Origin of the sequence: Burkholderia sp. AU32262, from assembly GCF_020419985.1 — a bacterium.
GTDB classification, from domain to species: Bacteria; Pseudomonadota; Gammaproteobacteria; order Burkholderiales; family Burkholderiaceae; genus Burkholderia; species Burkholderia semiarida.
Window position 1 is genome coordinate 1 of sequence record NZ_JAIZRS010000016.1, and the last position, 56,709, is coordinate 56,709.

The following is a 56,709-nucleotide window of genomic DNA, read 5'->3' on the forward strand; positions in this document are numbered from 1 at the left end:
CCCCCCCCCCCCCCCCCCCCCCCCCCCCCCCCCCCCCGCCCCCGGCATCCGGCAGGATACGGACATCCCGGCGCGCTGTAAATTGCGCGCGCAACCGTTCGACGGCCCGCTGGCGCGTCAGCCCGCGAGCTTCTTCAGCGCGTCGAGCACCGCATCGCCCTTGAACGGCTTCACGATCCAGCCCTTCACGCCGGCGGCCTTGCCGCGCGCCTTCATCGCCGGGCTGCTTTCGGTCGTCAGCATCACGACGTTGACCGCCGTGTTCGCCAGTTCGCCGCGAATCTTCTCGACCATCGTCAGGCCGTCCATGTTCGGCATGTTCACGTCGCTGATCACGAGGCGCACGCCGGGCGTCGCCTTGAGCTTCGCGAGCCCGTCCTTGCCATCGACGGCCGTCGCGACGTCGAGCCCGTGATTGCGCAGGAAGCCGGCCACTTCGTCGCGCACCGTGCCCGAATCGTCCACCACCAGAATCTTTGCCATGTCGTATTCCCCTTTCGTCGTTGCCGACTTCAACATTCAAAACAGTTCGAGTTCGCCCGCTTCGACCATCGGCCCGACGTCGTGCACGGATTCGCGGAAATCCTCCGGCGACCAGCTCAGGCTGAACACGAAACGCTGGTCGAGACGGACCGAGCGACCCGAAGCCGGATCGGTCATCCGGTACTTGAAACAGAGCTGCGGACAGTCGCCGCCGAACGAGATGAACTTCTGCTTGTGATTGACGACGAGCGGCACCTGCACCGGATGGCGCGCCAGCGCCTCGGCGTCGCCGAGATAGCGGTTCTTGAACGCGCCCCACACGAGGTTGGTCAGTTCGCCGAGCACGCTGTTCACGTCGCGGAAATCCGGCGCGCGACCGCTGTCGCGCGTGCCGCCGAGCATGTCGAGCAGCGGCTGCTCGCTCGTCTGCAGCAGCATGTAGCCGCGGCACCACGCGCTTTCGAGCGCGATCAGGCTGAACACTTCGCCGAAGATGATCTGGTCGCGCACGATGCACGGCGTGTCGTGCTCGATCGTCATGCCCGGAAACAGGCTGTCGATGCGCGCCTCGGTGATCTCCGAGATGCCGCGCACGAGCGCGTTCGGGTAGTCGCGGCCGAACAGGTATTCGTCGATCGCGCGCGCGAGCGGCGTCATGTCGTCGGCGACATAGGCCGCGCACGCCACACGCGCGAGCGCATCGGGCAGCCCGTCGCGCGACGCGAGCGATTCGCGGCGCAGGATGATCGGCAGCTCGGGCCGCAGCGCGTCGATCTGCGTCGCGATGATCGCGCTCTCGGCCGGCGAGCCGCCGTAATCCTCGGCCAGCAGGATCGCGCCGAGATCGATGTTCGAGCGCAGCACCTTCAAGAGCCGGCTGCGCCGCACGGTCAGGCCGACCAGATTGTGCTCGTCGCAGAAACGCTTGATCGCGTCGGCATGCACGCGGCTGTCGTCGAGCACGAGCACCTTGCTGACGGGTTGGTCTTCGGTCATCGGATGGATTCCTGATGGTCGGTCAGAACAGTTCGAGCTCGCCGCCGCTCTCCACCGTGGCCGTTTCCGGCACATGGAAATCGACCGGCGCGTTCGCGCACACGCACAGCGTCGCGCCGACGCGTACGTCGCCGTCGAGCGTCAGGTCGTACGCGGCCACGTAATCGGGCGAGAGCGTGTGCATGGCGTCGATGCTCGCGCCGCTCAGCAGGCAAGGCGTCGACATCCCGAGATCGGGGAACGGCGCGGTCAGCGCCTGGTTGATCGCGCCGCAACACAGGTTCGCGACTTCCATGAACGCGTCGGTCAGCGGCCGCTGGCTGCTCGCGCCCGCCGTCGCGCCGGCGAAATGGCGGCGCGTCGGGTCGTCGTCGCTGAAGCGCAGCGCAAGCAGCAGGCGAAAATGCAGCGCCGAGATCGTCAGCACGACCACATGTTCGGCTACCGTCGGCTTCGAGCGCGGCTTCGCGCGCACGCGATCGGGCGCGTCGTGTGCGTGCCCGGCGGCCGGCCGGATGTCGCACGCGCCGCCGGCCGCGAGCCGCGTGCGCGCGGCATCGAAAAAGATCCGCTCGAAACCGGCCCTCGCCTGCGCGCTGATCACGGGGCCGCTCCTTCGATCCGCGCGTGCAGTTGCCCGGCCAGCGTCGCGACCGTCGCGAGCGCGGCCGTGATCATCTTGCCGCCGGCCTGAATGTCCTGGAACGTCGCGGCCGTCACGAGATCGTTGCGGTTCAGGCTGTCGCGATAGCTGTTCGACAGTTCCTGCGAGCGCGCGGCCAGCCCGCGCACCTCGCTCGCGACGATCGAGAAGCCGCGCCCGGCCGTGCCGGCACGCGCCGCCTCGATCGACGCGTTCAGCGACACGATCGACACGTGCGCGACGATCGCCGACAGCTCCAGGTTCTTCGCGCGCATGTCCTGGTTCTGCGTGGTCAGCGAGATCATCTGCTCGTGCCAGCGCTCGAACGTGCCGGCGAGCCCGCGCAGGCGCGCGGCTTCGTCGGCGATCTTCATCGCGTGCTGCGCGAGCGCCGCGCGGTCGGACGACAGCGCCTGCAACGCGTCGCGCTGCGCGGCGCTCCCGGACACCTCGCGCGCCAGCGCCTCTTCCAGTTGCGCCTCGCGTTGCGCCCATGCGTCGGCCGCTTGCGCATGCGCCGACGCCGTCTCTTCCGCCCTGGCCTCGGCCGCGTGAAGCGCACCGCGCAACGCATGCGCGTCGCGCTCCATCGACGCGACGAGCCGTTGGCGCATCGCACGACACACGATCGCCGCCGCCACCGCGACGACCACGCCGCCCGCGAGCGCGGCGGCCATCTGAATCATCCACGCCTGCACGATCACGCCGTCACTCCGCCGCGCCGATATCCGCGAGGCGCGCCGGCTGCGCGTGCCCTGCGCCGTGAGTGGCACCGTCGGCCGCGAAGCGCGCCGGCAGCGACACGATCGTCTCGAACGCGCGATACGGCGCCCCGACGCGATCGTCGGTGAAGCGCAGCGCGATATCGCCGCCGTCGCGCTTCAGGAAATTGCGCACCGCGTCCATGCCGACGCCGCGCCCCGATACTTCGGTCACCGCTTGCGCGGTCGAGAAGCCCGGCCGGAAGATCAGCTCGGCGACATCCTCGTCGGACAACGCCGCTTCGCTCGCGGCATCGATCCAGCCACGTTCGCGCGCGATGCCGCGAATCCGGTCGAGCGCGAGGCCGCGGCCGTCGTCGCCGAGCACGAACCACAGTTCGCCGCCGCCCACGCCGACCGCGATGTCGATCGTGCCGGACGCCGCCTTGCCGGCCGCGCGCCGCTCGTCGGACGATTCGATCCCGTGGTCGATCGCATTGCGCAGCAGGTGCATGAAGACGTTCTTCAGCGTCGCAACGATCTCGCTGCGCACGCGCTGGCCGTGGCTGTCGATATGCACGACGGGCGCCGGCTTGCCGAGCTCGGCCGCGAGCGACGGCAGCGATTCGATCACGCCGCCGAGCGCGTCGCCGATCCCTTGCGTGCCGAGCTGGCTCAGCATGCGGCGCACGGCATCGCGCGCCGCGCGCCAGTCGGATGCGTTGGCCGGATCGGCGCCGTCGAGCACACGCAGGCTCTCGCTGATGTGCGCACGCTCGACCATCAGGAAATCGGCGCCATTCTGCGCCGGCTCGCCGCTGCGGCCGAGCGTGACCGCGTTGATCGTCGCGTAGTGGTCGACGGCTTCGCGTACGCGCGCCAGGTCGTCCATCAGCGCGTCGCGATTCCACTCGGGGCCGCTGTCCGCGCGGCGCAGCGATTCGTACGCCTGCTCCGCTTCGTGGACGATGTTCGTCAGGTGCTGAAGGCTGTACGTGCGCGCATTGCCCTTGATCGTGTGCATGTTGCGGAACAGCGCCGCGACGATCGAGTGATCGGCGCGCTCGTGCTGGCGGATCATCCGTTCGTTCTCGCTGAGGAAGCCCTTCGCGCTGTGCACGAAGTCGTGGAACTTGTCCTGGCTGATCGACAGAATCTCGCCGATCATCTCGAGGCGGCGCTGCTGCTCGCCGGTCTGCGCGGTCAGCGCGCGTATCTCGGTCACGTCGCGCACGCACAACATCAGGCGCACCACCGTGTCGGTTTCGTCGGTGATCGCCGACCAGCTCAGGTCGAGCCACTTCTCGCGGCCGTCCGGCATTCGCTTCGCGACTTCGTTGACGAGCAGGTGCTCGTTGAACTCGAAGTTCATGCTGTCCTCGCCGAGGCACGCGTGCACGGCCGCGTCGACCTGCGAGCGCGCGTCGGCGCCGATGGCCGAATCGTCGAACACGAGCGCCATCAGGTCGCGGCCGGCGATGTCGTTCGTCTCGAAGATGGATTCGAGGTACGCCGAATATTCCGCGTGCACGACGCCGCCTTCGACGACGGTCAGGATGCCCTGCTGCATGTTCTGCAGCATCGCCTGGATGTCGGCCGTCTTCTGCTTCAGTTGCGCGGCGTTCTCCTGGATCTTCTCGATCATCCCGTTGAACGCGACGATCGAATGGCCGATTTCGTCCATCCGGCCCACCGGCACGCGGCGTGTGAAATCCTGGCTCGTCGCGATCTCGCTCATCGCCGTCTGCATCCCGATCAGCGGGCGCGTGATCTGGCGATACAGCACGAAGCCGAGCGCGGTCAGCAGCACGATCACCGTGCCGGCGACGCCCGCGATCGCGGTGGCCGTGGTCGCGAGCATCCCGTTCAGCGCGCCGATCGCGTCGTCCTTCTGGCGGTTCTTCTCGACGCGCAGCGTGTCGACGATGCTTTCGAGTTCGTCGCGATACTGCGCGACGTTCGCGAACAGGTAGGCCTGCGCCATCTCGGCCTTGCCGTCCGTCTTCATCTTCACGGTGTCGTCGATCGCCGCGAAATAGTTGGCGGCGCTGTCCTTCGCCTGCGTGACGAGCCCTTCCTGCGCGCGGCCGACCGCCGATTTCGCCTGCGCGTCGAGCGCGGCGCGCAGCGCGGCCTGCTTCGCCTTCAGCTCGTCGCGCGCCTGGGCGGCGGTGTTCGCGTCGGGCGCGTAGACGAGCGTCATCGCCGCGATCTGGATATTCTTCACCTCGGCGACGAGATCGGCCGACGCGAGCGCGCTCGGCACGATTCCCTGGGTGACCTGACGCACCTCGGACGCGCTCTTACGCGTCTGGTACACGGCATAGACGCCGATCGCGGACAGCGCGAAGAACGTCAGGACGACTAGCAGCGTGATGCGATGACGGATGGTCATGAGTACAGCTCCCCGCGGCGATCCGGGTGCGATCGCCCTTTGGTCTGTTGAAAGAGTGTGAGCGCCGAATTATCGGGGATGGCGTATGACGGTCCGATGACCGAAAATCAATCGGTCATTGAGGAAAATGGAATGAATAATTGTGCGGGGAAAAGCCTAAAGTCTTTTGCGGATTTGCCGTTAACTTCGCGCCGCCTTACCGGCGTGGAAGCTGCGCCTGAGCAATCGTCGAAATAGCGGATATTTATTGTTTTATGCCGGCTCCGCAAAATCCGTTTTATTGAATGCCGGCAAAACGTTTGCGTATTATCGGCGAGCCGGTTTGTTTTGGTATTTTTATAATCGTTGCAGTATTCGCCGGGCTGGCTCGTCAGTGTCCGTCCCGCATGATCGACTGTTCAGCCTTCGTTCGGCTCGGCGAGCCAGTCTTCGCATTGCAGCCGCGGAACGCGCTCGAATTCGCGGACGTTGTGCGTGACGAGCACCAGGTGCCGCGCACGCGCCTGCCCTGCGATCAATGCATCGTAAGGGCCGATCGGCGTGCCGGCCGCGATCAGATGCGCACGAATTTCGCCCGCATGCTGCGCATCCTCGGTGTCGAACGGCACGACCTCGAACTGCAGCGCGTCGACACGCGCGGCGTTCGCCGCCGCTCGCTGGCTCTTGTACGCGCCGTAGTAAAGCTCATGCGCGACGATCGCCGGGATGCCGAAATCGGCCGGCTGCCACGCATGCAGGCGGGCCAGCATCGCCGGCTCGCCCTTGAGAATGGCGATCACCGCGTTGGTATCGAGCAGGAACTTCATTCGAACACATCCAGGCCCGAGCGCTCCTGAGCGGACGGCTGCGTGGTCGCGGCAGCCTCGAAATCGGCGTCGACCGGGCCGATCAGCGGTGTCAGCCAGGCCCAGTCCTGCGGCACCGGCTCGAGAACGACGGACGCCCCGTGGCGGCGGATGCGGACCTCGGCCGTATCGAAGCGAAATTCCTTCGGCAGCCGGACGGCCTGCGAACCGCCATGCTTGAAGAGCTTTGCAGTATCCATGTTTCCGCCCTCACGTATCTACAGAATGTATCTATTTTATCAATTGAACGTGAGAATGACGAGTCGTCCGATCGGCCTGGTGTGAACGGATTGCCGGGCCGCCGGCCCATGCCCGATCGCGTGACGTCGCGATCCGTTCCTGCAACGTACCGGGCCCAGATTCGTTCCGGTCACGAAACAATCAATCCCGCCCCGGCGATTCCCCTCCCGATCCGCCCGCTCTAGACTGTTGCATCGTTCCCCTTTCGGACCCACGCAATGACCGACGTCCTGCCGCTGACCACCGAGCCCGAATCCGGCCTTCAATACCGGCTGCGTCCGGCCACTGGCGGCCCGGCCGCCCGCCTGTTGCTGCTGCACGGCGTCGGCGGAAACGAGACCAACCTGTTGAACGTGGCCGACGCGATCGATCCGCGCATCGAAATCGCGTTCCTGCGCGGCCCGCTCACGTTCGGGCCCAATCAGCATGCATGGTTTCCGGTGCGTTTCGGCCCGAACGGCCCTGAAATCGATCCGGCGCGTGCGGACGAGAGCCGCGTGCAATTGATCACGCTGCTGCATGCATTGCGCGCACAGGATGGCGCAGCCCCCGCGTTACCGACCGTGATCGCCGGCTTCAGCCAGGGCGGCATCATGAGCGCGAGCGTCGGCCTCACGTCGCCGGGCGACGTGAGCGCGTTCGCCGTGCTGTGCGGGCGCATCCTGCCGGAAATCGATCCGCTGATCGCGCCGCGCGCTGCATTGAGCACGCTGCACGCGCTGGTGATGCACGGCCGCTTCGACGACAAGTTGCCCGTCGCATGGGCCGACACGGCCGACGCGAAGCTGACGGCGCTCGGCGTCGCGCACGACACGCGGCTGTATGCGGCCGGCCACGAGCTGACCGCGGAGATGGCCGGCGATTTCAGCCGATGGGTCGGTGAGCGCGCCGGGTTGAACTGACTCGAACCAAACGGACCGGGGGCGCCAGCCCGCGAACGGACCGGCGCCCCCGGCGCATGACGTCACGCGTTCGTCACGCGTTCCGCGCGGGATCCGCCACGCCACGCACGGATGCGGGCACCGCCGCCGCCCGCTCGCGCTCGGCGCCACGTTTCGCCAGCTTCCAGCCGATCACCAGCGCGAGCACGACGACGGGAATCGTCGCGATGGTCCACGTGCCGCCCGGATAGTCGAACGCCATCAGCACCAGCACGCCGACGAGAAACGCGAGCGTGAGCCACGACGTGAACGGCGCGCCGGGCATCCGGAACGACACGGCCTTCATCTCGCCGCGATCGACCGCGCGGCGGAACAGGATCTGGCACATCACGATGAAGCCCCACGTCGTGATGATCCCGAGCGACGCCATGTTCAGCACGATCTCGAACGCCTGGGCCGGCACGATGTAGTTCAGCGGCACGCCGATCGCATTGATCGCGACCGTGATCAGGATGCCGCCGTACGGCACGCCGCGGGCGTTCATCCGCGACACGAAGCGCGGCGCCGAGCCGCCCATCGCGAGCGAGCGCAGCACGCGGCCCGTCGAATAAAGGCCGGAATTCAGGCTCGACAGCGCGGCCGTCAGCACCACGACGTTCATCACGGTGCCGACGTAAGGCACGCCCAGCTTGCTGAAGAACGTGACGAACGGGCTTTCGTGCGCGCTGTACGCCGTCCACGGCAGCAGCAGCGTCAACAGCACGACCGAGCCGACATAGAACAGCGCGATGCGCCACATCACGCTGTTGATCGCCTTCGGCAGCACCTTGCGCGCGTCGGCGGTCTCGCCCGCCGCAACGCCGACGAGCTCGATGCTCGCGTACGCGAACACGACGCCCTGCACGATCAGCACCGCCGGCAGGATCCCGTGCGGGAAGATCCCGCCGTGATCCGCGACGAGATGCAGCCCCGTCATCTGTCCCGCCACCGGATGGCCGCTCGCGAGAAACACGGCGCCGACCGCGAGAAACACCGCGAGCGTGCCGACCTTCACGAGCGAGAACCAGAACTCCATCTCGCCGAACACCTTCACGCCGATCATGTTCATCACCGACACGATCCCGAGCGCGCCGAGCGCGAACACCCATTGCGGCACGTCGGTGAACACGGCCCAGTACTTCATGTAGATCGCGACCGCGGTGATGTCGACGATGCCGGTCGTCGCCCAGTTCAGGTAGTACATCCACCCCGCGACGAACGATGCGCGCTCGCCCATGAACTCCCGTGCGTACGACACGAAGCTGCCGCTGGTCGGCCGGTGCATCACGAGCTCGCCGAGCGCGCGCATGATCAGGAACGCGAACACGCCGCACACGAGATACACGAGCGCGAGCGCCGGCCCCGCGCTTTGCAGGCGCCCGCCCGCGCCGAGAAAGAGGCCGGTGCCGATCGCACCGCCCATCGCGATCATCTGCACGTGCCGCGGCTTCAACTGCTTCGCATAGCCGGCTTCGTGCGACGCGAACATCGCATCGGGATCGGCGTGCACGGCATCGGCGCCGCCGGCCGGACCGGCCGGGCGCTCGGTGGGGTGTTTCATCGTGAGTCTCCGTTGTTTGTCGATGTGTTTCGCCCCGCTGCGGGGGCGCTTTCGGTTGGGCCGCGACCGGCCGGCGTCAGAACACGCGCGGCCGGATCAGCGCTTCGGGCTGCAGTGCTTCGTCGAGTTGCGCCTCGGTCATCAGTTCGCGCGCCAGCACGACCTCGCGGATCGACTTGCCGGTCGCGTGCGCTTCGGCGGCCACGGCGGTCGCGCGCTTGTAGCCGATGTACGGATTCAGCGCGGTGGCGAGCGCGACCGAGCGCTCCATCGTTTCGCGCAGCCGTTCGGGATTCGCGGTGATGCCGCTCACGCATCGCTGCGCGAGCGTCGTGCAGGCGGCCGTCAGATGGCTGAAGCTGCGGAACAGCGCGCTCGCGATCACCGGTTCGAACGCGTTGAGCTGAAGCTGGCCGGCCTCGGCCGCGAACGTGATGGTCACGTCGTTGCCGAACACCTCGAACGCGACCTGGTTGACGACTTCCGGGATCACCGGGTTCACCTTGCCGGGCATGATCGACGAGCCGGCCTGCACGGGCGGCAGGTTGATCTCGCCGAAACCCGCGCGCGGGCCGCTCGACAGCAGCCGCAGGTCGTTGCAGATCTTCGACAGCTTGACGGCGATCCGCTTGAGCACGCCCGACACCTGGACGAACGCGCCGCAATCCTGCGTCGCCTCGATCAGGTTCGGCGCGGTGCTCAGGTCGAGCCCGGTGATGCGGCGCAGCGCGGCCAGCGCCTTCTCCGCGTACTCCGGATGCGCGGTGATGCCCGTGCCGATCGCGGTCGCGCCGAGGTTGATCTCGCGAATCAGCCAGCCGGCCTCCTGCAGCCGCGCGATGTCTTCCGTCAGCATCACCGCGTAGGTCGAGAATTCCTGGCCGAGCGTCATCGGCACCGCGTCCTGCAACTGCGTACGGCCGAGCTTCAGCAAGCCGGCGAACGCGTCGGCGCGCTCCGCGAAGGCATCGCGCAGCCGCGCCATCGCCTCGAGCAGGTGCTCGACCGCGAAGCACGTCGCGATCCGGATCGCGGTCGGATAGACGTCGTTGGTGCTCTGCGCGAGATTGACGTGCTCGTTCGGATGCAGATATTCGTACTGCCCGCGTGCGTACCCCATGATTTCGAGCGCGCGATTGCAGATCACCTCGTTCGCGTTCATGTTGGTCGACGTGCCGGCGCCGCCCTGGATGACGTCGACGACGAACTGGTCGTGCAGCCGCCCTTCGCGGATCTCGACGCACGCCGCGGCGATCGCGTCGCGGTACGGCCGCGGCAGCAGACCGAGTTCGCAATTGGCGTCGGCCGCCGCTTCCTTCACGGCCGCGAGCGCCATCACGAGGTACGGCAGCGACGCGATGGTGCGGCCCGAAATGTCGAAATTCTCTTTCGCGCGCAGCGTATGGACGCCGTAATACGCGGTAGCCGGAATGCTTCGTTTCCCTAAAAGATCCGCTTCGACGCGGAAGCCGCTTTCTGCCATCGTGCCCTCCTGAAATGTCTCGTGCCGCTCGCCGGCCGCCGCTTCCCGACGCGACGGGTTCGCATTCTATGCCTTTGCAAAAACATGCTCGCTTCTGTATTATCGAAAGCGGTTTTGCGTGGGACGCAACAGCGAGAATCGAATGAAAAAAGGTGCGAGAGAAACCGGCATCGATCACCTCGGCGCGATGCGCGCGTTCGTGCGCGTGGTCGAAACGGGGAGTTTTTCGGCGGTGGCGAAGGAGATGCGCGTGTCGACGTCCACCGTCGCGCGCAAGGTCACGGCGATCGAGGAGGCACTCGGCGTCGCGCTGCTGCACCGCTCGACGCACAGCGTGACGCTCACCGAAGCCGGCCATATCTACCTGGAACGCGCGGTCACGCTGATCGCCGATCTCGACGACACGCTGCGTGTCGTCGCCGAACTGAATGCGCAGCCGAGCGGCCCGCTGAAGCTCACCGCGCCCGTCGCGTTCGGCCGCCGTCATCTCGCGCCGCTGATCGCGCCGTTTCTGGCGCGCTATCCGACGATCCAGCTCGACGTGCGGCTGACCGACAACCACAACGACCTCGTGGCCGGCGGCTTCGATCTCGACATCCACGAAGGCGAGAACTACCTGGACAACCTGGTCGTCCACCGGCTGTCGCGCAACGACAGCATCCTGTGCGCGACGCCCGGCTACCTCGACCGCTGCGGGCGCCCGGCGACGCCGGACGACCTGAAGCACCACAACTGCCTGCGCTACGTGCACCCGGAAGGCGATCCGCGCTGGGAGCTCGTGAGCGGCGATGCGCGGCACAGCGTGCTGCCGGCCGGCAATCTCGTCACCGACCATTCGGAGCTGCTACTGGAAGCGACCTGCGCGGGGCTCGGTATCGCGGAATTCGAAATCTGGCTGGTGCGTGACCTGCTCGCGAGCGGCGAGCTCGAACCCGTGCTGCCGCGGCACCGGCTGCAGAACCGGCTGACCGGCGAATACATCTACATCGCGTATCTGGCGAACCGGCGCAGCTCGGCGAAGCTGCGCGTGCTGAAGGACTTTCTGGTGGAACACCTCGCGCAGATCGGCGAGCTGTCGGCGCGCGAACTCGCGAGGATTCGCGACGCACGCGCGTAGCGCGCGCCGATGCGCATGCCCGGGTCACGGGCCGGCGGCATCGGCGCGGTAACCGCGCTCAGGCCGCCTGCAATTCGAACGGGAACGTCGCGTGCCCGAACTCGACGCCCTGCGTGTTGAGCATCGGCGGGCGGTGGAAGCCGGCCAGTTGCGCACGCTGCTCGGCCGTGCCGATCTGCAGCCGCTCGAGGATTTCGCTGACGACCATGTACAGCACGTCGAGATTGCCGTCCTCGATCTTCACGGAGATGCCGAGCGCGCCATCCGCGCCGAGTTGCCGCGTGCGTTCCGACGCGCGCACGCCGATCCCGTAGCACGCATCCGCGCCGAGCTTGCCGACCACCTGCCCGCCGAACGCGTTCATCAGTACCGTGCAATAGCGCCCTTCACCCGCCACCAGTTCCGGATGGGCGGTCATCGCGCGATGAATGCGCGCCAGTGCGCGGATCCGGTCCGTCACGTGGGCACCGCCCGCTTCCACCGCGTCCGCGCCGTCGGCCAGCGACGCGTACAGGCGCGCCAGCCGATCCAGCGGGAACGCCGGCGTCGGCAGGTTGCAGCCGTCGATGCCCCAGACGACTTCATCGTCGCGCAGGCCGCACGCATCGGCCACCACCTGCTTCACGCGCACCTGCATCGGATGGTCGGGCAGATGGTAATCGGCGATCGCCGCGCCGATCGCCTGCGCGCCGGCCAGCATCCCGACATGCTTGCCCGAACAGTTGCTGCATACGCCGGTCGGCGTGTAGTCGCGCTTGATCCATGAACGGTACACCGCGTCGGACAACGGCGGATGGCCGCCGCAGCGCAGATCCGCTTCGTGCGCGGCGACCTTCGCGAGCATCGCGCGCGTGCGTTCGATGTGACGGTCCTCGCTGCTGTGCGATGCACACATCAGCGCGATGTCCGCGTCGTCGAAGCCGAAGCGCTCCGGCGCGCCCGTCTCGATCACCGACAGCGCCTGGGCCGGCTTGGCCGCCGACCGCGCGAGCGTCATCCGGAACGGATCGCCGAACCGGGCCAGCAGCCGGCCGCGTGCATCGACGACCGCCACATGGGCGACGTGCGTGTTCTCGATCGCATTGCCGCGGTACGTGACGACCGCTGCGCGTGGGGTGTCCATCCTCTTTTGTCTCCTTGCTCGGGGGCCTGACGCCGGGGCCCGTCCAACCGGTACGGCAGTGTAGCGAGTCGTCGCCGCCGCGCGTCGGCCCTGACATGGAAAGCGGTGTTGCATGCGACGCAAAGGCAAGCGCGCCCCACGAACGCCCGTGGCGCGCTACGCGTCCAGCGCGAGCAACGCGAACGTGGCGAGCCAGTGCTCGCCCATGTAGTCGCCGGCCACGTGCGCGAGCGCGCTCGCGAGATGCCGGTCGGCCGCGTCGAGCAGCTTCGCGCGCCGCTCGTCGCCTTGCGGCAGCGCGCCGGCCAGCGACCGCTGGCACCACGCACGGCTCAGGTTCAGCCCGTCGAGGTGCGCGATCTTGCCGTCGCTGCGGTCGCTGACGGTCGCCGGCTCGAACAGCGTCGCCGGTTCGCCGCGCGCGAGATCGGGCAGGAAGCGTGCGAACCAGCCGTCGAATTCGGCGGCCGGCAGCACGCGCCGCATCAGTTCGGCTTCCATCAGCGCGGGCGACAGGAATTCATCGCCCGACGGCTCCCACGCCTGGCACGCGACGTCGTTCAGGTGCCAGCGCTTCGCGGTATCGACGATCAGCGCGGCGAGCCCGTCGCGCTGCGTGTCGCGGGCGAAATCGAGCGCCAGCGCCAGCGCGAACGCGGTGTTGAAATGCGTGCCCACGCGCAGCGGATAGGTCGCCTTCGGCAGGAAAGTCTCGAAGCGCGACACGAACAGGTCGGCCAGCGGCGCCATCGTCTTCGCCCAGCGCGCGGCCTGCGGCAGCGCGCCCTTCAGCGCAAGCCGCTCGAGTTGCGCGGCGAGCGCGAGCAGCCACGCCCAGCCATACGGCCGCTCGAAGCCCGCGTTGTGCGGCAGCGCGAGATACGCGCGCTCGCCGGCGACGTTCGCGTCGGTAAAGTGCGCATCGACGATCGCGACGATGCGCTCGGCCTCCGGCAATGCCGGGTAGCGTTCGAGCACGCGCAGCACGAGCCAGTAGCCGTGCACGCACGAGTGCCAGTCGTAGCTGCCGTAGAAGATCGGGTGCAGCGCGCGCGGGCCCTGCACGTCGTGCGGCCCTTCGAGCGCGTGCGTGAGCTTGTTCGGATATTCGCGAGTCAGGTGCGCGAGCGCGAGCGACGCGAATTTCGACGCGAGTTCGGGGGTGAGTCGGTCGGTCATGAGGATCTCTTCCATCGAATCAGAAGCGGAATACGAACGCGTACATCAGCAGCGTGTTCACGGCCAGCAGCAGCACGGCCGTCGGCCACTGCGTCTTGATCACGCCGTTCTTGTCCTTCAGTTCGAGCAGCGCCGCGGGCACGATGTTGAAGTTCGCGGCCATCGGCGTCATCAGCGTACCGCAGAAGCCGCTCAGCATCCCGATCGCGCCCATGATCGCCGGATTGCCGTGGAATTGATGGACGATCAACGGCAGCCCGATGCCGGCCGTCATCACCGGAAACGCGGCGAAGCCGTTGCCCATGATCATCGTGAACAGCGCCATGCCGACCGTGTAGGCCGCGACCACGGCGAACGGCGAATCGATCGGCACCCACTCCTTCACGAGCCCCGACACCACGCCGCCGACGCCCGCGACCGCGAACAGCGCGCCGAGCGCCGCGAGCATCTGCGGCAGGATCGCAGCCCAGCCGACCGCGTCCATCGTATGGCGCGCTTCCTTCAGCGCATGCACGGGCGAATCGCGCAGCATCGCGAGCGCGACGACGAACGCGACGATCGTGCCGAGCACGAGCGAGATCAGCGTCACGCTCTTCGGCTCGACGAACGGCAGGAGTTTCAGCGCGAACGTGCCGATCAGCGTGACGACCGGAATCAGCAGCGCGGGCAGGAACAGCCGGTTGCCGAACCGCTGCGCGAGCGTCTCGCGCCGCACCGCCGCCGCACCGCCCGCCTCGTCGGACTGGCCGCGGCCAAGCTTGCCCGAACCGGCGATCACCGCGAGCGCGATCGCGAGGCAGCCCGTCACGAAATGCGGCAGCAGCGCACCGAACAGGAACGTGACCGCGTAAATGGCCCAGAACGCGAAATTGACGACGCGACGCGGGTTCGTGCGGTCCGTCAGGTTGAAGTACGCGAACGCGGCGAACATCAGGCCCGCGAGCGTGTACAGCGATTCGAGGCCGATCATCGCGCGCCCTCCTGCTTCACCAGGCCGAAGCCGCGCGCAAGCCGGCGGTCGAGCAGCGCGAGGCGCGTGCAGTGAATCAGCAGCGCGGCGACGGCGGTCGGGATCGCCCACACCGACAGGTGCAGCGGCTCGATGGAGATGCCGTTCTGTTCGAGAAAGCCCTTGATCAGCAGGATCGACTGGATCGCGATGAAAATGTCCTCGCCGAAGAACACGGCGACGTTGTCGGCGCCCGACGCATGCGCGCGGATCTGCTGGCGCACCGACTCGGGCAACTCGCCGTGCCGGCCGACCGCGGCGGCCTCGGCCATCGGCGCGATCAGCGGCCGCACCATCTGCGCATGGCCGCCGAGCGACGTGAGGCCGAGCGCGGCCGTCCCCTGGCGCAGCACGAAGTACAGCATCAGCACGCGGCCCGTGGTGGCCGCCTGCACCCGCGAGATCATCCGCTTCGCCTGCTCCTTGAGCCCGTTGCGCTCGAGCAGCGCGATCACCGGCAGCGTGAGCCAGATCAGCCCCATGTAGCGGTTCTCGGTGAACGCCTTGCCGAACGCGCTGACGATGTCGACGAGATTCAGCCCTCCCGCCAGCCCCGTCGCGAGCCCCGCGATCGTGACCACCAGCAGCGCATTGAAGCGCAGCGCGAAGCCGATCACGACGATCGGCACCCCAATCAGCACCAGCATTTCTCCTCCTCGTGTCTGGGGACGCGCGGCACGTCGGCCACGCGCGGCCGGCCCGGTTTGCATCGGGCTCGGACGGCGAAATCTAACACGAGACTTTATCGATAAAAAGTCGACAATTTGCAGGTTCGGGTAAACGTTGAAGCGGCACACCGTGCGCGCACCGTGTGTCGGCCGCCTTTCATCCGATGAATCGGGCGTGCCGGCCCGCCCGCGTGGCGCGGCCGCGGCACGCCGACTACACTGGAAAGCATCGGCAACGTACGGGAGAGCCGCCATGATTGACGTATTCCAGACCATCGGCAGCCGCGCGTTCTCCGCCCATCTGGCGAAGGACGGGATGGTGACGCTGATGGAGCAACGCCATGAAGTCGACCGCGTGACGCTCGCGACCGCCTATGCCGCGCTCGTCGAGGAAGCCGAGCAGGAAGACGACCTGCGCGATGCGACGGTCGAGGGAATGATGCGCGCGCTGATCCAGGGCTACGCGCGCAGCCATTGACGGCGCGGCGGCGCGGCCGCTGCCCGATGCGCGGTACGGCCCGCTACGCGGCCGGCGTGCCCGCGCCCACGCCGAACCACCGGCCCTCGCGCATTTGCCGGTAATCGGCCTGCGTGAAGATCCTCAGCAGGTTCGCCACCGCGCCGTTGCTCGCGCGATCGCGTTCCGTCATGAAGGCTTCGACCTCGTCGCGGCCGGCAAACAGGATCGTGCCGAAATGGCGCTCGCGCTCCGCGTCGGAGAGGTTCGTCGCGCGCAGCTGATACGGATGGTGAAGCGCGGCGAACAGGAAGTAGTAGCGCTCGGCATCGTCGCGCAGCACGCGCACCGCGTCGGGTTCGACCGGGAAATCGCGGTGGAACGACGCGTGCCCGCTCTCGATGTGGATTCGGTACAGCAAACGGCCGTCCTGCTCGATCACGATCGGCGCGTATGGAGCGCGGCTGACGAGTACGGTTTCGGGCGCGGTCATCCGGTTCCCTCCTTTCTTTTTGTCGATGCCGGCACGGTAACATGCGGACTTTCGCGGCCTGCCGGGACAGGATCGACTGGCCCGCTGGCACGCAATGCGGCATCGCCATAGAGGAAACGTACTGAAACGGCGCAATGCGCAAATTTTTCGATTGCCGCCGCCCGCGCCGCATGACAGCATTCGGGCGTCGCCAACCGAAAAGAATGCCGCGCCGTCCGGCCGCCGATGCCGTTCGGCCGCGCCGAACAGGCTGCCCCCTCCATGAACCCGGCCCAGCTCCAACACCACGAACCGACCGGAGAATTCCGCTTGTGAACATCGGCATCGTCAACGACCTCCCGCTAGCCGTCGAGGCGATGCGCCGCGCGATCGCGCGACGGCCCGAGCACCGCGTGCTGTGGGTCGCGACCGACGGCGCGCAGGCCGTCGAACTGTGCGCCACGCAGCCGCCCGACATCGTCCTGATGGACCTGATCATGCCGAAATGCGACGGGATCGAGGCGACCCGCCGGATCATGCGTTCCGAACGGCCATGCGCGATCCTGATCGTGACGAGCTGCATCGGCGCGAACGCGTGGCGCGTGTTCGAGGCGATGGGCGCCGGTGCGCTCGACGCGGTCGACACGCCGCGGCTCGGCGACGGCGCGGCCGACGACACGACGAAACTGCTGCTCGCAAAGATCGACCAGATCGGCCACCTGCTCGACGCGCCGGGCGGCACGCGCGTCGCCGGCGCGGCCGCGCGCACCGGCGGCGGCCCGCTGGTCGCGATCGGCGCATCGGCCGGCGGCCCCGGCGCGCTTGCGTCGATCCTCGGCAGCCTGCCGGCCGATTTCAATGCGCCGATCGTGATCGTGCAGCACGTCGATCGCGCGTTCGCCGAAGGCATGGCGCAATGGCTCGACGGCCAGACCCGGCTCACCGTGCGCGTCGCCCGCGCGGGCGACCGCCCGCAGCCGGGCGTCGCGCTGCTCGCCGCGACCGACGATCACCTGCGCGTCACGCGCGCCGGCACGCTCGAATACACGCGGGAACCGGCCGCCACGCCGTATCGCCCGTCGGTCGACGTGTTCTTCAACAGCCTGACCGAGCACTGGCCGGGCCGCGTGATCGGCGTGCTGCTGACGGGGATGGGCCGCGACGGCGCGATCGGCCTGAAGGCGCTGCGGATGAAGGGCTACCATACGATCGCACAGGACGAAGCGACGAGCGCCGTGTACGGGATGCCGAAGGCGGCCGCGACGCTCGGCGCGGCGCGCGCGATCCTGCCGCTCGGGCGCATCGCGGGCGAACTGGCCGCGCTCGCGCGTATCTGAGCCCGACGATGACCACGTGCAACACCCATGCCTGCTCCTGCAACAACCGCAACAACCCGCATCGACCATGACGATTGACCTGACTCGCCCGCCCGGCGGCCCGAGCGCGTCGCCCGCCGACGCGCCGGCGATGGTGCTGCTGGTCGACGACCAGACGATCGTCGCGGAAGCCGTGCGGCGCGCGCTCGTCGACGAGGAAGGCATCGACTTCCACTACTGCCCGCGCTCGGACGACGCGATGGCCGCCGCGATCGAGACGCGCCCGACCGTGATCCTGCAGGACCTCGTGATGCCGGGCACCGACGGGCTGAGCCTCGTGCGGGCGTACCGCGCGAATCCGGCCACGCGCGACGTGCCGATCATCGTGCTGTCGACGCAGGAAGAGCCGGTGATCAAGAGCGCCGCGTTCGCGTCCGGCGCGAACGACTATCTGGTCAAGCTGCCCGATCGCATCGAGCTGGTCGCGCGCATCCGCTACCACTCGCGCTCGTACCTGAACCTGCTGCAGCGCGACGAGGCCTATCGCGCGTTGCGGCAGTCGCAGCAGCAACTGCTCGAGGCCAATCTCGAACTGCGGCGCCTCACGCACTCCGACGGCCTGACCGGGCTGTCGAACCGCCGCTATCTCGACGAATACCTGGCCGCCGAGTGGCGGCGCGGCGCGCGCGAGCGCAGCGAGCTGTCGCTGCTGATGATCGACGTCGACAACTTCAAGCTGTACAACGACACGTACGGGCACGTGTCGGGCGACAGCGTGCTCAAGCAGATCGCGTCGACGATCGAGCGCTGCCTCGGGCAATCGGGCGATCTCGCCGCGCGCTTCGGCGGCGAGGAATTCGCGGTCGTGATGCCCGGCACGTCGCCCGGCGCCGCGCGGCTGCTCGGCGAGAAGATCCGGCTCGCGGTCGAGGGGCTGCGACTGCGGCACGCGCATTCGTCGACGGGCAACCAGACCGTGACGATCAGCATCGGCGGCGCGAGCATCGTGCCCGCGCCCGGCCTGCCGACGACCGTCCTGATCGAGGCGGCCGACCGCGCGCTCTATCGCGCGAAGCACGCGGGCAAGAACCGGGTCGAGATCGATCCGTCGTCGACGCCGCCGGACGCCGGCGGGTTCGGCGCTCGGTAGCGGCTGCAACCGGCGAACGCGCCGCGCTCAGGCGGCGCCGAGCCGGCGCGCGTAGTCGCCCGCGTCCAGCGGGCGGCTGAACAGGTAGCCCTGCTGCATGTCGCAGCCGATCTGCTGCAGGAACCACGATTGCGCCTGCGTCTCGACGCCCTCGGCCGTGACCTTCATCCCGAGCGAATGCGCCATCGCGACGACCGCCTGCGTGATCGCGACCGAGTCGTGATGATCGGGCACGCCCGACACGAACGAGCGGTCGACCTTCAGGTTGTGCAGCGGAAAGCGCTTCAGGTACGCGAGCGACGAATAGCCGGTGCCGAAATCGTCGACCGAAATGCGCACGTTCATGTCCGTGAGCGCTTCGAGCATCGGCAGCACGGTGTCCGTGTCGTTCATCAGCACGCCTTCGGTGATCTCCAGCTCCAGCGCGGACGGGTCGAGCCGCGTTTGCGCGAGACAGCGGCCGACCGATTCGACGAGCCCCTCGTGGAACTGCCGCGGCGACAGGTTGACGGCCAGCATCAGGTCCGGCGCGATCGTGCGGCGCCACTCGGCGGCCTGCCGGCACGCGGTTTCGAGCACCCACTGGCCGATCGCGACGATCAGCCCCGTATCTTCCGCGACCGGAATGAATTCCGCCGGCGACATCGGCCCGAGCTCGGGGCTCGTCCAGCGCAGCAGCGCCTCGGCGCCGACCGTGCGGCCGCTGCGCGCATCGATGACGGGCTGATACGCGAGCCGCAGCGTGTCCGACGCCAGCGCGCGCCGCAGCGACTGCTCGATCGCGAAGCGGCGCTGCAGCCGCAGGTTGAGCTGCGCGGTGAAGAACGTGAAGTGGTTGCGGCCGCGCTGCTTCGCGTCGTACATCGCCGAATCGGCGTTGCGCATCAGCGTCACCGCATCGTCGCCGTCGCGCGGCGCGACGCTGATGCCGATCGATACGCCGAGCCAGTATTCGTTGTTCGCGATCGCGAACGGCTTCGCGATCGCGTCGATCACCTCGCGCGCGAGCACCGCGAGACGGTCGGGATCGTCGCAGTCGTCGACGAGGATCACGAACTCGTCGCCGCCGACGCGCGTGAGCGCGTAGCGGCCGTCCGCGCAGGCCGCGAGCCGCGACGCGACGCTGCGCAGCAGCGCGTCGCCCGCGTCATGGCCGGCCGTGTCGTTGACCTTCTTGAAGCCGACCAGATCGATGAACAGGATCGCGACGCGCGCGGGCCCGCCCGCCGCGTCGGGCGCGCCGAACAGCTCGCGCATGCGGTCGCCGAGCCAGCGGCGGTTGTAGAGGCCCGTCAGCGCGTCGCGGGTCGCCATGTAGCGCAACTGCTGCTGCGCTTCGCGCACGGGGCCGATGTCGTTGAACGACACGAGCACCGAATCGGCCTGCGTGTCGCCCGGCCTCACGATCGGCACCGCGTTGCCGCGCACCCAGATGATGTCGCCGTCCGCGAGACCGAAGCCGACCGTATAGTCGAGCATCGGCGTGGCCGTCTCGAGCGCGCGCCGGCTCGGCCAGTCGTGCGGCTCGATCGGCGTGCCGTCCTCGCGCAGCTTGCGCAGGATCACCGTCGACAGCCGGCGGCCGACGAGCTCGCCCTTCACGCGCATCATCCGGTTCGCGCTCGGATTGCTCGCGATCACGACGCCGTCGCGCGAGACGACGAGGATGCCCTCGCTCAGGCTGTTGACGACGAGCCGGTGATGTTCCTCGCTGCGCGCGAGCTGGCGCGCGATCCGGTCCTGATGCACCGCGAGGCCGACGCTGTTGCCGATATCGCGCAACAGCGCGGTTTCCTCGTCGCTGGGCCGGCACGGCCGCGGGTGATAGACGGCGAACGCGCCGAGCACGGCGCCCGCATCGTCGAGAAACGGCACCGACCAGCACGCGCGCAAGCCCAGCGGCAACGCGATCGCGCGGTAGTCGGCCCATAGCGGATCGGTTTCGATGTCCTCGACGGTGACCATCCGGCGCTCGTACATCGCGGTGCCGCACGAGCCGGCCGCGGGCCCGATCGTCGCGCCGTCGATCGCCGCGCTGTACTGCGCGGGCAACGACGGCGCCGCGCCCACGCGCACGTGCATGCCGTCCGTATCGAGCAGCAGGATCGTGCACGACGCGCCGTCGCCGAGCAAAGCCTCTGCACGCCGGCAAACCTCGACCAACAGTTCCGGCAGCGGCGTGTTGCGTGTGATCAGCCTCAGCACGCTCTGCTCGGATGCGAGCACTTCCGCGGCGAGCCCGAGGCTGTAGCGAGAACTTTGCGGTTCGGTATTCAAAGTGAATCCTGCCGTCTGTCCGACCGGGTCTGATGCGCCCGATTCGTTTTCGATATTTCGTGCCCTGTTCCGCCTCGGGTTTACGCCGATGCCCGGTGCGCCCCGTTTGCGCGCCGAGCGAGGGCGCGCCGAAATCTATTTAACACCAATCCGTGACGATCGGCATACCTGCTTCCATCAGGGGATACGCTCGGTTGCCGCGCTGCCCCCGCCAGCGGCGAACGGTTCGCCGCCAGGTTGCTGCACCGCACGAAGGCCGCGCGCGCGTTCTCCGAAAACGATCCGTCAGAATGTGTCCGCGCCCCGCTCCGTTCCCGGTCGGTCGTCCGCGCCAGGATGCGTGCGCGTCACCGCGCTCAGCGCGTCGATCGCCGCGGCGATCGACACGCTCGCCGGCGCCGCATACAACGCACCGACCGTCTCCGGCATCGTCGACAACTTCAGCGGCAGCCGGCCGACGCGCTCGCCGGCCCGCGCGGCGAGGTCGAACGCGCGGGCCGACTGCACGAACAGGCACGGCGACTGGTCGGCGACCGCGCGGTTGGTCTGCCACGACACCGACTCCATCAGCACGGCCGGCGGCGCCAGGCCGGCCTTCGCGAACTCGGCATCGAGCGCCGTGCGCGCGGGAGAACCGAACGGCGGCGCGATCCACGGAAACGCGGCGGCGTCGCGCCAGCCGATCCGCGCACGCCCGAGCAACGGATGGCGCGGCCCGCACACGACGATCATGTCGTCGCGGTACAACGGCGCGACGGCGAGCCCCGCGCTCAACGCCGACGCGTCGAGCCGGCACACGAGCAGGTCGAGCTCGTGGCGCCGCGCCTGCACGAGCATCCGGTCGAGCGTGTCTTCCCGCACGTTGAGCTGTACGGGGCGGCCGGCTTCCCGCAGCCACGCGAGCGCGCCCGGAATCAGTTGCGGCGCCATGTTCGGCAGCAGGCCGATCGACACCGGTCGGCCGGCGCCGGTCCGCAACGCGTCGAACGCGGGTGCGACGCCGCGCATGTCGGTCAGCACGCGGCCGATGCATTCGAGCAGCGCATCGCCGTATGCCGTCGGCGCGACCCGCCGCGACGTGCGCTCGAACAGCGGCAGCCCGAGCGAGTCCTCGAGCTCGCGCAGCCATTTCGACAGCGCCGGCTGCGTGATCGACGCGGCCTCGGACGTGCGCGCGAAGCTGCGTGTGCGGCCGAGCGTATCGAGCGTTTCCATGTCGCGCACACGCAGCCGCCGCAGCGCCTGCGCGATGCGCTGCTCGTGGGCCGGCGCGAGCGGGTCCGGTCGCGTGCGGCCGGCCGGGCCGCGGGGGTCGAGGGTCACGGGCGTCTCCGTCATTCATGTTCGTCAGGTTATCGATCGACCCTGATCTTTCATCGATCGATACGCGATCCTGCCGCATAGTCGTCGGCATGAAAACCCCCGGCACGAGCCGTGCATGACCAGGAGACAGCCGACGTGAAAGACGATCAGGACGCCCCCGCCACCGAGCCCACCGCGCGGCGTCGGTTCCTCAAGCTGGCCGGTGCGGCCGTCGCGTCGGCCGGCTTCGGCGCCGATGCGCTGGCCGCGAACCCGCCGCCGCCGGCCCCGGCCGCCGGTACCGCGACCGCCACGACCGCCTCAGCCGTCGATCCCGGCTTGCGCGGCGCCGCAACGGCGCCCGCCACTCCGCCCGCCGGCTACAACATCCTGTTCATCCTGACCGACCAGGAACGCCACTTCGACCGCTGGCCGTTCCCGGTGCCCGGCCGCGAAGCGCTGCGCCGCGACGGCATCACGTTCATGCATCACCAGATCGCCGCATGCGTGTGCTCGCCGTCGCGCTCGACGGTCTATACGGGGCAGCACATCCAGCACACCGGCGTGCTCGACAACGCGGGCCTGCCCTGGCAACAGGACATGTCGCCGGACATACGCACCGTCGGCCACATGCTGCGCGATGCCGGCTACTACGCCGCCTATCTCGGCAAGTGGCACCTGAGCGCGTCGATGCACGAAACCGCGAGCCCGTACACGGCGCCCGTGGCCGACTACAACCGCACGATCCGCGCGTACGGCTTCGACGACTACTTCGGCGTGGGCGACCTGATCGGCATGGTGCGCGGCGGCTACCAGTACGACGGGCTCACGGCCGAGGCCGCGGTGAGCTGGATGCGCAACCATGCGCCGCGCCTCGCGAAGGAAGGCAGGCCGTGGTTCCTCGCGGTGAATCTCGTGAACCCGCACGACGCGATGTTCGTGAACACCGACACGAACGGCTCGACGGTGCAGGATGCGAACCACCCGATGCTCGGTAACGCGCCGCCGCCGAACGACGCGCTGTACCGCACGTCATGGCGCGACGTACCGCTCGCGGCGTCGCGGCGGCAGCCGTACGACGAGCCGGGGCGGCCGCCCGCGCACGGCATGTTCAACGCCGCGCATGCGAACCTCGTCGGGCGCTACCCGTTCACCGACGAACGCGTGCGCCTCTATCAGGACAACTACTTCAACTGCATCCGCGATTGCGACACGCACGTCGTGCGCCTGCTGCAGACGCTGCAGTCGCTCGGGCTCGACGAACGCACGATCGTCGTGATGACGGCCGACCACGGCGACCACGTCGGCGCGCACCAGCTCGTCGGCAAGGGCGCGGCCGCGTACCAGCCGCAGAATCACGTGCCGCTCGTGATCCGGCATCCCGCGTATCCGGGCGGCATGCAATGCGATGCGCTGACGTCGCACATCGACATCGCGCCGACCTTGCTCGGACTCACCGGTCTCGACGCCGCGCGGCTCGCGACGATCCGCGGCAGCGCGTTGAAGGGGCACGACCTCACGCGCTGGCTCGCGAAACCGGCGGACGCGAAACGGCGCGGCGCGCGATGCGACGCGGCACGCGATGCGACGCTGTTCAACTACGCGATGCTGCTGTACTACGACAGCGAATGGATGCTGAAGGAACTCGGCACGCTGCGGCAGAAAGGCGTGCCGGAGGATGAACGGCTGCGCCGCGCGCTCGCGCAGCAGCCGGATTTCCGGTTGCGCGGCACGATCCGCAGCGTGTTCGACGGCCGCTACCGCTTCACGCGCTATTTCTCGCCGCTCGAATTCAACCGGCCGACGACGATGGAGGATCTGTTCGCGCGCAACGACGTCGAGTTGTTCGACATCGCGAGCGACCCGGGCGAGATGCGCAATCTCGCGATGGACAGGAAGCAGCACGGCGAATTGCTGCTCGCGATGAACGGCCGCCTGAACGACCTGATCGCCAGCGAAGTCGGCGACGACAGCCCGGACGTGATGCCGATTCGCGACGGGAAGGTGCAGGTGCAGGTCCGCAAGCGGCACTGACCGCCTGAACGCACCGGGCCCCAGTCGAGGTTCGGCGCGCGCGTCAGCCGGTACCGTCCGTCCGGCCGCCGCGCGCCGTCGCCGCGCGCGCCGGCTCCGGCGCGACCGGCGCGCGAGCCACGCACCGCGCCCTCCCGGGCCGGGTTTTCGTATCCGTGATTCAATGTCGATCGAACCGGCGCCACGCCATCCGGCGGCACGGCGATGTGACCCCTCATCGAACGACCTTCACTCGATCACCATGACGAACCCTGCCGAAATCAAGGCGCTCGTTTTCGATGTCTTCGGAACGATCGTCGACTGGAGAAGCGGCGTCGCGCGCGGCGCCGCCGCATTCCTTGAGCGTCACGCGCCGACGCTCGACCCGTTCGCGTTCGCCGACGCGTGGCGCGCCGAATATTCGCCGTCGATGGAAGAAATCCGCAGCGGACGCCGCCGCTACGTGCGGCTCGACGTGCTGCATCGCGAGAACCTCGTGCGCACGCTCGACCGTTTCGGGATCGTCGACGTGCCCGATGCCGACATCGACGCGCTCAATCTCGCATGGCACCGGCTCGATCCGTGGCCCGATTCCGTCGCCGGGCTGCACCGGCTGAAGCAGCGCTACATCATCGCGCCGCTGTCGAACGGCAACATCCGGCTGATGGTCGACGTCGCGAAACACGGCGGGCTGCCGTGGGACGCGATTCTCGGCGCCGAGGTCGCCCGCGCGTACAAGCCGTCGCCGGCCGTCTATACCGAAGCGGTCGAGATTCTCGGCCTCGCGCCGGCCGAGCTGTGCCTCGTGGCCGCGCACAACGGCGATCTGGCCGCCGCGCGCCGGCTCGGGCTGTCGACCGCGTTCGTGCTGCGGCCGACCGAGCACGGGCCCGGCCAGACGACCGACCTGCAGGCCGACGACGCGTGGGATTTCGACGTCAGGGATCTGAACGAACTCGCTGATCGGCTGGGCTGCCCGGGTTGACAGCAATGCCGCCGAACCACTCCACGCAGGCGAATGGCGATCACGACGTTAATATTGCTACCCCTGCACGTTCGGCTGCTCCGCCGCCTTCGCTACAAAGTGTCGCCAGTTACCACGCCTGGCTCTTGCTAAGCGAAATGCGTTCCAAATCCACCAGCGAATTCAATCGCTCCAATTCCACAGTAAGAAATCCGTGATCTTTTGTAGCAGTATACTCAATGAAATTGATCTTCAATGATTCCGCCAAAACATCCTTCACTTGCTGACAATAATTTTTCTCCGCAGTCACAAAATAATGACTTTGCCCATATGGATGTCGATAACGATAGTTCTCGAGAAGAGACCGAATATCCGGATCATTAATTCCACATCCAACAAATATGAACGTGTGCGTCCGAAGAAGAGCGTCCATCAACTCGTAAAACTGACTATGCTGATTACGAGCCCTTGCATAGTCCGTGCGAGTAAAAATGAGATTATTTGGCGATGAAATTGAACCATGACTCTTAATTAACACACGCTCGTGCCGCCGCAATGAATCGGCTATGTCGTTTTCATTGTACACCTTAACGGTTATCGCCCCAGCCCCTCGCTCCGCGGCAGCCGTTTCATAGATGCTATCGAAATTCGGAGTAATAGAAATACGAAGATCAAGATTATAAAGGAATTTATGAATTGGCGCCGCCTTAAAATCAGGTGTATGAAAATGCAATTTCACCAAGTTCGCAAATTTTTCGACCTTTATTTCATTTCTAATCACCTCCGCCGCAGTCAAATAGTCAGAATCCAAAATTAACTTCTTCACCTCCTTAACTATTTTTTTATTTGGCGCCCCCAACTCCTTCGTCGCCTTCACAAGAAAATCACTCCAACTCGGAGGGCGCACACCACCCTTGCCGGTTGAATTCATCGAGACTCCGGCTCCGAAAAAGAGAACGCACCGACGGCACGCAATGGCGTGTACGAGTTCTGGCGGCCAAATAGTTTTCATTTAATAGATCCAATGTTGGCTGCCAAGTTACTAGCAATTTCCGAAATTACAGCCTCAAACTGCTTCACCTTATCGAAATGCGCACCAACAACACCATCAGCGGATTTCAGTGAAAAAATTGGCTTAGTCGACGTTTGCGCCATTGGAACCAAACTACTAAAGTATGGTATCTCGCCGAGTTTATAATTCAGCTTTTTACCCCCATTTATCTTATCGATCAGACTCTTTTTTATCTCAGGATCAATTCTTTTAATAATCTTCTCATAAGCATCCACCGGCTGCTTTTTCCCAGCAACCGTTTTTGCAGTATATTGCTGAGTCACATACCCCAAAAATTTTATGGCCGTAACATTTGGCGTTCCCGCGTCGTCAAACTCAAAATCGACACCATTATCTTCTTTGTAACTCGCCAACCCGCGATCAAGCCCCTTACTCCAACTTGTAATAGCGACCTCGATATTTTGCAAACCACGAAGACTAAAAATATCCGAAGACATTGGCAAAATAAAGTAGTCGCACGAAAGCAAAACCGTCCGATTTATGGCCCCAAGCGACGGCCCGATATCAAAGAAAACATAGTCATATTTTTTCGACTCAGCCCACACCAACAAAGCTCGAAAGAGAAAAGTCGTCTTGAGCCCACGCTCCTGACCACTAGTTGCATCCACCCAGTCTTTCGCCAGAAAATCCTCCGCCAATGAGAATCGCGGATCTCCCGGCACAACATCAACACCAAAACTGTCACTCCTTTTTATAGGAATATCCGAATATCCCCTCGATTTTTTCAGAGACGTAACTAGTTGATTTATGGTCTCCCCATCCTTCGATGATGAATACAGATCATCCAACGCCTTCTCTTTAAACATATAAGCAGTAGCATTGCACTGCGGATCTGCATCAACCACCAAAACTTTCTTTTTTAATTTAATGGAGAAATAAGCCGCAAGATTACACAGCAAGGTGGTCTTCCCGACACCACCCTTATTGTTAAAAACACAAAATGCCTTCATTAACACACTCCTCTCAAATTAACTCATCCGTACAGTGTATCTCATGAAAGATGAAGAACGTGAACTTTTTCTATTTCAAACATCCAAAATCGAAGTTCGCGCCTATCCCACCAGATCCATATCTTATAGACGCGAATAAAAATCCACCCTGTATCGTCAACGACAATGTCCCGCCCACCTTGAGTGATTTGTCGCATCTTGCCTAATAAATGAATCCGTTGCGCGCGGCTGATGCGCGTACATTGGTGCCCCCCGCGTCAGTGCGGTAGCCGCAGGTGTGAGCTCTATCGAATTCGTCTTGCGTGGGCGGACGACGCTAGCTCGCTCTCTCCGATAAAACGTACCGCCCCCGACTCCCCCGCCAGCAACGCACGGTTCGCATCCGCCGCCGCGCGCAGGTAATCCCACAGCGCGGTCACGCGCCGCAGCTTGCGCAGATCCTCGCGGCACGTCAGCCAGAAACATCGCGTGACGACCACGTCGTTCGGCAGCACGGGCACCAGCGCCGGCTGCGTGGCCGCGATGAAGCACGGCAGGATCGCGAGGCCGCCGCCCTGCAGCGCCGCGAAAACCTGCGCGATCACGCTCGTCGTGCGCAACCCGGCCGTCGCGCCGGGCACCGCGCGATCGAGGTACAGCAGCTCGTTGCTGAACGCGAGATCGTCGACGTAGCTGATGAACGCGTGCCGCGCGAGATCGTCCGTGCAGGTAATCGGCGCGTGGTTCGCCAGATAGTCGCGCGTCGCATAGAGCCGCAACTGGTAGTCGCACAGCTTCGTGACCACATAAGGCCCGCGCTCGGGCCGCTCGAGCGTGATCGCGAGATCGGCCTCGCGCTTGGGCAGGTTGACGAAATGCGGCACCGGCAGCAGATCGACCGTCACGTGCGGATGCGCGGCGCGGAACCGCGCGAGCTGCGGCGCGAGGAAAAAGCAGCCGAACCCTTCGGTCGAGCCGATCCGCACGTGGCCCGACAGCGCCTCGCCGGTGTTCGCGACCTGATCGCACGCGGATTGCACGGTCGTCTCCATCGCGTCCGCATACGCGACGAGCCGCTGTCCTTCGGCCGTCAGCGTGAAGCCGCCGGAGCGCGACTTGTCGAACAGCAGCGTGCCCAGCGCGGCCTCGAGCGCGCGAATGCGCCGCGCGACGGTCGTGTAGTCGACGCCGAGACGCTTCGCCGCGCCGCTCGCGCGCTGCGTGCGCGCGACTTCGAGGAAAAAGCGCAGGTCGTCCCAGTTCAGGTTGCCGGAAACCGGCTCGGTGGCATGTCGCATCGGCGAGGGGAAAAAGGCGGGCGTCTCCGGGCCGGCCGTCGATATGCATAAATGCATATCCAACCGGTTTCTTTGTCGGTACATCATGAATCCGCGCATAACTATACTCGACCGTGACCTGCGGACCATGAGCCGCGGGCAATAAAACCGGAGACACCATGCAGACCCGATCCACCCTCGATGAGCATGCGACCATCGCGACGCCGGCGCCCGAGCGCACCGCGAAGCACCACCTGCTGGCCGGCTGGGCCAGCATGGCCGGCACCACGATCGAGTGGTACGACTTCTTCCTGTACGGCACGGCCGCCGCGCTCGTGTTCAACCGCATCTTCTTCCCGTCGCTGGACCCGGTCGTCGGCACGCTCGCCGCGTTCGGCACGTTCGCGGTCGGCTTCATCGGGCGGCCGATGGGCGGCATCGTGTTCGGCCACTTCGGCGACCGCATCGGCCGCAAGTCGATGCTGATGATCACGCTGCTGCTGATGGGCGTGCCGAGCATGATCATCGGGCTGATCCCGTCGTACGACAGCATCGGCTACTGGGCCGCCGCGCTGCTGATCGCGATGCGCTTCCTGCAGGGGATGGCCGTGGGCGGCGAATGGGGCGGCGCGGTGCTGATGGCCGTCGAGCACGCGCCCCAAGGCCGCAAGGGGCTGTTCGGCAGCCTGCCGCAGACGGGCGTCGGGCTCGGCCTGATCCTGTCGTCGGTGGCGATGGCCGCGGTGGCCGCGTTGCCGGAAGCCGACATGCTGTCGTGGGGCTGGCGCGTGCCGTTCCTCGCGAGCATCGCGCTCGTCGGCCTCGGCTGGTTCATCCGCGCGAAGGTGCCCGAATCGCCCGACTTCGAGAAGATGCAGCGCCAGGGCAAGGCCGAGAAATCGCCGGTGACGGCCGCGCTGCGCCGCCATCCGCGCGAAGTGCTGACGATCGTCGGCGCGCGCGCCGCCGAGAACACGTGGTTCTACATGGTCGTTACGTTCGCGCTCGCTTACGCGACGCAGCAGCTGCATCTGCCGAAGGCCGAGATGCTGCACGCGATCACGGCAGGCGCCGCGCTGTCGCTCGTGACGATGCCGCTGTGCGGGCATCTGAGCGACCGCATCGGCCAGCGCCGGATGTTCGCGATCGGCCTCGTGCTGATGTGCGCGTTCGCCGCGCCGTTCTTCATGATGCTCGGCACGCAGCAGACGTCGACCGCGTGGTGGGCGATCGTGCTCGGCCTCGGCGTCGTGTTCCCGATTCTCTATGCGCCGGAATCGCTGCTGTTCGCGCAGCAGTTTCCCGCGGAAATCCGCTACAGCGGCATCTCGCTGTCGGTGCAGCTCGCCGGCGTGATCGGCGGCGGCTTCGCGCCGATGATCGCGACGTCGCTGCTCAAGGCCGGCGGCGGCCAGCCGCACTACGTGATCGCGTATCTCGTCGGCTTCGGCGTGTTCGCGCTTGCTTGTACCGCGCTGATGCGTCCGGCGCGGACGTAAGCCGACCGGCTCGCAGCGCCCGCATTCATTCGATTTCCCTTCGACCTGCCGCCCGCCGTGCCTGCGCGCGCGGCGGACGCAGCCCCTTTTTCATCGTCACACCGTTTCCCCGGAGCATGCCATGAACGCCGCAGTCCCCCAGACCACCCTCGCCCTGCCCACCGCCAAGCTGCTGATCGACGGCGCGTTCGTCGATTCGCAAAGCGCCGAATGGGGCGACATCGTCAACCCCGCGACGCAGGAAGTGATCGGCCGCGTGCCGTACGCGACGCTCGACGAGGTCGATGCCGCGATCGCGTCCGCGCAGCGCGCGTTCCAGACCTGGAAGACGACGCCGATCGGCGCGCGGCTGCGCATCATGCTGAAGTTCCAGGATCTCGTGCGCCGCAATCTCGAACGGATCGCGCACACGCTGACGGCCGAACAAGGCAAGACGCTGCCCGACGCGCAGGGCGACATCTTCCGCGGCCTCGAAGTGGTCGAGCACGCGTGCTCGATCGGCACGCTACAGCAGGGCGAATTCGCGGAGAACGTCGCGGGCGGCGTCGATACCTACACGCTGCGCCAGCCGATCGGCGTGTGCGCGGGCATCACGCCGTTCAACTTCCCCGGCATGATCCCGCTGTGGATGTTCCCGATGGCGATCGTGTGCGGCAACACGTTCGTGCTGAAGCCGTCCGAGCAGGACCCGCTGTCGACGATGCAGCTCGTCGAACTCGCGATCGAGGCCGGCGTGCCGCAAGGCGTGCTGAACGTCGTGCACGGCGGCAAGACGGTGGTCGACCGCCTGTGCACGCACCCGGACATCAAGGCGATCTCGTTCGTCGGCTCGACGCGCGTCGGCACGCACGTGTACAACCTCGGCAGCCAGCACGGCAAGCGCGTGCAGTCGATGATGGGCGCGAAAAATCACGCGGTCGTGCTGCCCGACGCGCATCGCGAGCAGTCGATCAACGCGCTCGTCGGCGCGGGCTTCGGCGCGGCCGGCCAGCGCTGCATGGCGACGTCGGTCGTCGTGCTCGTCGGCCAGGCGCGCGACTGGCTGCCCGATCTCGTCGAAAAGGCGAAGGCGTTGAAGGTCAACGCGGGCGCCGAAGCCGGCACCGACGTCGGTCCGGTCGTGTCGAAGGCGGCGAAGGCGCGCATCCTGTCGCTGATCGACGCCGGCGTGAACGAAGGCGCGACGCTGCTGCTCGACGGCCGCGACGTGAAGGTGCCCGGCTACGAGCACGGCAATTTCGTCGGCCCGACGATCTTCTCGGGCGTGACGACCGACATGTCGATCTACAAGGAGGAAATCTTCGGGCCGGTGGTGGTCGTGATGGAAGCGGACACGCTCGACGAAGCGATCGCGCTCGTCAACCGCAACCCGATGGGCAACGGCGTGGGCCTGTTCACGCAGAGCGGCGCGGCCGCGCGCAAGTTCCAGAGCGAGATCGACGTCGGCCAGGTCGGCATCAACATCCCGATTCCGGTGCCGGTGCCCTACTTCAGCTTCACCGGCTCGCGCGGCTCGAAGCTCGGCGATCTCGGCCCGTACGGCAAGCAGGTCGTGCAGTTCTATACGCAGACGAAGACGGTCACCGCGCGCTGGTTCGACGACGACGCGACGGCCGGCGGCGTGAACACGACGATCGCGTTGCGCTGACCCGACGGAGCCCGGACATGGAAATCGCCTTCATCGGACTCGGCAACATGGGCGGCCCGATGGCCGTCAACCTGCTCAAGGCCGGCCACGCGCTGACGGTGTTCGACCTCGACGCGAACGCGGTCGGCGCCGCGGTGCGCGCGGGCGCGACGGCGGCGGCGTCGCCGCGTGACGCCGCCGCGCGCGGCGCGTTGATCATCACGATGCTGCCGGCCGCGCAGCACGTGCGCGCCGTCTACCTCGGCGACGACGGCGTACTGGCCGGCGCCCGCGCCGGCGCGACGCTGGTCGACTGCAGCACGATCGACCCCGGCACCGTGCGCGCGGTGGCCGACGCCGCCGCGCGGCGCGACCTCCCGCTCGCCGACGCGCCCGTGTCGGGCGGCACCGGCGGCGCGCAGGCCGGCACGCTGACCTTCATGGTCGGCGCGGACGGCCCGCTGTTCGAGCGCATCCGCCCGGTGCTGCTCGACATGGGCAGGAACGTCGTGCACTGCGGCGGCACCGGCACCGGACAGATCGCGAAGATCTGCAACAACCTGCTGCTCGGCATCTCGATGATGGGCGTGGCGGAAGCGATGGCGCTCGGCGCCGCGCTCGGCATCGATCCGGCCGTGCTGGCCGGCATCATCAACACGTCGACCGGCCGCTGCTGGAGTTCGGACACGTACAACCCGTACCCGGGCGTGAGCGACGCGGCGCCGGCCGCGCGCGGCTATGCGGGCGGCTTCGCGGCGAACCTGATGCTGAAGGATCTCGGGCTCGCGACGGAAGCCGCACGCGGCGCGCATCAGCCGGTGTGGATGGGCGCGCTCGCGCAGCAGCTCTATCAGTCGATGAGCCAGCAGGGGCTCGGCACGCTCGACTTCTCCGCGTGCGTGAAGCTGTACGAGGCGCAGCCGGCCTGACCCGCCCGGCCGACGCCGGACGTGCGCCGGCCCGCGATGTGCCGATACGGCATCGCGGGTCGGTTTGCCATGCGGGGGAAGGAAAACGCGGGCGGCGCAGTCATGCCGCCGGCCGGTCAACCGCGCGGGTTAGACGCCGTCTCGAAGGTCGGATGGCACTCGAACGCGAGTTCGGAGCGCGCGTCGACGCGGCGGCCGCCGGTCAGCGATTCCTGCTTCACGCTCGCGCGCATCCCGCGCTGCGAGCAGTAGTTCGTGGCTTCGCTGACGGCCTTCGCATGGGCGTCGGCCCATGTCGTGGACACGCCGAGCGTGCGCGTCGTCACGGTGAATACGTTCGGGTTCGACGTCGTGGTGACGTCGGAAGCGGTCGAACACGCGGCGAGCAAGCACGCAGTAGCCGCAATGGTCAACCATCGCACGGTTCGAAAAGAGACTGGAATGGACATGGAGGGCAAGCGCACGCCGTTCGGCGCGCATTGAGCAACATAGGCGACAGTATGCCTGCTCGATCGCCGGAGATCATGCCCCTTTCGGTGAACACATTGTTTCGAATGGTTAAACGATGGCCGAACCCGGCAAGAATTACAGCCGTCGCCGGCCATCGTTTTCGTGCGGCATGTCATTTCGCCCGGCGCGCTGGCCACGCGGGATGCGTCGGGCCGCCCGCGGGCATGGGGACCGGCTGCGCACTGGTGCTTGCCTATGCCACACGGTTAGCGACCGCACGCGCCACGCCCTTTTTACAACCGCGCCACTCGCGCGGTTCGCGCCCGCGCCTCGCGCCGCCATCCCGGCCAGTGCGCGCCCGCCTGCGTCCGTCGCGCCTGGTCTTCCCGCAGGCACGTCGATTGCGTCACCCTCGCGCCCGCCCTCCGGCGGACAGCCAACTTCCTTCCAACCGGCGCTGCGCCCCGCGCGATCCTTCACGCGGCGGTCCCGCATCGCAATACAGGTTTCCTGAACGAGAGGACGACATGAAATCAATACGAACGATAGTGGCCCTGTGCTCCGTCATTTCCATGCTCACGGCATGCGGCGGCGGCGACGACGCCGGGACCGTACTCGGCATCTCGAAGCCGCAGGCGCGCTTCATCAACGCGGTGCCGGCCGGCCCGAACCTCGACTACTACCTGAATGCGAAGGTCGACCAGGCGGGCGTCGCCTACAAGGGCGTGACGCGCTATCACGACATCGATTCGGGTAATCAGACCGCGAGCTATGACGTATCGGGCACGACGACGACCATCGCGTCCCAGTCGTTCAGCGCGGCGAACGGTCACCATTACACGACGATCGCGCTGCCGAGCACGACGTCGCTGATCTCCGTCATCGACGATCCGTACGACAAGGGGCTGCTGTCCGACAAGGCGCGCGTGCGCAGCTTCAACGCGTCGCCGAATGCGCAGAACGTGGACGTCTACGTCGTGGCGCCGGGCACCGACATCACGACGGTCAGCCCGACGATGGCGGGCGCCGCCTACCAGAATGCCGTGCCGGCAACGACGCAGGATTCGGTCTACCTGAACGGCGGCACCTACCAGGTGGTCGTGACGACGGCCGGCAGCAAGTCGCCGATCCTCAAGACCGCGCCGGTCAACATCGGCAACAACGCCGACTGGCTGCTTCTGACGATTCCGTCCGGCGGCATCGGCGACGTGACGCCGAACGACATCCACGTGCTGGTCGCGCAGGGCAACGACGCCGATACGTCCGCGCAGGAGCTGGGGCCGCAGTAACGCGGCAAGGGTCCGAAAACGGTCGCGGCGGCCGGTGCGATTGCATCGGCCGCCGCGTGTCGTATACCGGGATCAAACGTCGCGGGATCAAACGCCGGCATCAACGCCGGCTATCAGTCGTCCACCCGCTCCAGGCAGATCACATGCTCGGCACGCGTGCCGTCGCCGTGCGCGATATCCACGTCGCCGACATGGCGCACGCGCCAGCCCGGCCGCGTCGCGATCTGCGGCATGTTGCCGGACGGACGGCTCTCGATCCCGCCCAGCCCTTCGTCGGGCGTAGCGACCGCTTCGTCGAGCGACGCGTTCGAATAGATCACGTTGTCCTGCAGTTCGGACGCGCCGGTGCGCGCCTCCATGCCCTTGCCGTCGACGTCGACCGTGTTGTCGGTCATCGCCATGTTCGCGTTGTCGAGCGTGACGATCCGGCCGGCGGCCCGGCGCACCGGATCGCCGCTGTCGACCGCATGCGCGTCGACGTCGATCTCCGGCAGGCCGGTCGGCATCTTGCCGGCGACCGCCTCCGGCGTCAGCGGACGCCGCGCGACCTGCTCGGCCTGGGTCGCCGCGTCGGGCATGTCGCCGGCGGCCGGCGTCTTCACCGGGCTCTTCTCGATCTGTTCCCGCTGCTTTTCGGGGGTAGGGTTCGATTCCGCGTTCTGCATCGCACCTCCTTGGCCGGCCGACGCACGCCGGCGTCACGCCGTCGCCGCCAGGCCGGAAATCGCTACAACGGTCCTTGCAAATCTTTCATGCGCACCACTGCGCGCGCGCCGTCCGTCTGGCGCACCTGCCGCCGGGCACTGCAGCGGCCGGGAAGTGGGCGACACGCTCGCGCGCCGCCCGCCTGCCGCCTGAACGCGGGTCAACCGCCGCCGCTCGCGCCGGCCGGCGCCGAAGCCGCGCCCGGCAGGCTCGCGCCGGTATCGCCGCTGCTGCCGGCCGCCCCGCTGCTGGGCATGCCCGACGGTGCGGTGGAAGGCGCGGTGGAAGGCGCGGCCGACATGCCGCTCGATGCGCCCGAGTCGGCGTTGTCGCTCTTCTTCTGGCAGCCGGCGCCTGCCGCGAGGCCCGCGATCAGGATGCCGGCGAAGACGGCTCGCGATACGTGACGAAATGAATATCGCTGCATGACACCTCCGCTGATGTCGATGTGAAGGGAACCCGTTGACCCGCAATTTGCGTGCCGCGCGCCGGCCGGCGCGGCCGGGCGCGTTCCATTTGTTTTTCGAATGCCCCCCAGCCGAATATTTAATTTCCCATCGCCGTACCTGCCGCCCATACTCGCGAACAAATCCGAGACATAACGTCCACGGCGGCCGGGCCCGCGCCGCGTGCATACGCGGCCGGTTTCGCGCCCCGCACATGGAAGGAGACAACGGCGTGCAACTGGAAGCCATCCACCGCGCGAGCATCGGGCTCGGCGCGGACGACGCATCGCATCGACACGATACGGCCGCGCGCGAGCCCGCGCCGAGCCCGCGGCTGCACAACCCCGATCTCGCGCCGACCCGGGCCGAAGGCCGGACGTGGGGCCGCTACAGCATCTTCGCGCTCTGGACCAACGACGTGCACAACATCGCGAACTACTCGTTCGCGATCGGGCTGTTCGCGCTCGGCCTGTCGGGCTGGCAGATGCTCGCGTCGCTCGCGATCGGCGCGGTGCTCGTGTACTGCTTCATGAATCTCACCGGCTACATGGGCCAGAAAACCGGCGTGCCGTTCCCGGTGATCAGCCGGATGAGCTTCGGCATCTACGGGGCGATGCTGCCCGCGATGATTCGCGCGGTGATCGCGATCGCATGGTTCGGCATCCAGACCTATCTCGCGTCGGTCGTGCTGCGCGTGCTGCTTACCGCCATCTGGCCGGGCCTTGCCGCGTTCGACCGGAATGCGATCTTCGGGCTGTCGACGCTCGGCTGGATCACGTTCGTCGCGATCTGGCTCGTGCAGATCGGCATCCTCACGTACGGGATGGAGATGGTCCGCAAGTACGAGGGGCTCGCCGGCCCGGTGATCCTCGTCACGACGCTGTCGCTCGCCGCGTGGATGTTCAGCCGCACCGGCGGCCACCTCGCGATGTCGATCGGCAAGCCGATGACCGGCCTGAAGATGTGGACGGAAATCTTCGCGGGCGGCGCGCTGTGGCTCGCGATCTACGGCACGCTGGTGCTCAACTTCTGCGATTTCACCCGTTCGTCGCCGAGCGCGAAGACGGTGCGCGTCGGCAACTTCTGGGGCCTGCCGGTCAACATCCTCGTGTTCGCGACGATCAGCTTCGTGCTTGCCGGCGCGCAGTTCAAGCTGAACGGCCACGTCATCCACAGCCCGACGGAAATCATCGCGACGGTGCCGAACAAGCTGTTCCTCGTGCTCGGCTGCCTCGCGTTCCTGATCGTGACGGTGGCCGTGAACATCATGGCGAACTTCGTCGCGCCGGCCTTCGTGCTGACGAGCCTCGCGCCGCACCGCCTGTCGTTTCGCCGCGCGGGCCTCATCAGCGCGACGATCGCCGTGCTGATCCTGCCGTGGAACCTGTACAACAGCCCGATCGTGATCGTCTATTTCCTGTCCGGCCTCGGTGCGCTGCTCGGCCCGCTGTACGGGATCATCACGGTCGACTACTGGCTCGTGCGCAAGCAGCGCGTGAACGTGCCCGATCTCTATTCCGAAGCGCCGACCGGCGCCTACTTCTACACGCGCGGCGTGAACCGCAACGCGCTCGCGGCGCTCGTGCCGTCCGCGCTGATCTCGATCACGCTCGCCGTCGTACCGGCCTTCAGCGCGATGACGCCGTTCTCGTGGCTGCTCGGCGCGGCGATCGCGGGCGGCGTGTACTGGCTGCGGGCCGATCGCAAACGGCACTACGAAGCGCGCTCGGGCGAACACATCGCGGTTGCCTGCGCGCGACACTGACACACACGCATACGGAGTCACGGATGAGGATCCTGGTAGTCAACGTCAACACGACCGAGTCGATCACCGACGCGATCGCCGCGCAGGCGCAGGCCGCCGCGTCGCCCGGCACGGAGATCGTCGGGCTCACGCCGCGCTTCGGCGCGGAGTCGGTCGAAGGCAACTTCGAGAGCTACCTTGCGGCGATCGCCGTGATGGATCGCGTGATGAGCTACGAAGAACCGTACGATGCGGTGATCCAGGCCGGCTACGGCGAACACGGCCGCGAAGGGCTGCAGGAATTGCTGACGGCGCCCGTCGTCGACATCACCGAAGCGGCCGCGAGCGTCGCGATGCTGCTCGGCCATCGCTACTCGGTCGTCACGACGCTCGACCGCACGGTGCCGCTGATCGAGGATCGCCTGAAGCTCGCCGGGCTCGATGCGCGTTGCGCGTCGGTGCGTGCAAGCGGTCTCGCGGTGCTGGAACTCGAGGAGAACCCGGCGCGCGCGATCGAGTCGATCGTCGGCGAGGCGCAGCGCGCGGTGCGGGACGATCATGCGGAAGTGATCTGCCTCGGCTGCGGCGGGATGGCCGGCCTCGACCGGCAGATCGAGGAATGCACGGGCGTGCCGGTCGTCGACGGCGTATCGGCCGCGGTCGCGCTCGCCGAGTCGCTGGTGCGCCTGAAGCTGAAGACGTCGAAGGTCCGCACCTACGCGCCGCCGCGCCCGAAGCGGATCGTCGGCTGGCCGGGCACCTTCGCGAAATGACGGGCCGCCGGCCGGCCGCCGCGTCGCGCGGCGGCCTCGCCTCGCCGGGACGCGTATCGACATGCGCGATCCGCTAGACCCGGCCGCGCCGCCCCGCGACGCGTCCGACGACTCGGGCGCGCTCGACGTGCTCGATGCGCGGCTGATGCGCATCCTGCTCGTGCTGCTGACCGAGCGTACCGTGTCGCGTGCGGCCGTGCGCCTGAACATGTCGCAGCCGGCGACGAGCGCCGCGCTCAAGCGCCTGCGCACGCTGCTCGGCGATCCGCTGCTGGTGCGCAGCCGCTACGGGATGGTGCCGACCGAGTTCGGTGCGCGACTGATCGAGCCGCTGCGCAACGCGCTGCGCGTGATCGATTTCATCCGCATCCAGCAGCCGACGTTCGACGCGCGCACGTCGGTGCGCACCTACCGGATCGGCTGCCCCGACTACCTGAACGTGCTGTTCATGCCGAAACTCGTCGCGCTGTTTCGCGAGCGTGCGCCGAACGCGCAACTGGTGTTTCATCCGCTCGGCGACGGGTTCGACGACGAGCGCGCGCTGGCCGACGGCGAGCTCGACGTCGTGATCGACAACCGGCCCGCACGCCGGTCGCGCTTCCGTCAGGACGACCTGTTCGACGACCGCGTCGTGTGCCTGATGCGCGCGACGCATCCGCTCGCGCGGCGCGGCGCGATGACGGCCGCCGCGTTCGCGGCGGCGCCGCAGCTGTGCCCGACGCCGTCGTGGCTCGAAGCGTCCGGCGCGATCGACCGGCAGCTCGAACGCGTGGGCCTGCAACGGCGCATCGCCGTCACGCTGCCGCACTTCGAGCTCGCCGCGCATGCGCTCGTGCGCGCCGACCTGATCCTCACCACCACTTACCGGCTCGCGCGGCACTACGCGAAGCTGCTGCCGCTCGCCGCGGTCGCGCTGCCGGCGGAACCGCCGGACATCGTGTACCGGATGACGTGGAACGAATCGGGATCGTGTGTGGAAGGTGTGCGGTGGCTGCGCGGGCTGATCGCGGAAGCGACGCGCGCATGGCTCGACGCCGACGCCACGCTGCCGGCCGTCGCCGCGATCGCCGCTTCGGGGATCGATGCGGATACCGCGAAAACCGCACCGAACGTCGCCGATTCCTCGGAGCCGACCCGTCGCCCGCGCCGCACACCGGCCGCGCATGGTCACGCGTCCCACCCGGCGCGCGTCGCGCAAGCGGCACGCATCCATCGCCTCGCGACGAAACCGCACTGACCGGCGCAGGCGTCACGCGGCGCTCCCCTTCCGCCGCCCGCGGCTGCAACGATTCGCTGCTCAACCCGTGCACGCGCGGATGGTCCGTGCGATTCCCTATTCGGACTCAAGTCAGACTAATCCTATTTACGCGCCCGGTACCGAATCGTCAAAATGCGTTCTCGAAACATCGCCGCGACCGTACCGCATCGCTGATTCACCCGGCCGCTATCCTGTCGAGAACCCCACCATGAAGAAAACGCTCGTTATCCTGGCCATTCCCGCCGCACTGCTCGCGAGCACCGGCGCCTTCGCCGATACGCAAGATTGCGCGACACGCATTCGTGCATTGCAGACGCAGATCGACAACGCGACGCGATTCGGCAACACGCACCAGGCGATGCGCCAGCAGGCCGCGCTCGAACAGATCAAGGCCAATTGCATGGACGCCGGCCAGCTCGCGCGCGCCGAGCGCAAGGTCACCGACAAGCAGCGCGATCTGCAGCACGCGCAGGACGAGGTGCGCGACGCACAGGCACGAGCCCATGCAGCCGAAGCGCTCGGCGATGCAAAGAAGTTGAACAACGCGCAACGCAAGCTCGCCGACAAGCAGGCCAAGCTGCGCGACGCCATGCGCAAGCTGCACGACGCGCAAGTCGATCGCGACGCACTGAAAGGCTGACGGGATGCGTCAAAGGACGTACCGGGTCATACGTGCCGCGTGAGAGTGCGAGCCGCACCGGCAGCGAGACGAGCGACCCCGAGCATCGACAGCAGAACGATGCGCTGCGCATGCAAGCGTCCGCGTCACGCTGGTTCGCGCATCGGTTGCGTAAGCAACTTGTACGCAACGACGGCCGCAACCAGCGCCAGTACGCCGCTTACCTTCAGCGCATCGGCGAATCCGCTCGCGAACGCGCCCGGCACCGCCTGTGCGAGCGCACCGGCAGCCGACGGCGGCACGCGGCCGAGCGCCTGCGCGAGGTCGCCGGCCAGCAGGCTCGACATGAACGGCGCGTCGACGAATGCGCGCAGGCCGGGCGTCGCGGACAGCAGCCCGTCGAGCCGCGCATGCGTACTCGCCGCCAGCACCGCGCCGAGCACGCCCACGGCCGTGACGATCGCCGAGAAGCGGGTCGTCGTGCTGATGCCCGACGCCATGCCCGTGCGATTCGGCGGCACGCACGCCATGATCGCTTTCTGCGTGTCGCCGTTCATGATGCCGGCGCCGCACCCCGTCACGAACATGCCAAGCGCGACGAGCCGGTAGTCGCCGCCGCCCGTCAGCGCCGCGGTCGCGAGGTTGCCTACACCGATCAGCGCGAGGCCGCCGGCCAGCACGCCGCCGGACGACACGCGCGCGGCGAGCGCCGCGCCGAGCGACGGGCCGGCGATCATCGCGAACGCGAACGGCAGCATCCCGAGCCCTGCATCGATCGCCGACATCCCGAACGCGTTTTGCAGGTACAGCGGCAGGAACGTCATCATCACCTGCGCGCACGCCGCGTAACCGAACATCGCGAGCACGGCGCCGACGAAGCGCGGCTGGCGAAACAGCGCGAGATCGATCATCGGCCGCGCCTGCCAGCGCTCCGCGCCGACGAACGCCGCCAGCAGCGCCGCCGCGAGCGCGAACCGGCCCAGCGTCGCGATGGACAGCCAGCCGTGCGACGGCGCGCCGATCAGCGCAGCGATCGCGCAGGCGAGCGCCGCGCCGAACAGCAGGCTGCCGGCCACGTCCACGCGCTTCGCATGGGGATCGTTCGATTCGTCGATCGCGACGTGCGCGCCGGCCGCCAGCAGCAGGCAGACGGGCAAGTTCAGCAGGAACACCCAGCGCCATCCGATCCATTGCGTGATCGCGCCGCCGACGAGCGGCGCGATGGCCGTCGCGATCCCCATGCACATGCCCCAGATCGCCCACGCGCGTGCGCGCTCGCGCCCGTCCGGGAAACGGTTCGCGATCACCGCGAGCGCCGCGGTCAGCAGCAGCGCGGCGCCGCCGCCCTTCACCGCACGCGCGGCGATCAGCCAGCCCGCCGACGGCGCGACGCCGCAGCCGAGCGACGCGATGAAGAAGAGCGCGAGGCCCGCGAAGAGCATCCGCTTGCGCCCGAAGCGGTCGGCGAGCCCGCCGGCCGGCAGCAGGCACGCGGCGAACGCGGTCATGTACGCGCTGACGACCCACTCGATATCGGCGAAGCTCGCGTGAAAGCCGCGCGCGATGCTCGGCAGCGAGACGGCCACCACGTTCGTGTCGAGCACGATCAGCGAACAGGTCGCGGACGCGACGGCGAGCGTCGCGGCGGCAGGCAGACGGGCGCCGGCGGGCGGGGCGGCGGCCGCGCTTGCGCGCGACGCCGGTGAAGACGGAGACATCGGCCACTCCGGAACAGGATGAACGAGCCGTATGCTAGGCTCGCCCGGTATTGCCTGTCATTGATACTTCCATGCTGTTTCATTGACGAAAACTGCAACCATGGGTCACCTCGAATTCCGTCATCTGCGCGCGTTCCTGAGCGTCGCGCAACACCTGCATTTCGCACGCGCGGCCGAGGCGCTCGACATGGCGCCGCCCGCGCTCACGCGGCAGATCCAGGAAGCCGAGCGCGCGCTCGGCGTGCGGCTCTTTCACCGGTCGCGCCGCGCGGTCACGCTGAGCGCGGCCGGCGAGGCGTATCTCGCGGAAGCGAGGGCCGCGGCCGAGCACCTGCAGCGAGGCCGCGAACTCGCCGCGCTGGCCGAACGCGGCGAACTCGGCCGGATCGAGATCGGCTACGTGTCGTCGGCCGTCTATTCGGGCACGCTGCAGCGCACCGTCGGCGCGTTCCGCGACGCGCACCCGCGCATCGAGCTGAACCTGCGCGAGGTGCCGATGGACGACGTCGCGAACCAGCTCGACACGGGCCGGCTCGACCTCGCGTACGTGCGCCCGCCGCTGGCGCTGCCCGGCGGCCTGCGGATCGTCACGCTGCAGCGCGACGTGTTCGTCGCGGCCGTGCCGGCCGATTCGCGTTATGCGGCGATGGCGACCGTGCGCGCGGCGGACCTCGCCGACGCGCGCTTCGCTGTGCCCGAACAGGCGCTCGGCACGCTCGAAGTCGCGCGCCGCGGCCGCTTCGCGCCGGTCGTCGCCGCGCGGCCGGGCGGCCTGCTCGCGGTACTCGCGTGCGTGTCGGTGAACGGCTGGGTCGCGGTGATTCCCGATGCACTTGCCGGTTGCGTGTCGCTGCCGGGCGTCGTGTACCGGCCGATCGCAGGCAAGCCGATCATGTCGGCGCTCGCGCTCGCGCACCGGCGGTTCGAAAAGGCGCCGGCCGTGCGGGCATTCCTGCGGACGATTCGGCCGGCCGCGTAAGACGTGCGCGCCCGGGCGCCGGGTCGAGCGCCGCCGCACCGGCCAAACCGGCCGCCCTCCGCACGAATATGCATTTCACGATTCGATGTTTGTCGGCCGGAAACCGATTCCGTAACCTGCCCGGCAGCCGCGCCGTCCGCGCGCGGATCACCGAGGACACGCCGCCGATGACCCACTCTTTCGCCACAGCGCGCCGCCGCGCGCTGCAGCGCCTTGCCGCCCTCGCCGCCGCGCCGCTCGCGGGCGGCCTCGCACTGCCGGCCCGCGCGGCCGGCGCCGACCTGTCGGGCGTCACGCTCGTCCTCGGCGACCAGGCCGGCGGCCTGCGCGCGCTGGCCGAAGCGGCGCGCGTGCTCGACGGCACGCCGTACCGGTTCCGCTGGGCCAACTTCCAGGGCGCCGCGCCGCTGTTCGAAGCGCAGCGTGCGGGCGCGATCGATCTCGCGCCGGCCGGCGACCTACCCGTCCTGACGGCCGCGCTCGGCGATCCGTCGCTGCGGATCGTCGCGACGCGCGTCGGCTCGCCGACGTCGCTCGGCATCGTCGTGCAGCCGGACTCGCCGGTTCGCACCGTGGCCGACCTGAAAGGACAAACCGTCGTCGTATCGTCGGCGCGCGGCAGCATCTCGCAATACCAGTTGTACGGCGCGCTGCGCGAACATGGGCTCGCGCCGCGCGACGTCGAGGTGCGTTTCGTCCTGCCGGTCGACGCGTTCGCCGCGTTCGAGGCGAAGCGGATCGGCATCTGGGCCACGTTCGATCCGTACTACGGGCATGCGGTGCGACGCGGCGCGCGCATCGTCCGCGACGGCAGCGGCATCAACTCGGGGCTCGCGTTCCTCACGTCGCCGGTCGAAACGCTCGACGATCGCGGCAAGCGCGCGGCGCTCGCGGACGTGCTCGCGCGGCTCGCCCGTGCGGGCCAATGGGCGCTCGCGCACCCGGCCGACTACGCGAGCGTCTACGCGTCGCTCACGCGCCTGCCGCCCGACGCCGCCACCGATATCGCGCGCCGGGCCGCGCTCGCGCAGCGCAGCCTCAGCGGCGCCGACATCGACGTGCTGCAGCGCGTCGCCGATCGCGCGGCGGCGGACGCGATCCTGCCGCGCCGCGTCGACGTCGCGTCGATCGCCATCCGGAACGTGTCGGCCTGAGTGGCGCCGCGCGGCGCGCGACGCACGGTCAGCGCGGGCGCGCCATATCGAGGTCGGGCACGTCGTCGCCGAACGTCGACGCGACGATCGTGCGCATCGCGGCGATCAGCAACGTCGGCCCCGACTGGTTGAACGTGCAGCGCTCGCCCGCGGCCGGCACGGCCCGATGCAACACGGCGCGCCACGCGCCCCGCCCGCCATCGCGCTCGAACGCGGCGAACGGCCGCCGCTCGACGATCGGGCCGCCGTCCGCCCAGGACGACGACGGCGCGAACGGCGCCGGCACGCCGCCCGCCGTGCGAACAGACGTGCATCCGTACGCGTCGGCACGTGGCGCATCATGGCCTTCCGCGATCGCGACCCAGTAATCCAGCGCCGCGCCTGTCAGATCCTGAACTTGCATGCCCCTCTCCGTTACCGTCGTGACAGCAACATGCTAACGGTTGCGCGCGTATGCAGGCCGGTCGGAACGCCAACGCCCCTCGGCACGGGCGGCATCGCGGAAAATCCCCCCGAGCAAACCCGCGCATGCTGTCACTCGCGTGCCGTTCGTGCTTAGAATGATCCGACGGTTCGCCGCCCGGCCGGCGGCAGCCAGCGAGGCCGTCATAACCGCGACATGCGCACCGGTCCGGGCCCGTTTCCGCACGTTCGGCGGCAACAGAACCGGACAACGCGCCGCAGACCGGATCTCACGGGGGACGTATGTCCAGACACACCCTGAAGCCGTTGGTATCGCTCGTCGTGCCGTTTCACGACGAAGCGGAAGCGATCGATGCGTTCTTCGCGACCACCGTTCCGATACTGGAAGCGATCGGCACCGCGCGCTTCGATAGCGTTTGCGTAAACGACGGCAGCCGCGACGGCGCGCTGGACAAGCTGATCGGCATCGCGGTCGCCGATCCGCGCGTGCGCATCGTCGATCTCACGCGGCGCTTCGGCAAGGAGGCCGCGCTCAGCGCGGGCCTCGACGAGGCGGCCGGCGCGGCCGTGATCCTGATCGACGCCGACCTGCAGGACCCACCGGCCCTGATTCCCGCGATGCTCGAACGCTGGCGCGCAGGCGCCGAGGTCGTCGCCGCGAAGCGCACCGACCGGATGTGGGATCCGCTGATGCAACGCGTGGCGGCCTCGCTCTGCTACCGCGGGCACAACCGGCTCTCGGAAGCGCCGCGCAATCTGCCGGCCAAGTAGCGCCGCATGGATATTTCCGGCTCGCCGATACGGCGCGGCGAACGACCCGTCCGCGCCTGGCTCACCCCCGCACGCATCGCGCTTTACAGTGCGGTCATGCTGGCGATCGGCGTACTGCTGGGGGCGATCCTGCTCTGGATCGGCCTTCGCTCGACCGAACCGGGCACGTTCCGCCCCGGTTCGGGGTACATGGTGTTCTGGTCCGCGTCCCATCTGATGCTCCACGGCTCGCCGTGGCAGGCCTACGACATCCCCGCGTTCTCGCGCGCGCTCGCCGGACTGTTCCCGTTGGCCGGCCGCCATGCATTCCTGCCGTGGCTGTACCCGCCGTCGTATCTGCTCGCGGTGACACCGCTCGCGCTGCTGCCCTATGCGATCAGCTATCCGCTGTTCGTCGTGCTCGGCGTCGTGCTGCTCGGCATCGCGGTGTGGCGCGTATCGGGGCTCGGCGCCGTGCCCGACGCGACACGCATCGGCTGGCTCGCGCTGCTCGCGTGCCCCGGGGTGCTCGTCACCGCGATATACGGACAGAACGCGATGCTGACCGCCGCGTGTGCGGCGCTCGCCGTGTATTTCGTCGACCGGCGGCCGATGCTGGCCGGCCTGTGTATCGGACTCCTGTCGGTCAAGCCCCAACTGGCGGTGCTGTTCCCGTTCGTGCTGATCGCCGCGCGCGCGTGGCGCGCGTTCGCATGGGCCGCGGCATGGGCGATCGCGATCACCGCACTGGGCATCGCGGCGGGCGGCATGGAACCGCTTCGCTTGTTTCTGCGGAATGCCGGCGCGCTGCGCTCGCTGATCATCGAGCATGGCGTGCCGTTCTGGTTTGCGTCGCCGACACCATTCGCGGCGTTTCGGCTCGCCGGCCTGTCGCCCGCCGCCGCGTTCGCCGGCCAGGCCGCCGTCGCGGCGATCACGCTCGCGGCGGCGTGCCAGGTCTGGCGCCGCAGCCGGGACACGCGGTTGCGCGGCGCGGTACTGGTCGTCGCGACGCTCGCCGCCAATCCGTATGTCTGGCACTACGAACTGTCGTGGCTGTGCATTCCGATCGCCTGCATGATCGCCATCGGCTCGCAGCATGGCTGGCGGCGCGGCGAGCAATGCGCCGTCGCCGCGATGTGGGCGCTGCCGCTGTACGAGTTTCTGAATCCGTGGATGATGCTGCCGCAGATCGGCCCCGCCATCACGTCGATCGCGCTGCTCGTGCTGCTGCAGCGCGCTCGGTCCCTCCCGCGATCCCCCGCGCGGCGATAAGCATAGTTCAAATCGTTGCTTGTCCGGCCTCCGGGCGTCATCGAGAATGACCCGACGGGCTGCGGCCCGGCCTCGTTCCCCAACGTTCCGGATCCATCGATTCATGCTTCCACTGCGCCTGCTGCGATCACTGCTGATCGCGTCCCTCGTTGCGTTGCCGGCCGCCGCCGCGCACGCGGACAAGCCCGCCATTCTCCGCATCGGCGTCGCCCAGCAGGGCGCCGGCGACCCACCGACGTTCGGCGGATCGAGCGCCGCGACGGTGCAGTTGCAGCAGCTCGTCGAAAAGGAATTCGCCGCCGACGGCATCAAGGTCGAATGGCTGTTCTTCAAGGGCGCGGGGCCGGCCGTCAACGAGGCGATCGCCAACAAGGCGCTCGACTTCGCATACCAGGGCGACCTGCCCGCCGTGCTCGCGCGCTCGAACGGGATCAAGACGCGCCTGCTGCTCGCCGCGAGCGTGCGCTCGGGCATCAAGATCGCGGTGCCGCCCGACTCCACGATCCGCTCGATCAAGGACCTGAAGGACCGCCGCGTGTCGATCTTCCGCGGCACCAACCTGCAGCTCGTCGCCGACAACGCGCTCGCGAAGAACGGCCTCGGCGAACGCGACCTGCGCGTGATCAATCTCGACGCCGCCAGTTCGCTCGCCGCGCTCGCGTCGAAGGGCATCGACGCGTCGGTCGGCGATTACGGGCTCTACAAGCTGCGCGACGCGGGCCTCGCGAAAATCATCTACGAATCGCAGAACGACGGCCCGCAGTTGACGCGCCAGACCCACCTGCTCGTACTCGACGATTTCGAACGCGCGCACCCGGACATCGTGCAGCGCGTCGTCACCGCGTTCGTGAAGGGCGCGCAATGGTCGTCCGACGAGGCGAACCGCGATGCGCTGTTCAAGCTGTGGGCGAAGAGCGGCGTGCCGTACACGTCGTGGCAGGCCGACTATGCGAACCAGCGCCTGAAGGACCGCCTGTCCCCGCTGATCGACCCGTTCGTCGTCGCGCGCTACAAGGCCGTCGCGCAGGATGCGCTGAACCTGAAGCTGATCCGCCAGCCGGTCGACGTCGACGGCTGGTTCGAGCCGAAGTATCTCGACCATGCCTTGCGCACGCTGAAGCTCGAAAACTACTGGCCGCGCTATGACGCGGCCGGCAAGCCTCTCTCCTGACCGGATCGACCCCGATGAGCGACACCGCGTTTCCCGTCCCGTCGTCCGAGTCGCGCACGCTCGCCGTGCCGCCGCGCCGCGCGGCCGCGCTGGAACGGCTCGCGTGGCGGCTCGCGCCGTGGGTGCTGCCCGCGCTGCTGTTCGCGCTGTGGAGCGTGGGCAGCGCGCGCGGCTGGATCGCGCCGCAAATCCTGCCGCCGCCCGAACGCGTGGTCGACACGCTGGCCGAGCTCGCGTCGAACGGCGATCTCATGCGCCACACGCTGATCAGCCTGCAACGCGTGCTCGTCGGCTTCGCGGCCGGCACGCTGCTCGGCGTGTCGATCGGCGTCGCGCTCGGGCTGTCGCGCACGCTGGAAGCCTACGTGCTGCCGAGCTTCAACGCGCTCGTGCAGATCCCGGTGCTCGGCTGGCTGCCGTTCCTGCTGCTGCTCGTCGGCGTCGGCGAGCCGCTGAAGTACCTGCTGATCGCGCATGCGGCGCTCGTCCCCGTCACGCTGAGCACGCTGCAGGGGTTTCGCCAGACGCCGCCCGCCCTCGACGAAGTCGCGCGCGGGTTCGGCTACACGCGCCGGCAACGCATCGTCCACGTCGTGCTGCCGGCCGCGATCCCGACGCTCGCGACGGGCGTGCGGCTCGCGTTCACGAAGTCGTGGCTCGCGCTCGTCGTGGTCGAACTCGTCGCGTCGTCCGAAGGGCTCGGCTACCTGATCGTGTACGGGCGGCAACTGTTCCAGCTCGATCTCGTGATGGCGGCCGTGGTCGTGGTCGGCGCGGTCGGCCTGCTGATCAACCGTGCGCTCGACGCACTCGAAGCGCGCCTGCGCCGCGGCGTGCCGTCCGCGTTTCGCGGCTGAACGGGCCCGCCCGCCCAACCGAAGGAGAATCGCCCGTGCCGCCTGCCGCCGCGCCGTCAGCCACACCGCCCGCTACCACCGCTACATCCGCTACATCCGCCGCGGCCGCCCGCCGTCCGCATGTGCCCGACTGGCGCGGCTTCGTGCTGCCGCTCGCGGCGTTCGTGCTCTGGTGGGCGATCGCTTCCGCGCATCTCGCGACAAGCGGGCTGCTCGTCGGCCCGGCCGACGTGCTGCACACCGCGTGGGCGCAGGCGGCAAGCGGCGCGCTCGGCCGTGCGCTGTCGGCGTCGCTCGCGCGCGAAGCGTGCGGGTTCGCGATCGGCGCGACGGGCGGCCTCCTGCTCGGCGCGGTGCTCGGGCTGTCGCGCATCGCCGCGCGGATGGTCGGCCCGAGCTTCGACACGTTCAAGCAGATCTCGCTGTTCGCGTGGATTCCGCTGATTTCCGTGTGGTTCGGCCTCGGCGACGTCGCGAAGGTCGTGTTCCTGTCGCTCGCCGCGCTGCTGCCGGTCGCCGCCCATACCTGCGACGGCATTCACGCGGTGCCGCGCGCGTATGTCGACGTCGCCCGCGCGCTGCGCTACTCGCGGCTCCAGCTGATCCGCCACGTGATCCTGCCGGCCGCGCTGCCGTCGATCTTCACCGGCCTGTATCTCGGCCTGATCTATTCGTGGCTCGCGACGCTCGGCGCCGAATACCTGCTCGTCGCCGGCAGCGGGATCGGCAACACGCTGATCGACGGCAGCGAGCAGTTCCGGATGGATCTCGTGCTGTTCGGGATCATCGTCGTCGGCGTGACCGGCTGGGCGCTGAACGCGACCGCGCGAGCGATCGAGCGCAAGGTGCTGGCCCGGCGCGGCGACCTCGCGCGCTGAGCGCCTCTTGCCTCCTTTCCGCCCCCTTCTTCGTACCGCCATGACGACCCTCGCCTCCGATTCGCTCGACATCCTCCATGTAAGCAAGCACTACGCGCGACGTGACGCGGCGCTCGCCGTGCTCGACGACGTATCGCTGCACGTGCGTGCCGGCGAATTCGTCACGATCGTCGGCGCCAGCGGCTGCGGCAAGTCCACGCTGCTGCGGCTCGTCGCCGGGCTCGACACCGACTACACGGGCGAAATCCGCGCGGGCGGCGAACGCGTGCGCGACACGTCACTACGGCGCGGCATCGTGTTCCAGGATCACCGGTTGTTTCCGTGGCTGACCGTCGAACAGAACATCGACGCCGCGCTGCGCAACGCGCCGCTGGACGCCGCCGCGAAACGGCGTGCGGTCGCGGAACACATCGCCCTCGTCGGGCTGAACGGCTTCGAGCACGCGTTTCCGAACCAGTTGTCGGGCGGGATGGCGCAGCGCGTCGCGATCGCGCGCGGTCTCGTGAACCGGCCGCGCGTGCTGCTGCTCGACGAGCCGTTCGGTGCGCTCGACGCGCAGACGCGCGCGAAGATGCAGAACGAACTGCTGCGCATCTGGGAACAGGAACGCATCACGATGCTGCTGGTCACGCACGACGTCGACGAAGCCGTCTATCTCGGCGACCGCGTCGTCACGATGGCGCCGCGTCCAGGCCGCATCGCGCGCATCGTCGACGTCGCGCTGCCGCGCCCGCGCCGGCGCGATTCGCCGGCATTCGCACGATTGCGCGACACGGTGCTCGCCGATTTCGACGACAGCGACGCGCCGGGCGACGACGCGTCGGGTGGCAAGCGCATCGACGCGGCGCGAGCGCACCCGATCGGCGAATGGCGGCTCGCGTGGTAGCGATGCAACGCGTTTGCATTGCTCAGCATGACGACACATATCGTTCAGCGCAGCCCGCACGCTAAGGTTGTGACGATTCATCGGTTCCGAATCCGCGCGGCGCCTGCTTGAATGGAGGCTCGACCGACCCGACTCCAGGAGACTCCCGATGTCCGATATCCAGCACGCCGCTCACTCGCCTTCGCCTGCTTCGCACGCCGCGCCGCGCACGGCCGCCGTCCCGCTTCAGCTTCGCCAGGTCGCCGGCCGGATCGGCGCCGAAATTTCCGGCGTGCGGTTGTCGTCCGCGCTCGACGACGCGACGTTCGACGCGATCCACGCCGCGCTGCTGCGCCACAAGGTGCTGTTCTTCCGCGGCCAGCACCATCTCGACGACACCGCGCAGGAAGCGTTCGCCCGCCGCTTCGGCGACACGGTCGCGCACCCGACCGTGCCGTCCGTCGACGGCAGCGCGGCGCTGCTCGAACTCGATTCCGCGCACGGCGCACGCGCGAATTCGTGGCACACCGACGTGACCTTCGTCGATGCGTACCCGAAGGTCTCGATCCTGCGCGCGGTCGTGATCCCGCCGTTCGGCGGCGACACCGTATGGGCCAACACGGCCGCCGCGTACGCGCATCTGCCCGATTCGCTGCGCGCGCTCGCCGACACGCTGTGGGCGCTGCACACGAACGCCTACGACTATGCGTCGACGCACGTGCACGCCGACGATGCACAACTGAAGCGCTACCGCGAAGTGTTCACGTCGACCGTCTACGAAACCGAGCACCCGGTCGTGCGCGTGCATCCGGAAACCGGCGAGCGTACGCTCGTGCTCGGACACTTCGTGCAGCGGCTCAAGGGGCTGTCGGCGCAGGATTCCGCGCACCTGCTGCAGGTGTTCCACGAGCACGTGACGCGTCTCGAGAACACCGTGCGCTGGAACTGGCAGGAGGGCGACGTCGCGATCTGGGACAATCGCGCGACGCAGCACTATGCGATCAACGACTACGGCGATGCGCGCCGGGTCGTGCGCCGTGCGACCGTTCACGGCGACGTGCCGGTCGGCATCGACGGCCGCCGGAGCGTCCTGCTGAAGGGGCCGGGCGCCACGCTGCAATAACGTCCATGTCCCGCGGCGGCGCCCTTTTGCCTGTTTCCTTTCCCTTTTTCCCGCGCGCCGCCGCGCCACTCCCTGCCGGACACCCGCCATGAACCTCGCGCCACCGGACCGACGCTTGCACGCGCAACGATGTCGTCCGTCTTCCCCGTTCACTTCCGCCAGGAGCGTCGCATGAGCGCCCTACTCGAACCCGCCGCCCAGCCGGTCGACGTGATCCCGCTGTCCGCCCACATCGGTGCGGAAATCCGCGGCGTCGACCTCACGCAACCGTTGACGACGCCGCAGATCGCGGCGATCCGCGCCGCGCTGCTGAAATGGCGCGTCGTCTTCTTCCGCGAACAATTTCTCACGCACGAGCAGCATGTCGCGTTCTCCGCGCAGTTCGGCGAGCCGACGGTCGGCCACCCGGTGTTCGGGCATGTCGACGGCCATCCGGCCGTCTATTCGATCGCGAAGCATCGCAAGGCGACGCGCTTCGAAGGCGAACCGGTGCGCCGGCCCTGGACCGGCTGGCACACCGACGTGACGGCCGCCGTGAATCCGCCGTGGGCATCGATCCTGCGCGGCGTGACGATCCCGCCGTACGGCGGCGACACGCACTGGACCAACCTCGTGCGCGCCTACGAAACGCTGTCCGCGCCGCTGCGCGGCTTCGTCGACACGCTGCGCGGCATCCATCGCTTCACGCCGCCGCCAGGCGCGCGCGCGACCGGCGCATTCGACGATGCGGTCGAGCGCCGCCCGCTCGTGACCGAGCATCCGCTCGTGCGCGTGCATCCGGAAACCGGCGAACGCGCGCTGTACGTGAGCCCGAGCTTCCTGAAATCGATCGTCGGGCTGACGCCGCGCGAGGGCCAGGCGCTGCTCGAACTGCTGTGGGAGCACGTGACGCGGCCGGAATTCACGGTCCGCTTCAAGTGGGAACCGCGCAGCATCGCGTTCTGGGACAACCGCGCGACCGCGCATCTCGCGCCCGTCGACATCTTCGATCTCGACTTCGACCGCCAGCTGTATCGCACGACGCTCGTCGGCGACGTGCCGGTCGGCCCCGACGGCCGGCCGTCGGTCGCGCTCGAAGGCACGCCGGTCGAAACGGCCGCGGCCGTCGCACTCGACTGACGCGGCGAACGCCGGTGCGCACGGGCGCGCCGGCCCCCCTTCCGTCAATCGAGCCACACGCCGTCGAACCGGTGCCCGCCGAGCGGCGAGAACGTCAACCCGTGGACGCGCCTGGAGATCGGCAGCGACACGATCGACGTCGCGATCGGCGTGAACGGCACCTGGTCCTTGAACACCACCTGCGCCTGCTCGTACAGCGCCGTGCGCTTCGCGACATCGGCATTCGAACGCGCCGCCGTCACGAGTTGCTCGAAGTCCTTGTTGCACCACTTCGCGAGATTGCTGCCGTGCACGGCGTCGCAGCCGAGCAGCGTGCCGAGCCAGTTGTCGGGGTCGCCGTTGTCGCCCGACCAGCCGTACAGGATCGCGTCGTGCTGGCCGTCGTGCTTCGCGCGGCGGTTGTATTCGCCCCATTCGTAGCTGACGATCCTCGCGCGCACGCCGATTCTCGCCCAATCCTGCTGGATCAGTTGCGCCATCAACTGCGCGTTCGGGTTGTACGGGCGCTGCACGGGCATCGCCCACAGCGTCAGGTCGAAGCCGTTGGGAAAGCCGGCCTGCGCGAGCAGCGCCTTCGCGGCGGCCGGATCGCGCGGCGCGTCCTTCAGGCGCGGGTTGTACGACCATTGCGCGGGCGGCATCGGGTTCGTCGCGATCGTCGCGTCGCCGTTGAACACGGTCTTGATGATCGCCGCCTTGTCGATCGCGATGTCGAGCGCGCGCCGCACGTCGACGCGATCGAGCGGCGGATGCTGCGTGTTGTACGCAACGAAGCCGACGTTGAAGCCCGTCCCCGAAAACAGCGTCAGCTTCGGGTCGCGCCGCACCGTCTCGAGATCGGCCGGCCGCGGAAACGCCGACACCTGACACTCGCCGGCCACGAGCTTCTGCAAGCGCGCGGCCGGGTCGGGCGTGATCGCGAACACGAGGCGCGCGAGCTTCACGTCGTCCGGGTTCCAGTAGTCGGGATTCGCGTCGTAGCGGATCAACGCGTCCTTCTGGTACGTACGCAGCACGAACGGCCCCGTGCCGACCGGGAACTGGTTGATGTCCGACTCGCGATGGCGCGCGGCGAGCTGCCCCGCATATTCGGCCGACAGCACCGACGCGAACGCCATCGCGAGATTGCGCACGAACACGACGTCGGGCGACTTCAGTACGAAGCGCACCGTGTAGTCGTCGACCTTCTCGATGCGCTCGATGTTGCGGTCGAAGCCGAGATCGCTGAAATACGGGAAGCTGACCGGATACGCCTTGCGGAACGGATCGTCCGGGTCGAGCATCCGGCGGAACGTGAACACGACGTCGTCGGCCTGGAACGGACGCGTCGGCTTGAACCACGCGGTGGTCTGGAATTTCACGCCGCGCCGCAGGTGGAACGTGATCGTGCGCTGGTCGGGCGACACGTCCCAGCTGGTCGCGAGCGCGGGTACGAGATCGAGCGTGCCGCGCTTGAACTGCACGAGCCCGTTGTAGACCGGGTACGTGCTCGCATCGAAATCGGTGCTCGTCGTGTGCTGGCCGGGATCGAAGCCGGCCGGGCTGCCTTCGGTGCAGTACACGAGCGTCTTGCCCGCGGGCGCCGCGAGCGCGTGCGTCGCGGCGCCGGCCAGCAGCAACGACGCGGCGATGCAGCGGAGCGCGGCGCCGGCATGCGATACGCCGCGCGTGCGGCGCGCGGCTGACGAAACGAAAGGATTCTTCATGGTGGCGGATAAAAAAGGCTGTCATGCGAATGACGACCGCCGATCTTCGCGCGCCTCCCGCCGATCGCTTACCAATTAATTCCGCGTTGCTTATCGTCGTGGATGCATCCCGCTGCCGCGGCATCGAAAAGTCCATGCGAGCGCCGCATGCATGCCGAACGCCGCCGCCGCGAGCCGCCCGGACACCCGATCGAAAACCGCCGCACGGCCTTCCGGCCCCCTGCAAGTTCTCCGGAATGGGTGCATCGTATCGATTGGCCGACGCCGGCGCCGGCGCCCGGGGATCCGCCCGGCGTGCACATGCCGGCACGGCGCGTCCGTGCGCGCCGCCCTTTCCGGAGGAACCCGATGCCGATCACCCCCGATACGCCCTCTCGTCCCGTGAAGTCGCCGGGCCCCGATCACCCGATCCTGATCGAACCGCATTCGTCCCGCGTGATCGTGAAGGTGGCCGACAAGGTCGTCGCCGATACGCGCCATGCGCTGGTGCTGCGCGAGGCCAGCTATCCGGCGGTGCTGTACATTCCGCGCGAGGATGCCGACATGTCGCTGCTCGAACGCACCGACCACGCGACCTACTGCCCGTACAAGGGCGATTGCGCGTACTACTCGATCCCCGCCGGCGGCGAACGCTCGATCAACGCCGTGTGGACGTACGAGCATCCGAATCCGGCAGTCGAATCGATTCGCGGGCACCTCGCGTTCTATCCGGATCGCGTCGATTCGATCGAGGAGCGCCTGCTCGTCACCGAGTGAGCGCGGCGGCGTGCTGCCGCGTCACCGGTTACGTATCGTCCGGCCGCTGATTTGCATATTCGGATTCGTTGGTTGGCCGCCGGCCCGCCGCGCCGTATCGTCCTGACTCCGGCGCGGGCCGGCCCGTTGCGTGCGTCGCCCGCATCCGGCCCGGTCCTGCGCCGGCCGCGCCGCCTTCGCGCGCGGCCCGTGAACCCGCCAGCAGGACGCCTCGATGAACGACACACCGCACGCAGACCTTGAATCGACTCCGGCGAACCCGCGCCGCCGCCAGTGGCTGCACGGCGCGGCCGCCGGGCTGGCCGGGCTCGCGCTCGGGCCGCTCGCGGCCGCGCCCGCACGCGCCGACGCCGGCGGCACGCGGCTGCGCATCGGCTTCCAGAAATACGGCAACTTCGTCGTGCTCAAGGCGCGCGGCACGCTCGAGAAGCGTCTCGCGAGCCAGGGCGTCGCCGTGCAATGGCTCGAATTCCCGGCCGGCCCGCAACTGCTCGAGGGGCTGAACGCCGGCGCGATCGACGTCGGCACGGTCGGCGAAACTCCGCCGATCTTCGCGCAGGCGGCCGGCGTCGATTTCGTCTACATCGGCAACGAGCCGCCCGCGCCCCAGGGCGAGGCGATCGTCGTGCTGCCCGATTCGCCGATCCGAACCGTCGCGCAACTGCGCGGCAAGAAGGTCGCGTTCAACAAGGGTTCGAACGTCCATTACCTGCTGGTGAAGGCGCTCGAGCGCGCGGGCCTGACCTATGCCGACATTCAGCCGATCTACCTGACGCCGGCCGATGCGCGCGCCGCGTTCGTGCAGCGCAGCGTCGATGCGTGGGTGATCTGGGATCCGTATCTGGCCGCCGCCGAACGGCAGCTCGGCGCGCGCGTGGTCGCGAACGGCGACGCGCTCGTGCGCAATACGCAGTACTACCTCGCCGCGCGCAAGTACGCGGCCGCGCACCCGCAGGTGCTGCGTGCGCTGCTCGACGAAGTCGACGCGGTCGACCGCTGGGCGCGCGATCACGTGCCCGAGGTGGCCGCGCAACTGTCCCCGCTCGTCGGCCTCGACGCGCCGACGCTCGAAGTCGCGCTCAAGCGCGCCGGCTACGGCGTGCAGCCGATCACCGACGCGACTCTCGCGTACCAGCAGAGCATCGCCGACGCGTTCAGCACGCTGAAGCTGATCCCGGGCAAGCTGTCGGTCGCCAGCGCGCGCTGATGCGTCACGACGCGGGCGCCGCGCCGATGCGCCGCCATTCGTCGTAGTCGGTGACGAGGCCCGCGCCGTCGATCGCGATATCGGCCGCATACGTGCCGCTCTCGTAGCGATACACGTTCGGCGCCGTGCGCGTATAGCGCTGCTCGCCGCGCACGATGTCGACATCCGGAAAACGCAGCCACGCGGTGTGAATCTCCGCCGACTCGCCGACGGCGAGCGCGAGCCGCCGGATCGGCAGCGTATTGGTCGACGGACTGAAGCCGAGATCGATGTCGGTCGCGCCCGCGAGCGCCGGCGCATCGACGCCGTCGATCGTCCACCGCCCCGCATCGCACGCGATGTCCCATTGCCGTGACGGCGCCGTGCCGGTCCACCGCGTCACGCGCGCCGAACGCGTGAGCCAGTCGGTCCCGCATGCGATCGCGTAATCGATGCGAAACGGCGTGCCGTCGATCGCGCCCGCCACCGTCCCCGCCAGCGCGATGCCCGTTTGCGACTCGTCGAGCCGGCACCATTCGGCCGCCTGCCACGTCTGCACGATCTGCCATGCGACGCAATGCGTCCGTGGGGCTTCGTTGTGTTGCGTCATGCCGGGTCTCCTGTCGGTCGCGCGGGAACGAAGTCGATTTTCGCTCACGGCGCGGACGAACGCACGCGGCTTCGTCGGCACCATGAGCGCCCCGGCCGATAATGAGTATCGGCCCGACGCACACCGTCGGCCCTCCGCCGCTTTGATACCATCCGTCGATCGGCACAAAATCGAACCGGAAGACAAAAGGCGCGACTTCATGGATTTG

53 protein-coding genes and 1 pseudogene (1 of these 54 only partly in view) are annotated in these 56,709 nt (G+C 68.0%); 29 read left to right on the top strand and 25 right to left on the bottom strand.

What is annotated here, in order from left to right; all coding sequences use genetic code 11:
* Positions 1-117: 117 nt before the first annotated feature.
* From LGN10_RS19800 to LGN10_RS19830, 7 genes are all read right to left on the bottom strand, one after another.
* Positions 118-483: a response regulator gene (locus LGN10_RS19800; RefSeq protein ID WP_059639893.1), complete on the bottom strand. Its 366-nt coding sequence runs from the start codon at positions 481-483 to the stop codon at positions 118-120.
* Between the two features lie 36 nt (positions 484-519).
* Positions 520-1,479, bottom strand: coding sequence for a chemotaxis protein CheX (locus tag LGN10_RS19805; RefSeq protein ID WP_226224754.1), 960 nt, complete (start codon positions 1,477-1,479; stop codon positions 520-522).
* 22 nt (positions 1,480-1,501) lie between these two features.
* Complete coding sequence (locus LGN10_RS19810; RefSeq protein ID WP_226224756.1) at positions 1,502-2,083, bottom strand: hypothetical protein; 582 nt, start codon at positions 2,081-2,083, stop codon at positions 1,502-1,504.
* Positions 2,080-2,820 carry a methyl-accepting chemotaxis protein gene (locus tag LGN10_RS19815; protein ID WP_413227154.1) on the bottom strand — a complete coding sequence of 247 codons (741 nt, stop codon included), beginning with the start codon at positions 2,818-2,820 and terminating at the stop codon, positions 2,080-2,082. The genes LGN10_RS19810 and LGN10_RS19815 overlap by 4 nt, the downstream gene beginning before the upstream one ends.
* Before the next feature lie 10 nt (positions 2,821-2,830).
* Complete coding sequence (locus tag LGN10_RS19820) at positions 2,831-5,218, bottom strand: MCP four helix bundle domain-containing protein (RefSeq protein WP_226224758.1); 2,388 nt, start codon at positions 5,216-5,218, stop codon at positions 2,831-2,833.
* Positions 5,219-5,616: 398 nt separating this feature from the next.
* Entirely contained in the window at positions 5,617-6,024 is a 408-nt protein-coding gene (locus LGN10_RS19825) for a type II toxin-antitoxin system VapC family toxin (RefSeq protein WP_059639271.1), read from the bottom strand.
* On the bottom strand, positions 6,021-6,263 hold the full coding sequence (locus LGN10_RS19830) for an antitoxin (protein WP_059639270.1): 243 nt from the start codon (positions 6,261-6,263) through the stop codon (positions 6,021-6,023). The genes LGN10_RS19825 and LGN10_RS19830 overlap by 4 nt, the downstream gene beginning before the upstream one ends.
* Positions 6,264-6,521: 258 nt before the next feature.
* Between LGN10_RS19830 and LGN10_RS19835 the strand changes: the two genes are divergently transcribed.
* The gene (locus LGN10_RS19835; protein ID WP_226224759.1) at positions 6,522-7,205 is read left to right on the top strand and encodes an alpha/beta hydrolase; all 684 of its coding nucleotides are present in this window, start codon (positions 6,522-6,524) and stop codon (positions 7,203-7,205) included.
* A gap of 73 nt (positions 7,206-7,278) precedes the next feature.
* Here LGN10_RS19835 and LGN10_RS19840 read toward each other — a convergent pair whose 3' ends face one another.
* Together LGN10_RS19840 and LGN10_RS19845 are read right to left on the bottom strand one after the other, a co-directional pair.
* Positions 7,279-8,784, bottom strand: coding sequence for an amino acid permease (locus tag LGN10_RS19840; protein ID WP_060967662.1), 1,506 nt, complete (start codon positions 8,782-8,784; stop codon positions 7,279-7,281).
* Positions 8,785-8,860: 76 nt separating this feature from the next.
* Complete coding sequence (locus LGN10_RS19845; protein ID WP_060311148.1) at positions 8,861-10,267, bottom strand: aspartate ammonia-lyase; 1,407 nt, start codon at positions 10,265-10,267, stop codon at positions 8,861-8,863.
* A gap of 142 nt (positions 10,268-10,409) precedes the next feature.
* Between LGN10_RS19845 and LGN10_RS19850 the strand changes: the two genes are divergently transcribed.
* Positions 10,410-11,384, top strand: a complete 975-nt coding sequence (locus tag LGN10_RS19850; protein WP_226224761.1) for a LysR family transcriptional regulator — start codon at positions 10,410-10,412, stop codon at positions 11,382-11,384.
* Between the two features lie 58 nt (positions 11,385-11,442).
* Here LGN10_RS19850 and LGN10_RS19855 read toward each other — a convergent pair whose 3' ends face one another.
* The 4 genes from LGN10_RS19855 to LGN10_RS19870 form a co-directional block, all read right to left on the bottom strand.
* Positions 11,443-12,507 (bottom strand): asparaginase, encoded by a 1,065-nt coding sequence (locus tag LGN10_RS19855; protein ID WP_226224762.1) that lies wholly within the window; start codon positions 12,505-12,507, stop codon positions 11,443-11,445.
* Between the two features lie 156 nt (positions 12,508-12,663).
* Positions 12,664-13,686 carry a DUF2891 domain-containing protein gene (locus LGN10_RS19860; RefSeq protein ID WP_226224764.1) on the bottom strand — a complete coding sequence of 341 codons (1,023 nt, stop codon included), beginning with the start codon at positions 13,684-13,686 and terminating at the stop codon, positions 12,664-12,666.
* A gap of 19 nt (positions 13,687-13,705) precedes the next feature.
* Positions 13,706-14,656 carry a DUF979 domain-containing protein gene (locus LGN10_RS19865; protein WP_099317303.1) on the bottom strand — a complete coding sequence of 317 codons (951 nt, stop codon included), beginning with the start codon at positions 14,654-14,656 and terminating at the stop codon, positions 13,706-13,708.
* On the bottom strand, positions 14,653-15,342 hold the full coding sequence (locus tag LGN10_RS19870; protein ID WP_059582489.1) for a DUF969 domain-containing protein: 690 nt from the start codon (positions 15,340-15,342) through the stop codon (positions 14,653-14,655). The genes LGN10_RS19865 and LGN10_RS19870 overlap by 4 nt, the downstream gene beginning before the upstream one ends.
* Positions 15,343-15,616: 274 nt before the next feature.
* Between LGN10_RS19870 and LGN10_RS19875 the strand changes: the two genes are divergently transcribed.
* The gene (locus LGN10_RS19875; protein ID WP_050013757.1) at positions 15,617-15,841 is read left to right on the top strand and encodes a hypothetical protein; all 225 of its coding nucleotides are present in this window, start codon (positions 15,617-15,619) and stop codon (positions 15,839-15,841) included.
* Between the two features lie 43 nt (positions 15,842-15,884).
* Here the strand turns inward: LGN10_RS19875 and LGN10_RS19880 are convergent, their stop codons facing one another.
* Positions 15,885-16,313 carry a hypothetical protein gene (locus LGN10_RS19880; RefSeq protein ID WP_059582492.1) on the bottom strand — a complete coding sequence of 143 codons (429 nt, stop codon included), beginning with the start codon at positions 16,311-16,313 and terminating at the stop codon, positions 15,885-15,887.
* Between the two features lie 311 nt (positions 16,314-16,624).
* On the opposite strand from LGN10_RS19880, the gene LGN10_RS19885 reads away from it, so the two are divergent.
* Positions 16,625-17,629 (top strand): chemotaxis response regulator protein-glutamate methylesterase, encoded by a 1,005-nt coding sequence (locus LGN10_RS19885; protein ID WP_226224765.1) that lies wholly within the window; start codon positions 16,625-16,627, stop codon positions 17,627-17,629.
* Between the two features lie 67 nt (positions 17,630-17,696).
* Entirely contained in the window at positions 17,697-18,758 is a 1,062-nt protein-coding gene (locus LGN10_RS19890) for a diguanylate cyclase (RefSeq protein ID WP_319000545.1), read from the top strand.
* 27 nt (positions 18,759-18,785) lie between these two features.
* On the opposite strand, the gene LGN10_RS19895 is transcribed toward LGN10_RS19890, so the two are convergent.
* Both LGN10_RS19895 and LGN10_RS19900 read right to left on the bottom strand, forming a co-directional pair.
* Positions 18,786-21,035: a putative bifunctional diguanylate cyclase/phosphodiesterase gene (locus tag LGN10_RS19895; protein WP_226224767.1), complete on the bottom strand. Its 2,250-nt coding sequence runs from the start codon at positions 21,033-21,035 to the stop codon at positions 18,786-18,788.
* Positions 21,036-21,320: 285 nt separating this feature from the next.
* Positions 21,321-22,358 (bottom strand): LysR substrate-binding domain-containing protein, encoded by a 1,038-nt coding sequence (locus LGN10_RS19900; RefSeq protein WP_226224769.1) that lies wholly within the window; start codon positions 22,356-22,358, stop codon positions 21,321-21,323.
* 135 nt (positions 22,359-22,493) lie between these two features.
* On the opposite strand from LGN10_RS19900, the gene LGN10_RS19905 reads away from it, so the two are divergent.
* On the top strand, positions 22,494-24,371 hold the full coding sequence (locus LGN10_RS19905; RefSeq protein ID WP_226224771.1) for a sulfatase-like hydrolase/transferase: 1,878 nt from the start codon (positions 22,494-22,496) through the stop codon (positions 24,369-24,371).
* Positions 24,372-24,612: 241 nt separating this feature from the next.
* On the top strand, positions 24,613-25,335 hold the full coding sequence (locus LGN10_RS19910) for a haloacid dehalogenase type II (RefSeq protein ID WP_060311154.1): 723 nt from the start codon (positions 24,613-24,615) through the stop codon (positions 25,333-25,335).
* A 109-nt stretch (positions 25,336-25,444) separates the two neighbouring features.
* Here the strand turns inward: LGN10_RS19910 and LGN10_RS19915 are convergent, their stop codons facing one another.
* The 3 genes from LGN10_RS19915 to LGN10_RS19925 all read right to left on the bottom strand — a co-directional run bounded on the left by LGN10_RS19915 (position 25,445) and on the right by LGN10_RS19925 (position 28,613).
* Complete coding sequence (locus tag LGN10_RS19915) at positions 25,445-26,245, bottom strand: SIR2 family protein (protein WP_226224772.1); 801 nt, start codon at positions 26,243-26,245, stop codon at positions 25,445-25,447.
* A 77-nt stretch (positions 26,246-26,322) separates the two neighbouring features.
* Positions 26,323-27,336, bottom strand: coding sequence for a ParA family protein (locus LGN10_RS19920; protein ID WP_226224774.1), 1,014 nt, complete (start codon positions 27,334-27,336; stop codon positions 26,323-26,325).
* Positions 27,337-27,620: 284 nt separating this feature from the next.
* Positions 27,621-28,613: a LysR family transcriptional regulator gene (locus LGN10_RS19925; protein WP_226224776.1), complete on the bottom strand. Its 993-nt coding sequence runs from the start codon at positions 28,611-28,613 to the stop codon at positions 27,621-27,623.
* Between the two features lie 158 nt (positions 28,614-28,771).
* Between LGN10_RS19925 and LGN10_RS19930 the strand changes: the two genes are divergently transcribed.
* The 3 genes from LGN10_RS19930 (at position 28,772) to mmsB (ending at position 32,647) form a co-directional block, all read left to right on the top strand.
* Complete coding sequence (locus LGN10_RS19930; protein ID WP_059582515.1) at positions 28,772-30,091, top strand: MFS transporter; 1,320 nt, start codon at positions 28,772-28,774, stop codon at positions 30,089-30,091.
* Positions 30,092-30,212: 121 nt separating this feature from the next.
* On the top strand, positions 30,213-31,739 hold the full coding sequence (locus LGN10_RS19935; RefSeq protein WP_059639251.1) for a CoA-acylating methylmalonate-semialdehyde dehydrogenase: 1,527 nt from the start codon (positions 30,213-30,215) through the stop codon (positions 31,737-31,739).
* A gap of 17 nt (positions 31,740-31,756) precedes the next feature.
* Complete coding sequence (gene mmsB / locus LGN10_RS19940) at positions 31,757-32,647, top strand: 3-hydroxyisobutyrate dehydrogenase (protein WP_226224778.1); 891 nt, start codon at positions 31,757-31,759, stop codon at positions 32,645-32,647.
* Positions 32,648-32,763: 116 nt separating this feature from the next.
* Here mmsB and LGN10_RS19945 read toward each other — a convergent pair whose 3' ends face one another.
* Positions 32,764-33,096, bottom strand: a complete 333-nt coding sequence (locus tag LGN10_RS19945; RefSeq protein WP_060311159.1) for a hypothetical protein — start codon at positions 33,094-33,096, stop codon at positions 32,764-32,766.
* A gap of 528 nt (positions 33,097-33,624) precedes the next feature.
* Here LGN10_RS19945 and LGN10_RS19950 point away from each other — a divergent pair.
* A complete protein-coding gene (locus LGN10_RS19950; protein ID WP_059582525.1) occupies positions 33,625-34,386 on the top strand; it encodes a DUF4397 domain-containing protein in 762 nt (253 codons plus the stop codon).
* A 113-nt stretch (positions 34,387-34,499) separates the two neighbouring features.
* Here the strand turns inward: LGN10_RS19950 and LGN10_RS19955 are convergent, their stop codons facing one another.
* Positions 34,500-35,051, bottom strand: coding sequence for a DUF3005 domain-containing protein (locus tag LGN10_RS19955; RefSeq protein ID WP_226224780.1), 552 nt, complete (start codon positions 35,049-35,051; stop codon positions 34,500-34,502).
* Between the two features lie 87 nt (positions 35,052-35,138).
* Between LGN10_RS19955 and LGN10_RS19960 the strand changes: the two genes are divergently transcribed.
* From LGN10_RS19960 to LGN10_RS19980, 5 genes are all read left to right on the top strand, one after another.
* Complete coding sequence (locus LGN10_RS19960) at positions 35,139-35,498, top strand: hypothetical protein (RefSeq protein WP_226224781.1); 360 nt, start codon at positions 35,139-35,141, stop codon at positions 35,496-35,498.
* 253 nt (positions 35,499-35,751) lie between these two features.
* The gene (locus LGN10_RS19965) at positions 35,752-37,302 is read left to right on the top strand and encodes an NCS1 family nucleobase:cation symporter-1 (protein WP_226224782.1); all 1,551 of its coding nucleotides are present in this window, start codon (positions 35,752-35,754) and stop codon (positions 37,300-37,302) included.
* Positions 37,303-37,325: 23 nt separating this feature from the next.
* Complete coding sequence (locus LGN10_RS19970; RefSeq protein WP_226224783.1) at positions 37,326-38,054, top strand: aspartate/glutamate racemase family protein; 729 nt, start codon at positions 37,326-37,328, stop codon at positions 38,052-38,054.
* Between the two features lie 61 nt (positions 38,055-38,115).
* The gene (locus LGN10_RS19975) at positions 38,116-39,291 is read left to right on the top strand and encodes a LysR family transcriptional regulator (protein ID WP_226224784.1); all 1,176 of its coding nucleotides are present in this window, start codon (positions 38,116-38,118) and stop codon (positions 39,289-39,291) included.
* 229 nt (positions 39,292-39,520) lie between these two features.
* Complete coding sequence (locus LGN10_RS19980; RefSeq protein ID WP_226224785.1) at positions 39,521-39,952, top strand: DUF1090 family protein; 432 nt, start codon at positions 39,521-39,523, stop codon at positions 39,950-39,952.
* A gap of 125 nt (positions 39,953-40,077) precedes the next feature.
* On the opposite strand, the gene LGN10_RS19985 is transcribed toward LGN10_RS19980, so the two are convergent.
* Positions 40,078-41,649, bottom strand: a complete 1,572-nt coding sequence (locus LGN10_RS19985) for an MFS transporter (protein WP_226224786.1) — start codon at positions 41,647-41,649, stop codon at positions 40,078-40,080.
* Between the two features lie 100 nt (positions 41,650-41,749).
* Here LGN10_RS19985 and LGN10_RS19990 point away from each other — a divergent pair, with 100 nt between their 5' ends.
* Positions 41,750-42,628 (top strand): LysR family transcriptional regulator, encoded by an 879-nt coding sequence (locus LGN10_RS19990; RefSeq protein ID WP_226224787.1) that lies wholly within the window; start codon positions 41,750-41,752, stop codon positions 42,626-42,628.
* 167 nt (positions 42,629-42,795) lie between these two features.
* The gene (locus LGN10_RS19995) at positions 42,796-43,782 is read left to right on the top strand and encodes an ABC transporter substrate-binding protein (RefSeq protein ID WP_089465776.1); all 987 of its coding nucleotides are present in this window, start codon (positions 42,796-42,798) and stop codon (positions 43,780-43,782) included.
* Positions 43,783-43,810: 28 nt separating this feature from the next.
* Here LGN10_RS19995 and LGN10_RS20000 read toward each other — a convergent pair whose 3' ends face one another.
* Entirely contained in the window at positions 43,811-44,185 is a 375-nt protein-coding gene (locus LGN10_RS20000) for a phage protein NinX family protein (RefSeq protein ID WP_059639242.1), read from the bottom strand.
* A gap of 302 nt (positions 44,186-44,487) precedes the next feature.
* On the opposite strand from LGN10_RS20000, the pseudogene LGN10_RS20005 reads away from it, so the two are divergent.
* From LGN10_RS20005 to LGN10_RS20040, 8 genes and pseudogenes are all read left to right on the top strand, one after another.
* A pseudogene (locus tag LGN10_RS20005) lies at positions 44,488-44,964 on the top strand (glycosyltransferase family 2 protein); the annotation flags it as partial.
* An 18-nt stretch (positions 44,965-44,982) separates the two neighbouring features.
* On the top strand, positions 44,983-46,230 hold the full coding sequence (locus tag LGN10_RS20010; RefSeq protein WP_226224788.1) for a glycosyltransferase family 87 protein: 1,248 nt from the start codon (positions 44,983-44,985) through the stop codon (positions 46,228-46,230).
* Positions 46,231-46,333: 103 nt separating this feature from the next.
* Positions 46,334-47,401: an ABC transporter substrate-binding protein gene (locus LGN10_RS20015; protein WP_059582549.1), complete on the top strand. Its 1,068-nt coding sequence runs from the start codon at positions 46,334-46,336 to the stop codon at positions 47,399-47,401.
* 14 nt (positions 47,402-47,415) lie between these two features.
* Positions 47,416-48,258, top strand: a complete 843-nt coding sequence (locus tag LGN10_RS20020) for an ABC transporter permease (RefSeq protein WP_226224789.1) — start codon at positions 47,416-47,418, stop codon at positions 48,256-48,258.
* Positions 48,259-48,293: 35 nt separating this feature from the next.
* Positions 48,294-49,136: an ABC transporter permease gene (locus LGN10_RS20025; RefSeq protein WP_226224790.1), complete on the top strand. Its 843-nt coding sequence runs from the start codon at positions 48,294-48,296 to the stop codon at positions 49,134-49,136.
* A 40-nt stretch (positions 49,137-49,176) separates the two neighbouring features.
* The gene (locus LGN10_RS20030; RefSeq protein ID WP_226224791.1) at positions 49,177-50,022 is read left to right on the top strand and encodes an ABC transporter ATP-binding protein; all 846 of its coding nucleotides are present in this window, start codon (positions 49,177-49,179) and stop codon (positions 50,020-50,022) included.
* A 148-nt stretch (positions 50,023-50,170) separates the two neighbouring features.
* Positions 50,171-51,124 (top strand): TauD/TfdA dioxygenase family protein, encoded by a 954-nt coding sequence (locus LGN10_RS20035; RefSeq protein WP_226224792.1) that lies wholly within the window; start codon positions 50,171-50,173, stop codon positions 51,122-51,124.
* A gap of 171 nt (positions 51,125-51,295) precedes the next feature.
* Positions 51,296-52,243 carry a TauD/TfdA dioxygenase family protein gene (locus LGN10_RS20040; protein ID WP_226224793.1) on the top strand — a complete coding sequence of 316 codons (948 nt, stop codon included), beginning with the start codon at positions 51,296-51,298 and terminating at the stop codon, positions 52,241-52,243.
* 44 nt (positions 52,244-52,287) lie between these two features.
* Here the strand turns inward: LGN10_RS20040 and LGN10_RS20045 are convergent, their stop codons facing one another.
* Positions 52,288-53,949 (bottom strand): ABC transporter substrate-binding protein, encoded by a 1,662-nt coding sequence (locus LGN10_RS20045; RefSeq protein WP_226094062.1) that lies wholly within the window; start codon positions 53,947-53,949, stop codon positions 52,288-52,290.
* Positions 53,950-54,297: 348 nt separating this feature from the next.
* Between LGN10_RS20045 and LGN10_RS20050 the strand changes: the two genes are divergently transcribed.
* Together LGN10_RS20050 and LGN10_RS20055 are read left to right on the top strand one after the other, a co-directional pair.
* Positions 54,298-54,705, top strand: coding sequence for a DUF427 domain-containing protein (locus LGN10_RS20050; protein WP_226094063.1), 408 nt, complete (start codon positions 54,298-54,300; stop codon positions 54,703-54,705).
* Between the two features lie 214 nt (positions 54,706-54,919).
* Positions 54,920-55,912: a sulfonate ABC transporter substrate-binding protein gene (locus LGN10_RS20055; RefSeq protein WP_059582566.1), complete on the top strand. Its 993-nt coding sequence runs from the start codon at positions 54,920-54,922 to the stop codon at positions 55,910-55,912.
* Between the two features lie 4 nt (positions 55,913-55,916).
* Here the strand turns inward: LGN10_RS20055 and LGN10_RS20060 are convergent, their stop codons facing one another.
* On the bottom strand, positions 55,917-56,501 hold the full coding sequence (locus tag LGN10_RS20060) for a putative glycolipid-binding domain-containing protein (RefSeq protein WP_226224795.1): 585 nt from the start codon (positions 56,499-56,501) through the stop codon (positions 55,917-55,919).
* Positions 56,502-56,700: 199 nt separating this feature from the next.
* On the opposite strand from LGN10_RS20060, the gene LGN10_RS20065 reads away from it, so the two are divergent.
* Positions 56,701-56,709 carry the start of a LysR family transcriptional regulator gene (locus LGN10_RS20065; protein ID WP_226224797.1) on the top strand. 900 nt of this gene lie beyond the right edge of the window, so 9 of the gene's 909 nt are visible here — the first part of the coding sequence; its start codon is at positions 56,701-56,703; the stop codon falls past the right edge of the window.

Coding starts and splice junctions, on each gene's coding strand:
- LGN10_RS19800 (WP_059639893.1), bottom strand. CDS start 483: ATGGCAAAGATTCTGGTGGTGGACGATTCGGGCACGGTGCGCGACGAA.
- LGN10_RS19805 (WP_226224754.1), bottom strand. CDS start 1,479: ATGACCGAAGACCAACCCGTCAGCAAGGTGCTCGTGCTCGACGACAGC.
- LGN10_RS19820 (WP_226224758.1), bottom strand. CDS start 5,218: ATGACCATCCGTCATCGCATCACGCTGCTAGTCGTCCTGACGTTCTTC.
- LGN10_RS19825 (WP_059639271.1), bottom strand. CDS start 6,024: ATGAAGTTCCTGCTCGATACCAACGCGGTGATCGCCATTCTCAAGGGC.
- LGN10_RS19830 (WP_059639270.1), bottom strand. CDS start 6,263: ATGGATACTGCAAAGCTCTTCAAGCATGGCGGTTCGCAGGCCGTCCGG.
- LGN10_RS19835 (WP_226224759.1), top strand. CDS start 6,522: ATGACCGACGTCCTGCCGCTGACCACCGAGCCCGAATCCGGCCTTCAA.
- LGN10_RS19840 (WP_060967662.1), bottom strand. CDS start 8,784: ATGAAACACCCCACCGAGCGCCCGGCCGGTCCGGCCGGCGGCGCCGAT.
- LGN10_RS19845 (WP_060311148.1), bottom strand. CDS start 10,267: ATGGCAGAAAGCGGCTTCCGCGTCGAAGCGGATCTTTTAGGGAAACGA.
- LGN10_RS19850 (WP_226224761.1), top strand. CDS start 10,410: ATGAAAAAAGGTGCGAGAGAAACCGGCATCGATCACCTCGGCGCGATG.
- LGN10_RS19855 (WP_226224762.1), bottom strand. CDS start 12,507: ATGGACACCCCACGCGCAGCGGTCGTCACGTACCGCGGCAATGCGATC.
- LGN10_RS19860 (WP_226224764.1), bottom strand. CDS start 13,686: ATGACCGACCGACTCACCCCCGAACTCGCGTCGAAATTCGCGTCGCTC.
- LGN10_RS19865 (WP_099317303.1), bottom strand. CDS start 14,656: ATGATCGGCCTCGAATCGCTGTACACGCTCGCGGGCCTGATGTTCGCC.
- LGN10_RS19870 (WP_059582489.1), bottom strand. CDS start 15,342: ATGCTGGTGCTGATTGGGGTGCCGATCGTCGTGATCGGCTTCGCGCTG.
- LGN10_RS19875 (WP_050013757.1), top strand. CDS start 15,617: ATGATTGACGTATTCCAGACCATCGGCAGCCGCGCGTTCTCCGCCCAT.
- LGN10_RS19880 (WP_059582492.1), bottom strand. CDS start 16,313: ATGACCGCGCCCGAAACCGTACTCGTCAGCCGCGCTCCATACGCGCCG.
- LGN10_RS19890 (WP_319000545.1), top strand. CDS start 17,697: ATGACGATTGACCTGACTCGCCCGCCCGGCGGCCCGAGCGCGTCGCCC.
- LGN10_RS19910 (WP_060311154.1), top strand. CDS start 24,613: ATGACGAACCCTGCCGAAATCAAGGCGCTCGTTTTCGATGTCTTCGGA.
- LGN10_RS19915 (WP_226224772.1), bottom strand. CDS start 26,245: ATGAATTCAACCGGCAAGGGTGGTGTGCGCCCTCCGAGTTGGAGTGAT.
- LGN10_RS19920 (WP_226224774.1), bottom strand. CDS start 27,336: ATGAAGGCATTTTGTGTTTTTAACAATAAGGGTGGTGTCGGGAAGACC.
- LGN10_RS19925 (WP_226224776.1), bottom strand. CDS start 28,613: ATGCGACATGCCACCGAGCCGGTTTCCGGCAACCTGAACTGGGACGAC.
- LGN10_RS19930 (WP_059582515.1), top strand. CDS start 28,772: ATGCAGACCCGATCCACCCTCGATGAGCATGCGACCATCGCGACGCCG.
- LGN10_RS19935 (WP_059639251.1), top strand. CDS start 30,213: ATGAACGCCGCAGTCCCCCAGACCACCCTCGCCCTGCCCACCGCCAAG.
- mmsB (WP_226224778.1), top strand. CDS start 31,757: ATGGAAATCGCCTTCATCGGACTCGGCAACATGGGCGGCCCGATGGCC.
- LGN10_RS19945 (WP_060311159.1), bottom strand. CDS start 33,096: ATGTCCATTCCAGTCTCTTTTCGAACCGTGCGATGGTTGACCATTGCG.
- LGN10_RS19950 (WP_059582525.1), top strand. CDS start 33,625: ATGAAATCAATACGAACGATAGTGGCCCTGTGCTCCGTCATTTCCATG.
- LGN10_RS19955 (WP_226224780.1), bottom strand. CDS start 35,051: ATGCAGAACGCGGAATCGAACCCTACCCCCGAAAAGCAGCGGGAACAG.
- LGN10_RS19960 (WP_226224781.1), top strand. CDS start 35,139: ATGCGCACCACTGCGCGCGCGCCGTCCGTCTGGCGCACCTGCCGCCGG.
- LGN10_RS19965 (WP_226224782.1), top strand. CDS start 35,752: ATGGAAGGAGACAACGGCGTGCAACTGGAAGCCATCCACCGCGCGAGC.
- LGN10_RS19970 (WP_226224783.1), top strand. CDS start 37,326: ATGAGGATCCTGGTAGTCAACGTCAACACGACCGAGTCGATCACCGAC.
- LGN10_RS19975 (WP_226224784.1), top strand. CDS start 38,116: ATGCGCGATCCGCTAGACCCGGCCGCGCCGCCCCGCGACGCGTCCGAC.
- LGN10_RS19980 (WP_226224785.1), top strand. CDS start 39,521: ATGAAGAAAACGCTCGTTATCCTGGCCATTCCCGCCGCACTGCTCGCG.
- LGN10_RS19985 (WP_226224786.1), bottom strand. CDS start 41,649: ATGTCTCCGTCTTCACCGGCGTCGCGCGCAAGCGCGGCCGCCGCCCCG.
- LGN10_RS19990 (WP_226224787.1), top strand. CDS start 41,750: ATGGGTCACCTCGAATTCCGTCATCTGCGCGCGTTCCTGAGCGTCGCG.
- LGN10_RS19995 (WP_089465776.1), top strand. CDS start 42,796: ATGACCCACTCTTTCGCCACAGCGCGCCGCCGCGCGCTGCAGCGCCTT.
- LGN10_RS20000 (WP_059639242.1), bottom strand. CDS start 44,185: ATGCAAGTTCAGGATCTGACAGGCGCGGCGCTGGATTACTGGGTCGCG.
- LGN10_RS20010 (WP_226224788.1), top strand. CDS start 44,983: ATGGATATTTCCGGCTCGCCGATACGGCGCGGCGAACGACCCGTCCGC.
- LGN10_RS20015 (WP_059582549.1), top strand. CDS start 46,334: ATGCTTCCACTGCGCCTGCTGCGATCACTGCTGATCGCGTCCCTCGTT.
- LGN10_RS20020 (WP_226224789.1), top strand. CDS start 47,416: ATGAGCGACACCGCGTTTCCCGTCCCGTCGTCCGAGTCGCGCACGCTC.
- LGN10_RS20030 (WP_226224791.1), top strand. CDS start 49,177: ATGACGACCCTCGCCTCCGATTCGCTCGACATCCTCCATGTAAGCAAG.
- LGN10_RS20035 (WP_226224792.1), top strand. CDS start 50,171: ATGTCCGATATCCAGCACGCCGCTCACTCGCCTTCGCCTGCTTCGCAC.
- LGN10_RS20040 (WP_226224793.1), top strand. CDS start 51,296: ATGAGCGCCCTACTCGAACCCGCCGCCCAGCCGGTCGACGTGATCCCG.
- LGN10_RS20045 (WP_226094062.1), bottom strand. CDS start 53,949: ATGAAGAATCCTTTCGTTTCGTCAGCCGCGCGCCGCACGCGCGGCGTA.
- LGN10_RS20050 (WP_226094063.1), top strand. CDS start 54,298: ATGCCGATCACCCCCGATACGCCCTCTCGTCCCGTGAAGTCGCCGGGC.
- LGN10_RS20055 (WP_059582566.1), top strand. CDS start 54,920: ATGAACGACACACCGCACGCAGACCTTGAATCGACTCCGGCGAACCCG.
- LGN10_RS20060 (WP_226224795.1), bottom strand. CDS start 56,501: ATGACGCAACACAACGAAGCCCCACGGACGCATTGCGTCGCATGGCAG.